At 65.4% G+C, this 55,177-nt stretch carries 57 protein-coding genes (1 of these 57 cut by a window edge); 36 read left to right on the top strand and 21 right to left on the bottom strand.

What is annotated here, in order from left to right; genetic code table 11:
* The 11 genes from V2I30_RS13110 to V2I30_RS13060 form a co-directional block, all read left to right on the top strand.
* A protein-coding gene (locus tag V2I30_RS13110) for a flagellar hook-basal body protein (RefSeq protein WP_330662622.1) crosses the window boundary here: on the top strand, window positions 1-326 show its 3' portion. Its footprint begins 487 nt before the window's first position; 326 of the gene's 813 nt are visible here — the last part of the coding sequence; the start codon falls outside the window, past its left edge; the stop codon is at window positions 324-326.
* Window positions 327-365: 39 nt separating this feature from the next.
* On the top strand, window positions 366-1,100 hold the full coding sequence (locus V2I30_RS13105) for a flagellar basal body rod protein FlgF (protein WP_330662621.1): 735 nt from the start codon (window positions 366-368) through the stop codon (window positions 1,098-1,100).
* Window positions 1,101-1,136: 36 nt separating this feature from the next.
* The gene (flgG, locus tag V2I30_RS13100; RefSeq protein WP_330662620.1) at window positions 1,137-1,928 is read left to right on the top strand and encodes a flagellar basal-body rod protein FlgG; all 792 of its coding nucleotides are present in this window, start codon (window positions 1,137-1,139) and stop codon (window positions 1,926-1,928) included.
* Complete coding sequence (locus V2I30_RS13095) at window positions 1,928-2,668, top strand: flagellar basal body L-ring protein FlgH (protein WP_330662619.1); 741 nt, start codon at window positions 1,928-1,930, stop codon at window positions 2,666-2,668. The genes flgG and V2I30_RS13095 overlap by 1 nt, the downstream gene beginning before the upstream one ends.
* A gap of 11 nt (window positions 2,669-2,679) precedes the next feature.
* Entirely contained in the window at window positions 2,680-3,783 is a 1,104-nt protein-coding gene (locus V2I30_RS13090) for a flagellar basal body P-ring protein FlgI (protein ID WP_330662618.1), read from the top strand.
* A complete protein-coding gene (locus V2I30_RS13085) occupies window positions 3,780-4,088 on the top strand; it encodes a flagellar biosynthesis protein FlgJ (RefSeq protein ID WP_330662617.1) in 309 nt (102 codons plus the stop codon). Before V2I30_RS13090 ends, V2I30_RS13085 begins: the two co-directional genes overlap by 4 nt.
* Entirely contained in the window at window positions 4,088-5,446 is a 1,359-nt protein-coding gene (flgK, locus tag V2I30_RS13080; protein WP_330662616.1) for a flagellar hook-associated protein FlgK, read from the top strand. Before V2I30_RS13085 ends, flgK begins: the two co-directional genes overlap by 1 nt.
* Window positions 5,446-6,360 carry a flagellin N-terminal helical domain-containing protein gene (locus tag V2I30_RS13075; RefSeq protein ID WP_330662615.1) on the top strand — a complete coding sequence of 305 codons (915 nt, stop codon included), beginning with the start codon at window positions 5,446-5,448 and terminating at the stop codon, window positions 6,358-6,360. Before flgK ends, V2I30_RS13075 begins: the two co-directional genes overlap by 1 nt.
* 39 nt (window positions 6,361-6,399) lie before the next feature.
* Window positions 6,400-7,263: a flagellar motor stator protein MotA gene (gene motA, locus V2I30_RS13070; protein WP_330662614.1), complete on the top strand. Its 864-nt coding sequence runs from the start codon at window positions 6,400-6,402 to the stop codon at window positions 7,261-7,263.
* A 1-nt stretch (window position 7,264) separates the two neighbouring features.
* Complete coding sequence (locus V2I30_RS13065; RefSeq protein WP_330662613.1) at window positions 7,265-8,203, top strand: flagellar motor protein MotB; 939 nt, start codon at window positions 7,265-7,267, stop codon at window positions 8,201-8,203.
* A 64-nt stretch (window positions 8,204-8,267) separates the two neighbouring features.
* Window positions 8,268-10,700, top strand: a complete 2,433-nt coding sequence (locus tag V2I30_RS13060) for an HAD family hydrolase (protein ID WP_330662612.1) — start codon at window positions 8,268-8,270, stop codon at window positions 10,698-10,700.
* A gap of 106 nt (window positions 10,701-10,806) precedes the next feature.
* Here V2I30_RS13060 and V2I30_RS13055 read toward each other — a convergent pair whose 3' ends face one another.
* Window positions 10,807-11,622, bottom strand: coding sequence for a flagellin N-terminal helical domain-containing protein (locus V2I30_RS13055; protein WP_330662611.1), 816 nt, complete (start codon window positions 11,620-11,622; stop codon window positions 10,807-10,809).
* Window positions 11,623-11,908: 286 nt separating this feature from the next.
* Between V2I30_RS13055 and V2I30_RS13050 the strand changes: the two genes are divergently transcribed.
* From V2I30_RS13050 to V2I30_RS12965, 18 genes are all read left to right on the top strand, one after another.
* Complete coding sequence (locus tag V2I30_RS13050) at window positions 11,909-13,285, top strand: sigma-54 interaction domain-containing protein (RefSeq protein WP_330662610.1); 1,377 nt, start codon at window positions 11,909-11,911, stop codon at window positions 13,283-13,285.
* A 41-nt stretch (window positions 13,286-13,326) separates the two neighbouring features.
* A complete protein-coding gene (gene fliE / locus V2I30_RS13045; RefSeq protein ID WP_442896940.1) occupies window positions 13,327-13,653 on the top strand; it encodes a flagellar hook-basal body complex protein FliE in 327 nt (108 codons plus the stop codon).
* Between the two features lie 7 nt (window positions 13,654-13,660).
* Complete coding sequence (fliF, locus tag V2I30_RS13040; RefSeq protein ID WP_330662608.1) at window positions 13,661-15,364, top strand: flagellar basal-body MS-ring/collar protein FliF; 1,704 nt, start codon at window positions 13,661-13,663, stop codon at window positions 15,362-15,364.
* Entirely contained in the window at window positions 15,361-16,398 is a 1,038-nt protein-coding gene (locus V2I30_RS13035; protein ID WP_330662607.1) for a flagellar motor switch protein FliG, read from the top strand. The genes fliF and V2I30_RS13035 overlap by 4 nt, the downstream gene beginning before the upstream one ends.
* Entirely contained in the window at window positions 16,382-17,080 is a 699-nt protein-coding gene (locus V2I30_RS13030) for a FliH/SctL family protein (RefSeq protein ID WP_330662606.1), read from the top strand. The genes V2I30_RS13035 and V2I30_RS13030 overlap by 17 nt, the downstream gene beginning before the upstream one ends.
* A gap of 6 nt (window positions 17,081-17,086) precedes the next feature.
* Complete coding sequence (locus V2I30_RS13025) at window positions 17,087-18,454, top strand: FliI/YscN family ATPase (protein WP_442896939.1); 1,368 nt, start codon at window positions 17,087-17,089, stop codon at window positions 18,452-18,454.
* A complete protein-coding gene (locus V2I30_RS13020) occupies window positions 18,447-18,947 on the top strand; it encodes a hypothetical protein (RefSeq protein WP_330662605.1) in 501 nt (166 codons plus the stop codon). The genes V2I30_RS13025 and V2I30_RS13020 overlap by 8 nt, the downstream gene beginning before the upstream one ends.
* Before the next feature lie 1,139 nt (window positions 18,948-20,086).
* Window positions 20,087-20,656 carry a hypothetical protein gene (locus tag V2I30_RS13015; protein WP_330662604.1) on the top strand — a complete coding sequence of 190 codons (570 nt, stop codon included), beginning with the start codon at window positions 20,087-20,089 and terminating at the stop codon, window positions 20,654-20,656.
* Between the two features lie 49 nt (window positions 20,657-20,705).
* Window positions 20,706-21,287 (top strand): flagellar basal body-associated FliL family protein, encoded by a 582-nt coding sequence (locus V2I30_RS13010; RefSeq protein ID WP_330662603.1) that lies wholly within the window; start codon window positions 20,706-20,708, stop codon window positions 21,285-21,287.
* A 2-nt stretch (window positions 21,288-21,289) separates the two neighbouring features.
* Window positions 21,290-22,258: a FliM/FliN family flagellar motor switch protein gene (locus V2I30_RS13005; RefSeq protein ID WP_330662630.1), complete on the top strand. Its 969-nt coding sequence runs from the start codon at window positions 21,290-21,292 to the stop codon at window positions 22,256-22,258.
* Window positions 22,259-22,660, top strand: a complete 402-nt coding sequence (locus tag V2I30_RS13000; RefSeq protein WP_330662602.1) for a FliM/FliN family flagellar motor switch protein — start codon at window positions 22,259-22,261, stop codon at window positions 22,658-22,660. It abuts the gene before it with no gap.
* Complete coding sequence (locus tag V2I30_RS12995; RefSeq protein WP_330662601.1) at window positions 22,657-23,040, top strand: flagellar biogenesis protein; 384 nt, start codon at window positions 22,657-22,659, stop codon at window positions 23,038-23,040. The genes V2I30_RS13000 and V2I30_RS12995 overlap by 4 nt, the downstream gene beginning before the upstream one ends.
* Window positions 23,040-23,843 carry a flagellar type III secretion system pore protein FliP gene (gene fliP, locus V2I30_RS12990; protein ID WP_330662600.1) on the top strand — a complete coding sequence of 268 codons (804 nt, stop codon included), beginning with the start codon at window positions 23,040-23,042 and terminating at the stop codon, window positions 23,841-23,843. Before V2I30_RS12995 ends, fliP begins: the two co-directional genes overlap by 1 nt.
* A 15-nt stretch (window positions 23,844-23,858) precedes the next feature.
* Entirely contained in the window at window positions 23,859-24,140 is a 282-nt protein-coding gene (locus V2I30_RS12985) for a flagellar biosynthetic protein FliQ (protein ID WP_330662599.1), read from the top strand.
* A 19-nt stretch (window positions 24,141-24,159) separates the two neighbouring features.
* Entirely contained in the window at window positions 24,160-24,948 is a 789-nt protein-coding gene (locus tag V2I30_RS12980; RefSeq protein ID WP_330662598.1) for a flagellar biosynthetic protein FliR, read from the top strand.
* Complete coding sequence (locus V2I30_RS12975) at window positions 24,945-26,081, top strand: EscU/YscU/HrcU family type III secretion system export apparatus switch protein (protein ID WP_330662597.1); 1,137 nt, start codon at window positions 24,945-24,947, stop codon at window positions 26,079-26,081. The genes V2I30_RS12980 and V2I30_RS12975 overlap by 4 nt, the downstream gene beginning before the upstream one ends.
* A gap of 30 nt (window positions 26,082-26,111) precedes the next feature.
* A complete protein-coding gene (gene fliD / locus V2I30_RS12970) occupies window positions 26,112-27,548 on the top strand; it encodes a flagellar filament capping protein FliD (protein WP_330662596.1) in 1,437 nt (478 codons plus the stop codon).
* A 19-nt stretch (window positions 27,549-27,567) separates the two neighbouring features.
* Window positions 27,568-27,939, top strand: coding sequence for a hypothetical protein (locus V2I30_RS12965; protein WP_330662595.1), 372 nt, complete (start codon window positions 27,568-27,570; stop codon window positions 27,937-27,939).
* Here V2I30_RS12965 and V2I30_RS12960 read toward each other — a convergent pair.
* Window positions 27,936-28,817, bottom strand: coding sequence for an alpha/beta hydrolase (locus V2I30_RS12960; RefSeq protein WP_330662594.1), 882 nt, complete (start codon window positions 28,815-28,817; stop codon window positions 27,936-27,938). The genes V2I30_RS12965 and V2I30_RS12960 overlap by 4 nt on opposite strands.
* A complete protein-coding gene (gene nhaA / locus V2I30_RS12955) occupies window positions 28,814-30,106 on the bottom strand; it encodes a Na+/H+ antiporter NhaA (protein WP_330662593.1) in 1,293 nt (430 codons plus the stop codon). Before nhaA ends, V2I30_RS12960 begins: the two co-directional genes overlap by 4 nt.
* A gap of 191 nt (window positions 30,107-30,297) precedes the next feature.
* On the opposite strand from nhaA, the gene V2I30_RS12950 reads away from it, so the two are divergent.
* Window positions 30,298-30,804 (top strand): flavin reductase family protein, encoded by a 507-nt coding sequence (locus tag V2I30_RS12950; RefSeq protein WP_330662592.1) that lies wholly within the window; start codon window positions 30,298-30,300, stop codon window positions 30,802-30,804.
* A 7-nt stretch (window positions 30,805-30,811) separates the two neighbouring features.
* On the opposite strand, the gene fghA is transcribed toward V2I30_RS12950, so the two are convergent.
* The gene (fghA, locus tag V2I30_RS12945; RefSeq protein ID WP_330662591.1) at window positions 30,812-31,654 is read right to left on the bottom strand and encodes an S-formylglutathione hydrolase; all 843 of its coding nucleotides are present in this window, start codon (window positions 31,652-31,654) and stop codon (window positions 30,812-30,814) included.
* Window positions 31,654-32,760 (bottom strand): S-(hydroxymethyl)glutathione dehydrogenase/class III alcohol dehydrogenase, encoded by a 1,107-nt coding sequence (locus tag V2I30_RS12940; protein ID WP_330662590.1) that lies wholly within the window; start codon window positions 32,758-32,760, stop codon window positions 31,654-31,656. Before V2I30_RS12940 ends, fghA begins: the two co-directional genes overlap by 1 nt.
* A 106-nt stretch (window positions 32,761-32,866) precedes the next feature.
* Here V2I30_RS12940 and V2I30_RS12935 point away from each other — a divergent pair, with 106 nt between their 5' ends.
* Window positions 32,867-33,862, top strand: a complete 996-nt coding sequence (locus V2I30_RS12935; RefSeq protein WP_330662589.1) for an alpha/beta fold hydrolase — start codon at window positions 32,867-32,869, stop codon at window positions 33,860-33,862.
* A gap of 18 nt (window positions 33,863-33,880) precedes the next feature.
* On the opposite strand, the gene V2I30_RS12930 is transcribed toward V2I30_RS12935, so the two are convergent.
* On the bottom strand, window positions 33,881-34,525 hold the full coding sequence (locus V2I30_RS12930) for a carboxymuconolactone decarboxylase family protein (RefSeq protein ID WP_330662588.1): 645 nt from the start codon (window positions 34,523-34,525) through the stop codon (window positions 33,881-33,883).
* Window positions 34,526-34,676: 151 nt separating this feature from the next.
* Between V2I30_RS12930 and V2I30_RS12925 the strand changes: the two genes are divergently transcribed.
* Window positions 34,677-35,096: a hypothetical protein gene (locus V2I30_RS12925; RefSeq protein WP_330662587.1), complete on the top strand. Its 420-nt coding sequence runs from the start codon at window positions 34,677-34,679 to the stop codon at window positions 35,094-35,096.
* On the opposite strand, the gene V2I30_RS12920 is transcribed toward V2I30_RS12925, so the two are convergent.
* The 11 genes from V2I30_RS12920 to V2I30_RS12870 form a co-directional block, all read right to left on the bottom strand.
* Window positions 35,097-35,996 carry a hypothetical protein gene (locus tag V2I30_RS12920; RefSeq protein ID WP_330662586.1) on the bottom strand — a complete coding sequence of 300 codons (900 nt, stop codon included), beginning with the start codon at window positions 35,994-35,996 and terminating at the stop codon, window positions 35,097-35,099. It abuts the gene before it with no gap.
* Window positions 35,997-36,000: 4 nt separating this feature from the next.
* Window positions 36,001-38,514 (bottom strand): fimbria/pilus outer membrane usher protein, encoded by a 2,514-nt coding sequence (locus tag V2I30_RS12915; protein WP_330662585.1) that lies wholly within the window; start codon window positions 38,512-38,514, stop codon window positions 36,001-36,003.
* A gap of 7 nt (window positions 38,515-38,521) precedes the next feature.
* The gene (locus V2I30_RS12910; protein WP_330662584.1) at window positions 38,522-39,316 is read right to left on the bottom strand and encodes a fimbria/pilus periplasmic chaperone; all 795 of its coding nucleotides are present in this window, start codon (window positions 39,314-39,316) and stop codon (window positions 38,522-38,524) included.
* A gap of 188 nt (window positions 39,317-39,504) precedes the next feature.
* A complete protein-coding gene (locus V2I30_RS12905; RefSeq protein ID WP_330662583.1) occupies window positions 39,505-40,056 on the bottom strand; it encodes a hypothetical protein in 552 nt (183 codons plus the stop codon).
* A 768-nt stretch (window positions 40,057-40,824) separates the two neighbouring features.
* Window positions 40,825-41,319: a hypothetical protein gene (locus V2I30_RS12900; RefSeq protein ID WP_330662582.1), complete on the bottom strand. Its 495-nt coding sequence runs from the start codon at window positions 41,317-41,319 to the stop codon at window positions 40,825-40,827.
* Between the two features lie 424 nt (window positions 41,320-41,743).
* Complete coding sequence (locus V2I30_RS12895) at window positions 41,744-42,859, bottom strand: PLP-dependent cysteine synthase family protein (protein WP_330662581.1); 1,116 nt, start codon at window positions 42,857-42,859, stop codon at window positions 41,744-41,746.
* Entirely contained in the window at window positions 42,859-44,028 is a 1,170-nt protein-coding gene (argE, locus tag V2I30_RS12890) for an acetylornithine deacetylase (protein WP_330662580.1), read from the bottom strand. The genes V2I30_RS12895 and argE overlap by 1 nt, the downstream gene beginning before the upstream one ends.
* A 40-nt stretch (window positions 44,029-44,068) precedes the next feature.
* Window positions 44,069-45,058, bottom strand: coding sequence for a VOC family protein (locus V2I30_RS12885; protein ID WP_330662579.1), 990 nt, complete (start codon window positions 45,056-45,058; stop codon window positions 44,069-44,071).
* A gap of 58 nt (window positions 45,059-45,116) precedes the next feature.
* Entirely contained in the window at window positions 45,117-45,410 is a 294-nt protein-coding gene (locus V2I30_RS12880; protein ID WP_330662578.1) for a DUF1330 domain-containing protein, read from the bottom strand.
* 34 nt (window positions 45,411-45,444) lie between these two features.
* Complete coding sequence (locus V2I30_RS12875; RefSeq protein WP_330662577.1) at window positions 45,445-46,782, bottom strand: MFS transporter; 1,338 nt, start codon at window positions 46,780-46,782, stop codon at window positions 45,445-45,447.
* A gap of 28 nt (window positions 46,783-46,810) precedes the next feature.
* Window positions 46,811-49,102 (bottom strand): TonB-dependent receptor, encoded by a 2,292-nt coding sequence (locus tag V2I30_RS12870; RefSeq protein WP_330662576.1) that lies wholly within the window; start codon window positions 49,100-49,102, stop codon window positions 46,811-46,813.
* A gap of 98 nt (window positions 49,103-49,200) precedes the next feature.
* Between V2I30_RS12870 and V2I30_RS12865 the strand changes: the two genes are divergently transcribed.
* Window positions 49,201-50,109, top strand: a complete 909-nt coding sequence (locus V2I30_RS12865) for a LysR family transcriptional regulator (RefSeq protein WP_330662575.1) — start codon at window positions 49,201-49,203, stop codon at window positions 50,107-50,109.
* A 157-nt stretch (window positions 50,110-50,266) separates the two neighbouring features.
* Here V2I30_RS12865 and V2I30_RS14935 read toward each other — a convergent pair whose 3' ends face one another.
* Window positions 50,267-50,476: a hypothetical protein gene (locus tag V2I30_RS14935; RefSeq protein ID WP_442896938.1), complete on the bottom strand. Its 210-nt coding sequence runs from the start codon at window positions 50,474-50,476 to the stop codon at window positions 50,267-50,269.
* A 63-nt stretch (window positions 50,477-50,539) separates the two neighbouring features.
* Between V2I30_RS14935 and V2I30_RS14930 the strand changes: the two genes are divergently transcribed.
* A complete protein-coding gene (locus V2I30_RS14930) occupies window positions 50,540-50,677 on the top strand; it encodes a hypothetical protein (RefSeq protein WP_442896937.1) in 138 nt (45 codons plus the stop codon).
* A gap of 319 nt (window positions 50,678-50,996) precedes the next feature.
* Here V2I30_RS14930 and V2I30_RS12855 read toward each other — a convergent pair whose 3' ends face one another.
* The gene (locus V2I30_RS12855; RefSeq protein WP_330662574.1) at window positions 50,997-51,821 is read right to left on the bottom strand and encodes an ImmA/IrrE family metallo-endopeptidase; all 825 of its coding nucleotides are present in this window, start codon (window positions 51,819-51,821) and stop codon (window positions 50,997-50,999) included.
* Window positions 51,818-52,147 carry a helix-turn-helix domain-containing protein gene (locus V2I30_RS12850; protein WP_330662573.1) on the bottom strand — a complete coding sequence of 110 codons (330 nt, stop codon included), beginning with the start codon at window positions 52,145-52,147 and terminating at the stop codon, window positions 51,818-51,820. Before V2I30_RS12850 ends, V2I30_RS12855 begins: the two co-directional genes overlap by 4 nt.
* 52 nt (window positions 52,148-52,199) lie before the next feature.
* Here V2I30_RS12850 and V2I30_RS12845 point away from each other — a divergent pair, with 52 nt between their 5' ends.
* Both V2I30_RS12845 and V2I30_RS12840 read left to right on the top strand, forming a co-directional pair.
* The gene (locus V2I30_RS12845; RefSeq protein ID WP_330662572.1) at window positions 52,200-53,594 is read left to right on the top strand and encodes a site-specific DNA-methyltransferase; all 1,395 of its coding nucleotides are present in this window, start codon (window positions 52,200-52,202) and stop codon (window positions 53,592-53,594) included.
* On the top strand, window positions 53,591-54,451 hold the full coding sequence (locus tag V2I30_RS12840) for a DUF5681 domain-containing protein (protein ID WP_330662571.1): 861 nt from the start codon (window positions 53,591-53,593) through the stop codon (window positions 54,449-54,451). Before V2I30_RS12845 ends, V2I30_RS12840 begins: the two co-directional genes overlap by 4 nt.
* 336 nt (window positions 54,452-54,787) lie before the next feature.
* On the opposite strand, the gene V2I30_RS12835 is transcribed toward V2I30_RS12840, so the two are convergent.
* The coding region (locus V2I30_RS12835) for an integrase core domain-containing protein (protein ID WP_330662570.1) at window positions 54,788-55,177 on the bottom strand (390 nt) is incomplete at its 5' end.

The raw sequence follows: 55,177 nt of genomic DNA, 5'->3' as shown, positions 1-55,177 counted from the left end.
GCGGGGTCCTGTCCGCCACCTATTCCGACGGCACCGTCGAACCGGTGTCGATGATCGCGCTCGCCTCCTTCCCCGCGACCGGCGGCTTGCAGGCGATCGGTCAGACCAAGTGGCAGGCGACCGGCGAATCGGGCGCGCCCGAGTACGGCCAGCCCGGCATCGGCAATTTCGGCCAGATCTCCAGCGGGTCGCTCGAACGCGCCAATGTCGACCTTGCCGAGGAGATGGTCTCGCTGCTGACCGCGCAGCGCAATTTCCAGGCCAATGCCCGCGCGATCGACACCGCCACCGCGATTTCGCAGACCGTCCTCAACCTCCAGCGCTGATCCGCTGGCTGACCCGCCCGGAGGCTCACCATGGACCGCATGATTTACACGGCTCTGTCCAGCATGAACGCAGCGATGGATCGCCAGCGCATGGTGGCCAACAATCTCGCCAATGCCTCCACGCCCGGCTTCCGCCGCGAGGTCTTCGCCGTCACGGCTGCGACCCTTCGCGATGGCGGAATCGAAGCGCGCGCGATCGCACGGGGCACAGTACGCGGGGCGGACATGGCGCAGGCGCGCGTCAACCCGACCGGCCAGGCGCTCGACATCGCGGTCGGGGGCGAGGCACTGATCGCGTTTCAGGATCCGGCGGGAGGCGAGCTCTATTCGCGCCGCGGGGATCTGCGCGTGGCGCCTTCGGGCGTGCTCGAAAACGGCGAGGGCCTGGCAGTGCTGGGCGAGGGCGGGGCGGCGATCACCGTTCCCCCCGGTCTGGCGGTGCAGATCGCAAGCGACGGCAACGTGCTCGCCCGCGATCCCGCCGCGCCCGCGGAAGAGCCGCAGGTGCTCGCGCGGATCAAGCTGGTGTCGCCCGAAGGCAGCCGGCTGGCCAAGGGTATCGACAGCTTTCTCAAAGTGCCGGGCGGCGGCGTTCTGCCCGCCGATCCGACCGCGAGCGTCACCAGCGGTGCGCTCGAACAGTCGAATGTCGAGACCGCCGCCACCCTCATCGAGATGATCGACGCGCAGCGCGCCTTCGAACAGCGCGCGAAGATCATCCAGACCGCCGGCCAGCTCGACGAAGCGGGCGCGCGCCTCTTCTCCATGACCTGACCCCCCAAACGGCACGAAACCAAGGAACCATAGCCCATGCCAACTTCCGCCCTTCACGTCGCCCGAACCGGGCTCGAGGCGCAGGATGCGCGCATGCGCACCATCGCCAACAATCTCGCCAATATCGGCACCGCCGGCTTCAAGCGCGACCGGGTCGATTTCGCCACCCTCGCTTATCAGGAACAGCGCGTGGCCGGGCAGCAGTCTACGCAGGCGACCGCCTATGCCGTCGGGCTCAACATGGGCACCGGCGTCGCCGTGCAGGGGACGACCCGGATGGAGAGCCAGGGGACGCTCAACCAGACCGGCAACCTGCTCGACATCGCGCTCGACGGGCCGGGTTTTTTCCAGATCGAAATCCCGCCCAACGGCCAGATCGCCTATACGCGGGCGGGCAATTTCACCCTGTCACCGCAGGGCAATCTCGTGACTTCGCAGGGCTTTGCCCTGACCCCGCCGATCCAGGTGCCGCAGGGCGCGACCAATATCGGGATCGCGCCCGATGGCACCGTCACCGCGGTGCAGCCCGGCCAGGCCGAACCGATCCAGCTCGGCCAATTGCAGGTCGCGAGCTTCGTCAATCCGGCGGGACTGCAGGCGATCGGCGACAATTTCCTTGCGCAGACCTTTGCCAGCGGCCCGCCCGATATCGGGCTCGCCGGACAGTTCGGGCGCGGCCAGATCCGTCAGGGGATGCTCGAAGGGTCGAACGTCAACGTAGTCGAAGAGCTGGTCGAGATGATCGAAGCGCAGCGCGCCTACGAGATCAATTCCAAGATGGTGAGCGCGGTCGACGAGATGCTGCGCAACGCCAACCAGACACTGTGATGCGCGCCCGTATCTTTGCCACGCTGACAGGCGCCCTAATGCTTGCCGGCTGTATCGGCGGCGAGGAACGCCTGGCCGGTTTCACCGCGCCGCCGCCTCCCGGCCCGGTCGCCGTGGCCCCGCCCGCCGCATTGGGCGGCGTCGTTCCGACCGGACCGATCACGGCGGAGGTCAGCGCCAACACCTTCGCGCTGCCGCAGGAAAGCGCGGGCGCGATCTTCCAGGCGAGCCAAGGCTATGCGGGTCTTGTCACCGGCAACCGAGCGCGCGGGCTGGGCGACATGGTCACCATCCTCCTCGTCGAGAACACCAGCACCTCCAAGTCCACGTCGGGCCAGACCGATCGCGAGGGCGGCTTCAGCCTGACCCCGCCGACCACGGGACCGTTCGACTTCCTCAACCCTGACGCGCTGACCGCTGCGGGCGAAGGTTCGTTCAATGGCGGCGGCACGGCGGCGCAGTCGAGCCGATTGTCGGCGACGCTCGCGGTGACGATCGCGGCGATCTATCCCAACGGCACCGCCGAAGTGGTCGGCGAGAAACAGATGGCGCTCAGCCAGGGCGACGAATGGGTGCAGTTTGCGGGCCGCATCCGGCTGGTCGATATCGACAGCGACAACCGCCTGCCTTCCTCGCGCGTCGCCAATGCGCGCATCATCTATGCCGGCAAGGGCGCGGTGCAGCAGGCGAGCCGCCCGGGCTGGCTCTCGCGCTTCTTCGGCGCGATCTCGCCCTTCTGACGGAGCAAAACATGCGCATTGCCAAACTCGTTCTCGCCATACTTGTCGGGGTGTTGGTGACCCTGCCCGCGCAGGCCTCGGCCGAGCGTATCCGCGATCTCGGCCAGTTCGAGGGGCTGCGCGCGAACCAGCTGACCGGCTATGGCGTGGTCGTCGGCCTGCAGGGGACGGGCGACGACAATCTCGAATATGTGCGCGAGGCGATGCGCGGCGTGTCGGGGCGGCTCGGTCTGCAATTGCCGCCCGGGATCAGCCCGAACCTGCGCAACGCCGCCGCGGTCATCGTCACTGCCGAACTGCCCGCTTTCGCCAAGCCCGGCCAGCGGATCGACATCACCGTTTCGACGCTCGGCCAGGCGCGCAGCTTGCGCGGCGGCGCCCTGGTGCTCGCCCCGCTCTACGGCGCGGACGGTCAGATCTACGCGATGGCGCAGGGCAATGTCGCGGTCGGCGGGCTGGGCGTATCGGGGCGCGACGGCTCGCAGGTTTCGGTAAACGTCGCGACCGTGGGCCGCATCGCCGATGGCGCGACCGTAGAGCGCGGAGTCGCCACCGGCTTCGATCGCGAAGGCACCTTGCGCTTCAACCTCCACCAGGCCGATTTCCTCACCGCCGCGCGGGTGCGCGATGCGATCAACACGACCTTCCCCGGCATGGCGCGGGTCGCCGACGGGGTCAGCATCGAGCTCACCCTGCCCTTCGGCAACGACCAGCGCTCCGCCGCTCTCGCCGCGATCGAGATGCTGCCCGTCACCCCCGCCCCGGTGGCGGCCCGCGTGATCGTCAATTCGCGCACCGGCACGGTGGTCATCAATCAGGCGGTCCGGCTCGCGCCCGCCGCGATCAGCCACGGCACGCTCGTCATCCGCATCGACGAAAGCCCGCGCGTAGTGCAGCCCGAGCCGTTCGGAGATGGCTTCACGGCCGTCGAAGAGTCGTCCGACATCACGGTCCGCCAGCTCGACACGCGCGTCGCGCTGATGCCGGGAGCGGCGAACCTTTCCGAGATCGTCGATGCGCTTAACCTTCTGGGCGTGGGCGCGGCGGATCTGGTGGTCATTCTCGAAAGCCTCAAACAGGCCGGCGCGCTCCAGGCCGAAATGGTGGTCCTGTGATCGGTCCCGTCACACCATCCGCCGCGCCCGCCGGCTCCCCCGCCGCCGCGCTGTCGCCCGAACGGCGCGAATTGCGCGAGGCGGCGCAAGGGTTCGAGGCGATCATGCTGCGCCGCATCCTCGAAAGCGCGCGCAGCTCCCCCTTCGCCGCCGATACGCCGCTGACCGGTGGAGGGCTCCAGCAGTTCACCGCAATGCGCGACGAACACTTCGCCGAGATCGCTTCGCAAACCGGCACCCTCGGTTTTGCGCGTAGTATCGAGGAGCAGCTTGCTCAATCCCTCCCTGCGAAAAGGCCTGAGTAATGCCCACCGACCTCATCTCGATCGGCCGCAGCGGAGCGGCGGCGGCGCGCGCCAGCCTCGAAGTCAGCGCGCAGAACATCGCCAATGCGGCGAACCCCGATTACGTGCGCCGCAGCCTGCAAGTCTCCGAATTCGTCGCCACCGCGACGATCGACAACCAGACCACCAGTTCGCTGAGCGGCGTTCGCATCGGCGGCATCCAGCGGCCCGACAGCGAGCTTGCCCAGCGGCGCGTGCGCGACAGCGGATCGGACCTTGCGCGGGCGCAGGCCGAGTTCACGGCCTTGCGGGATGCGGAAACCGCGCTCGAACAGGCGGGGCTCTATCGCGGCCTCGTCGATTTCGAGGCGGCGCTGACCATTCTCGAAAGCGATCCGACCGATCCCGCCTTGCGCACCGGCGCCATCGAAAGCGCGCGCCAGCTTGCCCAGACCTTCCAGTTCGCCGAATTGTCGCTCGCCAGTGCCGACGACCTCGTGCGCGACGACGTCTCGGTCGGAGTCACGCGGATCAACGGCGCTGGGGACGAACTGGCCCGGCTCAACCGCCAGCTGGCAAGCGCACGTGAGGGGACGGCGGACCGCGCGGCCCTGCTCGATGCCCGCGATGCAGCATTGCGCGACCTTGCCGGCGAGGTCGGCATCGTCACCCGGTTCGACGATCTCGGCCTCGTCGAAGTGCGGATCGTCTCCAACCCCGCCCCTGCGGGCGAAGCGGGCGAATTGCTGGTCTCCGGCACCAATTTCAGCACGCTCGCCGCGACCACGCAGGCGGACGGCTCGATCTCCTTCGATGTCGGCGGCGGTTCTTTCGCATTGGTCGGAGGCGCGATGGCCGGACGCGTCGCCGCGATTGCCGACATGTCCGCGCGCAGCGCCAGCCTCGATGCGATCGCCGCCTCGACCATCGCCCGCGCCAACAACGCGCAGGCGACGGGTGCCGCGCTCGACGGATCGCCGGGACAGCCGCTGTTCTCCGGTTCGGATGCGGGCGATATCGCCGTCGCGTTGACCGACGGCGACGACCTCGCGCTGGCTCCGGCAGGGTCGCCTCCGGGCAGCCGCAATACCGGCAATCTCTCCGCCCTGATCGCCGCGTTCGGCGCGGATGATGGTCCGATCCGCCAGACGGATGGCCTGCTGCTTTCGCTCTCCAGCCGGATCGCCGGCATCGCCACCACCCGCGATGGGCTCGCCATCATCAATGCCAGCGCCGAAGCCGAGCTGCTGAGCGAAACCGGCGTCGATCTCGATGCCGAGGCCGCTTCGCTCGTCCGCCTGCAACAGGCGTTCGAGGCGAACAGCCGGATCATCCAGGTCGCGACCGAATTGTTCGACACCATATTGGGGCTGCGCTGATGACTTTCGTAGGCAATTCGACCGGCGCCTTTTTCGAGCGTTCGTTGGGCCAGATGGGCCTATTGCGCGAGCGGGTCGAAGGGTTGCAGACCCAGATTTCGACCGGCGTCAGGATCGAGCGCGGATCGGACGATCCGGTCGCCGCCTCGCGCCTGCGCGCGCTCACCCGGCTGGAGGTGCGCGGCACGACCGAGGCGGAGAATGCCGCGCGGCTGGAACAGGACCTCAATGAGGCCTCCGATCAGATCGAAGGGGTCACCCTCATCCTTCAGCGTGCGCGCGAACTGGCCGTTGCCGCGGCCAGCGACACGTCGGGGGTGAAGGGACGCACCGCGATCGCCGACGAGCTCGAACAGCTGGGCGACGAACTATTCGCCCGCTCCAATTCGCTTTCGATCACCGGCGTGCCCCTGTTCGGCGGCACCTCCGGCGCACCTGCCTTCACCCGCGACGCCGCGGGCAATGTCACCTATGCCGGCAACAACGAGGTCGGCACCGTCCCGGTCGCCCCCGGCACCGCGATCGAGCGCGGGGTCACCGGCGCGCAATTGTTCGAATACGACGTGGCCGGCACGCCGACCAGCGCCTTTGCCGCCGTTACCGACCTCGCCATCGCCCTGCGCTCCGCCGCCGATCCGGCGCAGGCCGCGCGCGACGCTATCGCCGATCTCGATGCCGGGCTCGACAACGTCAATCGCAGCCAGACCATCGTCGGCACCCGCCTCGCCTGGGTCGAGGATATCCAGCGCGACCAGGACATCCGCGCCATCGCGGTCGCTGAAAAGCGTTCCGATATCGGCGACACCGATATCGCCGATACGATCGTGCGTTTGCAGCAGACACTGACCGCGCTCGAAGCGAGCCAGGCGAGCTTTGCGCGGGTCAGCGGCCTCACCCTGTTCGACGCGATCTGACCGACGCGCGCCATGCCGCCCAGCCAAGGAACCTGACCATTGTTCGCCGCGATCGGTATCGTCGTTCTCATCGTCATGGTGTTTGGCGGCTTCGTGCTCGCCGGCGGCGCGCTCGGGCCTATTCTGGCCGCGCTCCCGCTCGAGCTGATGATCATCGGCGGCGCGGCGCTGGGCGCGGTGCTGATCGGCAATTCGCTGCACGAGATCAAGCTGCTGGGACGCGGCTTCATCAAGGTCTTCAAGGGTGCGCGCTATACCCGCGACGATCATATCGATGTGATCGCGGTCACCAGCAAGTTGATGAAATTGCTGCGTTCCGAAGGCGCGGTCGCGCTCGAATCGCATGTCACCGATCCGCAGAGCTCGACGATCTTCAGCGAATATCCGCGGCTTCAGTCCGACCCCGCGCTGCTCGCGACGATCTGCGATCCGCTGATGCTGATGGTGGTGTCTTCCGGTTCGCTCGATACCCATGCGGTCGAGGATGTGATCGACAATGCCATCCGCACCCACTTAAGCGAAATGGACGAACCCGCGCACCAATTGCAGTCGCTCGCCGACGCCTTCCCCGCGCTCGGCATCGTCGCCGCGGTTCTCGGCGTCATCAAGACGATGGGGTCGATCGATCAGCCGCCCGAGATCCTGGGCAAGATGATCGGCGCCGCTTTGGTCGGCACGTTTCTCGGCGTGTTGCTGGCCTATGGCTTCGCCGGCCCGATGGCGACCCGCCTCAAACAGGTGAACGCGCAGGATCAGCAGATTTTTCACTCCGTCAAGCAGGTGATCGTCGCCAGCCTGCACGGCCATCCCCAGCCGCTGGTGCTCGAAGCCGCGCGTTCGGGTCTGCCCGAGACCCTGCGGCCCAAGCTCACCGACCTGCTCGACATGATGCGCGGGCGCTAGAATGGACGGCCCGGGTCTCGACCGTGCCGCGGCCGGCGCCGCCGCGCAGGCGCCGGCGCCGATCATCGTGCGCAAGACGATCGTTCAGGCGGCGGACGGTCATCATGGCGGGGCGTGGAAAGTTGCCTATGCCGATTTCGTCACCGCGATGATGGCGTTCTTCCTGCTGCTCTGGCTGCTCGGCGCGACCGAGGAAAACCAGCGCAAGGGCATCGCCGACTATTTCTCCCCCACGCTCGTCAAGACGCGCCAGCAAAGCGCCGGCTCGTTCGGCGTGCTCGGCGGATCGTCGCTGACCGATGTCGACAATTATCCCCATGCTCAGGGGCAGACCGGCACCCAGTCGATTACCATCCCGCGCGGCGTGACGGGCGGTCCGGTGGAGGGCGGGCGCGGGGATGCGACGCGCGACACGACGAGCAATCTGCGCAAGGTGATCGAGGAGGAGCTGGCGAAGCGCAAGCGCATCTCGCATCTCGTCGATCAGGTGCGAGTGATGCGCGCGCCCGACGGGGTGCGGATCGACCTCGTCGACGATGCCGATTTCTCGATGTTCACCCTCGGCACCACGGTGATGACCGCCGAGGCGCGCGAACTGGTCGGCGTGATAGGCGATGCCATCGCGCGCGAACGCCAGCCGCTGATCCTGCGCGGCCACACCGACTCGCTGCCCTGGCGCGAGGGGGTGGTGGCGAACAACTGGTCGCTTTCGGCCGGCCGGGCGGAGGCGACCCGTCAGCAACTGCTAGCCAGCGGCATTGCCGAGCCGCGCTTCGCCCGCATCGAGGGCGTCGCCGACACCGAACCGGTCGTCGCGGACAATCCCGCCGATCCGCGCAACCGGCGCATTTCGCTGCTGCTGCTGGAGGATGACGGGCGCGCAGGGCGGCGAACGCGCCAGCTAGGCACTTCCCCCGAGGCCGGTACCGACACCGGGTAAACCATACCGCCCTAGGCGCGAAGGCGAGACAAGCGAAAATGCTTTACGGGAAGGACCCCTCGCCATGACACAGACGATCCTGCCGCACGAATTGCCCGGCGCTCTGACAGTAGCAGGGGAAGGCATCGAGGTCCTTTCGCTCGACTGTTTCGACACTCTGCTCTGGCGCGATTGCCATGCGCCGAGCGACGTCTTTGCCGGTTTGCCGGCGGTCGGCATCGCCCAGCGGGTGGCGGCCGAAACCCGCGCGCGCAAGATCGAGCGTACGCTCAAGGGGCGCAGCGAGGTCGGGCTGGAGGCGATCTATGCCGAGGCGATGCCCAAGGCCGATGCGAAAGCCCGTACAGAGGCGATCGCGCAGGAGCTGGCGCTGGAAGTGCAGGTCTGTTTCGCCTTTGCGCCGACGGTCGAACTGATGCGCGCGGCCAAGGCGGCGGGCCATCGGATCGTCATCACCTCCGACACCTATCTCAGCGCGAAGCAATTGTGCGCGTTGATCGAGCGCGCGGCGGGCGAGGAGATCGCCGGACTTATCGACCAGGTGATCGCCTCGAGCGATGCGGGCCTGTCCAAGAGCCAGGGCCTGCTGGCCGAGGCGCTCAACGCAATGAAATGTCCGGCGCACAAGATGCTGCATATCGGCGACAATCGCCGGGCCGATTTCGACGCGGCGCGGGCGCTTGGCATTCGCGCACTGCATCTGGCGCAATTCGGCGAAGCGGCGCGCGAGCGGCTGCGGCTCGAACGCGCCTTTCAGCAACTTGCCGGGACCGGCGCGGGCGAAAGCGGGGTGCGCGGGTCGATGCCGCACCGCGCCTTGCTGGCGCGCGACGAACCGCAGCTTGCCGAGATGGGCGAACGGCTCGGCTTCACGGTGCTGGGACCGATCCTTTCGGGCTTCGATCGCTGGCTGCACAGCGAGGCGGAGATGCTCGAGGCGGCGCGCGGGGGGCGGGTCCACTGGCTCTTCATGCTGCGCGACGGGCACTTGCCCTATCTCGTTCACCGCGAAGGGGGCACTGCGGCGAGCACCGCTGCGGTCGAGATCAGCCGGGTCACCGCGATCGCCGCCTCGCTGGCATCGCCCGCGGCGTATCGGCGGCACGTTGCGCTCGAACACGGGCTCAACCCTCCGACGATGGCGCGCCAGATGCTGTTCGACACGGACGAAATCGCAGAGATCGTCGGCAATCCGCTGAGCGATGCCGAGCGGATCGAGGCGAGCGGCAGGCTGCTCGACGAATTGCGCAGCGGCAAGCGCGAGAAGATCACCCGCCGCCGTGCAAGGGCGCGGGCCGAGCGGCTGATCGCGCATGTCCGCCGCGCGGTCGATCCGCAGCCGGGCGACACGCTGATGCTGGTCGATCTTGGCTATAACGGATCGGCGCAGGACCGGATCGACGGGCTTCTGTCGGAAGCGTTCGACGTCCATGTCGCCGGACGCTATCTGCTGATGCGCGAAATGGCGGCGAGCGGGCTCGATAAGAAGGGACTGCTCGATGCGCGCCATTATGCCCACGAATTGCTCGACGCGCTGTGCGCCAACGTCGCGGTGATCGAGCAGCTGGCGACCTGCCCGCTCGGCTCGGTGGTCGACTATACCGATCAGGGCGAACCGATCCGGCGCGAGGCGCAGGTCAAGGGCGTGCAAAGCGCCGTGCGCGACACGGTTCAGGCGGGCGCGCTGCAATTCGCCGCGGCGTCGGCGCGCGATATGCCGATCCTTCGCGAAACCGACGGCGCTTCGGACAGCGCCTGGCGCGAGGCGGCGATGGGCACGCTCGGCCGCTTCCTGTTCCTGCCGCATGCCGACGAGCTTGCTGTGCTCGAACGCTTCGAACACGACGTCAATCTGGGCAGCGAGCGGATGGTCGCCTTGTTCGACCGCGAGACCGCGGCCCGGGACATCAGGCGGCGCGGCCTGTTCTACATGCTGGGGTCGGAGCGCATGTTCCTGCCCGCCGAGATCGCCAACGAAAGCATCGAGACGCGGCTCGCGCTGCTCGTCCAGAAATGCGCCGGGCTCGGACTTGCCTATAGCGACGGCGCGCCCGCCGAAATCGCGATACCGGCGGTATTCCTAGGCGAAAGCGACGAAGCGCGCAGCACCGTGCCCGCCCAGCCGACCCACGCAGGCTATTACTGCACGCGCATCCCGGTGCCGCGCGGCGCGAAAAGCATCGCGCTGATCCTGGGCGCGGTGTTCGAGAGCTTTCAGCTGGACAGCGTCACCGCCAGCGCCGTCCGATCCCTCAAGGGCAAGGGCGGCGAAGCGGCGAAGGCCCGCGATATCGCCTGGCATGGCGACGGCTTTGCCGAAACGGGCGCAGGCGTCTTCGCCTGCGAAAGCGAACAAGCCCTCATTCTCGTGACGCCGCCTGAACAGGGCGACGAACCGCAGATGATCGAACTGGTCTTGCGTCCGATCGGCGAGGTCAAGGGGGCCGCCGTGCAGGGGTCGCAGCAAGCGAAAACGGCGCGCAATATCGCCGCCTAACCTGTCCGCGCTTCATTTTCTGACACACGAAAAGGCCCGGAACGCTTCGCGCGTCCCGGGCCTCGTATGGCCGCCTCCAGCGAAAGCGGCCCTTGTCGCTATCGGTTTATCGCAGGAGCGAAAGCACGTTCTGCTGCGACTGGTTGGCCTGCGCCAGCATCGCGGTCGACGCCTGGCCCAGGATCTGCGCCTTGGCGAGCGCGGTCGTCTCCGAGGAATAGTCGGTGTCCATGATCCGCGAACGCGCATCGGTAAGGTTGGTCGCCGTCGTTGTCGCGTTGTTGATGGCCGAAGACAGTCGGTTCTGACCCGCACCCAGCGAGGCGCGCGTCGTGTTAACCTCGTCGAGCGCAGCGTCGACATTGGTGATGGTGGTCGTGGCGCTCGCCGCCGAGCTGACATCGAGAGCGGTCGTGCTCACATCCTGGCCGATGGCGGTGCTGGTCAGCGTCACCGTCCGGCTCGCGTCGATCGCGATATCGACCGTTACGTCGGTGCCGCTGGTCGTGCTGAACAAGGAAACGCCGTTGAACTCGGTGTTGGAGAGGATGTCTTCGATCTGGGCGGACAGTTCCTCGACCTCGGTATTCATGAAGCCGCGGGCCGTCGCATCGTAGGTGCCGGTTTCCGACTGCACGGCCAACTCGCGCACACGCTGCAGCATGTTGGCGACCTCGTCGAGCGCGCCTTCGGCCGTTTGGGCCAGCGCGATGCCGTCGCTCGCATTGCGGACGCCCTGGTTTAGGGCACGGATGTCGCTGGTGAAGCCGGTCGCGATCGACAGACCCGCGGCATCGTCGGCGGCGCCGTTGATGCGGCTGCCGGAAGACAGGCGCTCCATCGCCTGGCCGAGCATTTCATTGGCTTTCATGCTGGCGTTCTGGGCGCGAAGGGCCGAGATGTTGGTGTTGATAACGGACATGAAGTAAACTCCGTAATTGCGGTGCAAGTGGTTCGAACAGGGCGCGGGCCGGACCCGAGCCTTGTCAGGGTTAAGAGCGACCGGGCGCTGCGAAGTTTAAGGGCGGGGGCGCAAACCGAGGTGCGGGTCGGTCCGTTGTCTGGGGCCTACGGGTGGGCCGAGCGAACGCGGGGCGCGCGCGGCTTCGCGGTTGTTTCCTAAGGGCTGCTACGGGTGCTTAAATTTGCACTATATTGGCCGCGCGCTCGGCAAATGCTTTCCACCGAAGTAACCAATAGGTGGAACCATGCAGGCCCTCTCCCCGCAAAGCCCCGAGCCCGACCTGGTTCACCGGCGCACCCTGATCGGCGGCGACGGCGCGCGGCCGGTCTCGCCGGTCCCGCTACCTCCGTCCCCTTCCCATGCATCCGGTCTGCACACACATTCTCGCCTGCTCGATCCCGTCCTTCCGCTGCTTGCGCACGGCTGGCAGCGGGGACGCATCGCGCTGGGCGATCATGGGCGGTTCGACGATCAGACGCGTGGATCAGACCGGGTCGCGATCGACCTCGTCCATTCCAAGCGCGCGGGCGACGCGCCCTTCGCCCTCCTTGCCGGCGGGGCGGGGCGCATCACCTTGCGCTACGACCCGAACGCGCCGAACGACGCCGCGCCCGCGCTGCTGGCGAGCGCAGGCTATGGCGGCTGGCCGGTCGCGCGCGATCCGGAAACGCTCGCGCTCCTGACATTGAGCGAACGAATTGCGGCGAGCGACATTCCCGTCCTCCTCGAAGGGCCGACCGGATCGGGCAAGGAAATTGTCGCGCGCTTCGTCCACAATCGCAGCGCGCGGGCGCGCGGTCCGTTCGTCGCGGTCAATTGCGCCGCCATGCCCGAAGCGATGCTCGAGGCGCTGCTGTTCGGCCATCACAAGGGCGCCTTTACCGGAGCGGGCGATGCGCGCGAAGGGCTGTTCCGCGCCGCCGACGGGGGCACGCTATTGCTCGACGAAATCGGCGAACTGCCGCTCGCGCTCCAGGCGAAATTGCTGCGCACCCTGCAGGAAGGCGAGGTCCTGCCGCTGGGCGCAACCAAGCCGGTGGCGGTCGATGTGCGGATCGTCGCCGCGACCAACCGCACGCTCAGCGAAGAGGCGGCCGAAGGGCGCTTTCGCGAAGACCTCTATTACCGGCTGAACGTCTTTCCCCTGATCCTGCCGGCCCTGCGCCAGCGTCCGGGCGATATTGCCCCGCTCGCCTTCGCCATGCTGCTGCGCCACGGCGCCGCTGGGGGTGAGGCAGCGGACGGGCTGGCCTGGATTTCGCCCGCAGCGCTCGCTCAACTGGAAAATCACGCCTGGCCGGGCAACGTCCGCGAGCTCGAAAACGTCATCCGCCGCGCGATCCTGCTTGCCGGCGATGCGAGTGAAATAGGCGCGGAGCATATCCATTTCGATGGACCGGCCCGCCCGGTCGCAGCATTACCTGGCGCAGCGGCGGTGAGCGGTGCTCTGTCCGATGTCGCCTTCCGTTCCGAAGCGCAGGCGATCCTCACCGCGCTCAATCGGCATGACGGGCATCGCGGCAAGACCGCGAAAAGCCTCGGCATTTCCGAGCGCACCTTGCGCTATCGCCTCGCCTCGATGCGCGAGTGCGGCATCGATGCGACGGGAACCGGCGCGTGAGCGGCGCGATCGAAGGGGCGAGCGGCGGCCTCGCGCAGGTCATGGCGCTGCGCCAGGAAGTCCTCTCGCGCAGCCAGGCGCTGCAGGATGTGCGCGCGCTCTCGGGCGCCGGCGCGGCGGCGCCCATTCCCAATGGTAGCGTGCAGGCCGGCGGTTTTGCCGAGGCGCTGAACGGCGCGCTCCACGATGTCAGCGCGGTGCAGAAACGCTCGGGCGACATGCAGGCCGCCTACGAACGCGGCGAAGTCACCGACATCGCCACGGTCATGCTCGCCCGCCAGGAAGCCGGGGTCGCATTCGAGGCGACGCTGCAAGTCCGCAACAAGCTGCTGTCCGCCTATCAGGACATCATGCGGATGGGGAGCTGAGGGGTAGATGTCCGATAACGAGTTTTCTTCGGCGCCCGCCGGCGCGGTTCCGGCTACGTCGCCAACACTGCAACGGGCGGCCTCCGCCCCGCTGCCGGGCATGGCCGGATGGCGCGCGCGGGCCGGCGAAATCGCCGCGCAGCCCGCCTTTCGCCGCGCGCTGCCCGCACTCGTCGCGGTGGGCGTCGTCGCGATCCTCGCGCTGCTCTATCTCGCCATTGCGCAAGGCCCACAACGCATGCTCTATTCCGGTCTCTCCGATGCCGAGCGGGCGCGAGTGGTCGAAACGCTCGATGCGGGCGGCATCGCCTACACGATCGACAACGGCACCGGCGCGCTGAGCGTTGCCGAGGACGATGTCTATAGCGCGCGCATGCTCGTCGCGAGCGATGCCGGCCTTGCCGCGCCGCAGGGGGCGAGCGAAATGCTCGATGCGATCCCGCTGGGGTCGAGCCGGACGCTCGAGGGCGAGCGGCTGCGCCTGGCGCGCGAACGCGAGCTCATGCTCACCATCCGCGAGATCGAGGGGATCGAGGCGGTGCGCGTGCATCTTGCGACGCCGGAACGTTCGGTCTTCGTGCGCGAGAACGCGCCGCCCAGCGCCAGCGTCATGCTGCGCCTCGCCAGCGGTCGCTCGCTCGCGCAATCGCAGGTCGAGGCGATCGTGAATCTCGTCGCCGGCTCGGTGCCGGGGATGACCAGCGACACGGTGCGCGTCGTCGACCAGAACGGGCGCCTGCTCTCTTCGGCGCGCGAGGAGCAGCTCGAAAATCTCGTCCTGCAGCGCGAATTCGAGGCCAAGCTGCAATCGCAGGTGACGAACCTCCTCCTGCCGCTGCTCGGCGATGGCAATTTTTCGAGCCAGGTGCAGGTCGAGCTGACCAAGGCGGAACAGACCTCGGCGCGCGAGATCTACGATGCCGACGGGGTGGTCCGCTCCGAGAGCGAGCGCAGTTCCTCCCGCGCGTCCGCCATGCCCGTGGGCGGCATTCCGGGCGCGGCATCGAATATACCGGCGCCCGACGTTGAACTGGTCGAGGGCGCGCCGCAAGAGGGCGAAGCGCCCGCGGGGGCGATCCCCGAAGACCGCGAGATCGCCACCCAGCGCAATTACGAACTCGGCCGCGAAGTGGCGGTCACCTCCTCGCGGCCCGGTGGCCTCGTCAAACTGTCGGTCGCCGTCGCCCTGAGCGAAGCCGCGCTCCAAGCCGCCGCGCCGCTGACCGCGCAGCAGGTCGAAACGCTGGTGAGCGCCGCCGTCGGCGCCGATCCCTCACGCGGCGACCAGGTCGAGGTCGTGATCAGCGCCTTCGGCAGTGCGGAGATCGAACCCTTGCCGTTCTATGAAAGTGCCTGGTTCGCGCAAGGCTTGCGCGCGCTGACGGCCCTGCTCGCGGTGCTGCTCGTGCTGCTCCTTGCCGTGCGACCGTTGATCAAGCGGATGCGGGCGGGCGACAAGACGGACGCCGGCAGTGCAGCGCTTGCGGCGCTTGGCGGACCGTCGGCGCGTGAGGGCGACGAGGAGGCTCAAGCCCCCGCGCCTGCCGTTGGCGGAGCCGCCACGGTCGCGCTCGGCGAAGATGGGGCGTTCACCCAGAAGGTCGAGCTTGCGCGCAGGCTCGCCAGCGATCAGCCCGATCGCGCGGTCGAAGCCCTCCAGCGCATGCTGGCGATCCCCGCGCCCGAAGCCAACACGAAGGCCGCGTCGTGAACGCGCTCGCAACCGAGGAGACAGGCGACACCGAAGGCGTCGAGCCCGCTGATCGCACCGCCCACGCGGCGATTTTCCTGATGATGCTGAGCGACGACGCCGCAGCGCAATTGCTGGCGCGGCTCGAACCCGACGAGCTCGAAGCGCTGGGCGGAGCGATGCTCGGCCTTGGCGAAGTCGATCATGCCGGCATGGCAAGCGCGCTCGACGATTTCGTGGTCGAAAGCACGCGCGCGGTCCTGCCCCGGCGCGATCGCTCGGCGCAGATGCGCGGCCTGCTCGAACGCTCGCTCGGCACGACCAAGGCCGAAAGCATGATGCTGCGGATCGCGCCCGGATCGCGCCCGCTCAGCATCGAAATGGCGCGCTGGCTCGCCCCGCAGGTGTTGCTCAAGCTGATCGAGGATGAGCATCCGCAGGTGATCGCGGCGCTGCTCCTGATGCTGGAGCCCGAACCCGCCGCCGAAGTCCTGTCGCAATTGCCCGCCGCCGCGCAGCCGCTGGTGGTCGAGAAGATTGCCGCCATCGGTCCGGTGTCGGCGCAGGCCGTCGCGCTGATCGACCGCCTCCTGTCGCAGCGCATCGGATCGAGTTTCGGCGCGAATGCATTGAGCGTCGGCGGTCCGCGCGAGGCGGCCAATCTCATCAATCTGGGCGCCGGCGTGCTGCGCACCGAAGCGCTGCCCTCGGTCGCCCGGCGCAATGCGCCGCTCGCCGAGCGGATCGAGGAGGAGCTCTTCACCTTCGAAATGCTGCTCGAATGCGACGCCTCGACGATCGAGCGGGTGCTGCGCGATGTCGATGGAAATGCGCTTATCGACGCGCTCAAGGGCCTTCAAGAGGAACAGCGCGAGATCTTCTATGCGGCGATGTCGAGCCGCGCGGCGGACGGCGTGCGCGAGGAGATCGAACTGCGCGGACGGATCGCGCGCACCGATGTCGAACGCGCGCAGCGATCGCTCGTCACCATCGCGCGCCAGCTGGCGGATTCGGGCGAGATCATAATCGGGAACGGCGATGGTGAATTCGTCTGACTGGATCGCCGCCTGGCAGGCACAGGGAAAACGTGCGACGAGTGCGGGTGAGGCGGGGTTCGTGCCGGCCGCCTGGCTCGATGCGCCCGACGTGGAGGCAGCCTTCGTCGAAGGTTGGCCTTTCGCTGGCGCGCCGCCGATTGCGCAGGACGAATGCGCGCCGGAGGAAGACCCCGCCGATAGGACCGATCCCGACCCTCCCGAGCCCCCTCCCGCGTCCCCTCCCGATCTCGAAGCCGAGGCATTCGCCCGCGGCCTTGCGCAGGGACGGACGGAGGCAATGGCGGAGCGGGACACGAGCGAGGAGCGGCGCGCGGCCCTGCGCGGCGCCTATCGCGCGCTGGACCAGGCGGCGATGGACGCGCTGGCGGGCGAGCTTGCCGAGACGGTCATCGCCCTGTGCGACGGCGCAATCGCGGATTTTACGCCCGACCGCGAGGCGCTCCTCGCCCGCTGTCATGTGGCGGCAGAGCGGCTCGGCAAGGGGGCCGACGGCTGCACCTTGCACCTTCATCCGGGCGACCTCGCCCTGATCGAGGAGGAGGGCGCGGACCTGCCCTGGCCGCTCCAGCCCGACGATGATGTCGAGCGCGGCGGGTTGCGGTTCGTGAGCGCCGAGGGCGAGATGAGCGACACGCCCGCGGACTGGCGCCGCGCGATCGCCGCCGCGGTCCGCAGCTGAGCGCCTATGCTGGCCGAAATGCAGATCGAACTGGCACGGCTGCGCTACGCGGCGCCCCAGGCGGGACCGGTTGCGACCGGGCGGGTGCTCTCCTGCGATGGCGGCTTGCTCGAAGTCACCGGCCTTCCGCTGCCGATCGGTTCGCTCGGGCGCATCGCGGGCGGGGGTAGCGCAAGTGGCGAAGGCGAAGGCGCGCTTGCCGAAGTCGTGGGATTTCGCGGCGGGCATTCGCTGATGATGCTGCTGGGCGATACGCAATTGCTGGCGCCGGGTGCGCAAGTACGCGGTCTGGCAGCGCCCGGCATGGCCTTGGTGGGCAATGCGCTTCTGGGCCGCGCGCTCGATGCGCTGGGCACGCCCATCGATGGCGGACCACCACCCGGCTGCACTGAAACCTGGCCGCTCGCCGGCAAGCGCGAGGGCGCGCTCGACCGCGCAAGCGTCGACACACCCTTCGATTGCGGGGTGCGCGCGATCAATGCGCTGCTCGGCATGGGCCGGGGCCAGCGGATCGGCATTATGGCGGGATCGGGCGTCGGCAAATCGGTCTTGTTCGAACAGATCGCCGGCCATGCGAGTGCCGACATCACCGTCGTCGCGATGATCGGCGAACGCGCGCGCGAAGTCTCCGATTTCGTCGCGCGACATATGCAGGGGCCGGGGCGCGGGCGGATCGTCGTGGTCGCCGTCCCCGCGGATCACGCCCCCAATCTGCGCCTGCGCGCCGCCCTTTATGCCAGCGCCATCGCCGAACATTTCCGCGCGCAGGGTAAAAGCGTGCTGCTGATGCTCGACAGCCTGACCCGCGTCGCCCATGCGGCGCGCGAGCTCGGCCTGCTGCTGGGCGAACCGGGGGCGGCGCGCGGATATCCGCCCAGCGCGCTGGCCGCGCTCACCCGGCTGATCGAGCGCGCCGGCAATTCGGCGCGATCGGGCGGCGCGATCACCGGGGTCTACACGGTTCTTGCCGATGGCGACGATATGGACGATCCGGTGATCGACACCGCGCGCGCGATACTTGATGGGCATGTCGTGCTTTCGCGCGATCTCGCCCAGCGCGGGCACTATCCCGCGATCGACGTGCCCGCTTCGCTCAGCCGGGTGATGGACGACGTCGCTCCCGCCGACATCGTCGCCGCGGCGCGAGGCGTCCGGGCGCTGATCGCAGCGCGCGAATCCAGCCGCGACCTGGTGATGATGGGCGCCTACCGCGCGGGCACCGATGTGCAGCTCGACAGTGCGCTGCGTTTCTCGGCGGCGATCGACGCTTTCCTGACTCAGGAGCGCGGGGAAAGCGTTACGCTCACCGACAGCCTCGACCAGCTGCGCGGGCTGAGTGCGGACATCGCTGCCGCGGGCGCGGCTCATGCGTGAGAATGCGAAGGTGCGCCTGGCGCGGCGTCAGCTCCTCTTGGCGCAGAGCGGGCGGCGCGAGGCGATGGCGGCACTGGCGGATGCGCTGGGCGAAGAGCGGCGCAGCGACGATCTCGCCCAGCGCGCGCGCGAACTTTGTCAGGCATATGGCGTGCGAAGTGGAAGCGGGGCGGACATGCCCTTCGCCTACACTCAGCGTTTCGTTCAGGCGCTGGGCCAGGTCGCGTGCGACGCCGACCGGTCGCATCGCGAGGCGCGCACGCGCTCGCAGCATCGAACCACGCAGCTGGCGGCCGCGAATGAACGCACCCGCATCATCGAGGATCGCCACGCGGCCGCGTGCAGGGAGGCCCGGGCCGAGGCCGATGCAGCGCGCGAGCGGGAGTGCTTGCCGCCGGTTCTGGCACGCAGATTGCAGAGCAAGACAAGCAAAAGCGTTGCCGATCGGTTGCCGGACGGGGCGCATAAGACAGAGGACGACCCGACATCGTGACGACATTGCCACCCGCTGTTCTGCCATCGCCTGGCCCCGCCAAGCTATCCGCGACGTCCTCCCTCGCCACGATGGCCAGACCGGGGGCGTCCGATGATGGCTTTGCGAGCGCATTGGAAATGGCGGAGTTCCCGGGACTTCTCGCCCCGATGCCGTCGCTCCGCGACCTGCCGATCGCCACACCGGGCGAGGAGGCTGCGACGGTGGGGAGGGATGCCGAGCCTGCGCCCGCCGATCCGCCGATCCCCGGCCCATATGCGCCACCAACGCATGAGAGCGACCTGTGGGCGATCCCCGCTTCGTCCGGCAGAGACCTGCCGCGGTCCGGCATGAAATTGCCGACCGAAGTCGACATACCCCACACATCGGCTTTGATGTCGGGCAAACCCGTCGCTCCTTCGGCAGAGCCTTCGCATGATTTGGTCGCACGCAAGATCGAGGCGGATACCTCGTCAGCACAGGCTGAGCGACCCATTTCGATCGATGCTGTCCCTCTGCCTTCCGAAACCAACCCTAGGGCCCGCAATTCCGCACCGCCGGCAGCGTCGCACGTCACGCTTGCCCTCGACGCCGTTCGACCGCCGATTACAGACCCCGAGTTACGTCCGGACCTCACGCAAGGGGCTTCAGATGAACGTCCCGTCGCTGAGATTGCGAAGGTCAAGTTGCAACCCCGCCCGGTCGCTGCGGCGACGGGCCAGGCAACGCCCGATGAGCCCTCTGTCGCCAACCCAGTCGCGGCGCTGCATTCGGCACGCGGCTCGAACACGGCGGCGCGCATGGTCGCTGTTCCGCTGCGCGACGCGATGCAGCCACGTCCAGACATGGTCGAAGTCGGGCGCGCCGCACACCCGTCCGTTTTCGCAGACACCGCCACTTCGCAGTCCGCGATCCAGCGCCAGCCGCCGATAGTTGCGCCCGTAGTAACCTCCGTCGCTGTAATCAGGCCCGACGCTCCGGCCCGCGTCCCGGGTATGCTCGATACGCCTCCCGTTACCCTCGGCGTATCGCCTTCGCAAGAAACCGAAGCGCGAAGCCAGTCCGCTTCGCTCCAACTGGCGCCTTCTCCGCTCGTTCAGACACCTAGCACAGCCTCGCTAGCACCCACCGCTCCGGCGCCGAGCGACGCCACCCCCCAGATGACGCTCGCCCCCTCCACGCCCGCCACTCCGCAGTCGCCCATCGGTGAAGCTCGGATCGACGCGCGACCGACGCCGCAAGTCGAGGCGCAGATCGAGCGTGCCGCCGGATGGCGCGAGGCGAATACTTCGCAGCAACCGCGCGTCACCGTGCAGCACAGTGATTTCGGCAGCGTTTCCGTCCGCCTCGATGCAAATGGCGGCGATTGGCGCGCCACACTCGCCGCGCGCGATCCCGCCTTCGTCCCCGCCGTTCAGGCGGCGCTCGCCGAACGCGCCGTCGCCGCGGCAAGCGAGGCGAGTGCGGGGCAGGGCCACAGCCAGGGCCAGCGCGGTTCGGACCAGAACGCCTCCTCGCAATCCGGTGCGCAATCGGGATCGCCGCAACACGGCGCAGGACAGTCGGGCTCTTCCGAGCCGCGATACGGGTCTTCCCCGGGGTCCGAGCAAGGCGCGCATCAACCATATCCGGGCCAGAACGCTTCCGACGACGAGGCAGCGCGCCGGGTCGACGGCGCCGCCCGGACGGACCGAGCCGGCACGGCGCGCGGCGGAGACCTGTTCGCCTGAATATCGGGCGTGACCGGGACCTTCGCGAAAACAGGGAAAGACGAACACGATGGCGGCGGCGGAAAAGAGCGATAAGAGCGAGACCAAGGGCAAGGGCGGGATCGTTAAGATCGCGCTCGCGATGGCAGCGGTGCTCGCACTGGGCGCAGGCGGGGCCTACGGCGCCTTTGCCAGCGGGCTGCTCGGTTCGACAGGCAATGAGGGGCCGAACGAACCCCAATTGGTGCGCAAGGGCGAAAGCGATCCCTACGAAGTCGAACTTGCCGGAAGCGGCGATGCCGGGCCGATCGTCTATGGCGATGGCGGCAGCGAATATCGGACGGCCTATTACAGCTTTTCCGACAGCTTCACCTCCAACCTCGAGGGCGGCCCGGCGCTGATCCAGGTCGACCTCGCGGCCTCGACACGGCGCGACGGCCGGGTGCTGCAATGGCTGCACAATCACGAACTCGCGATCCGGTCCGCCATCCTGATCCAGCTCGCCGCGACCTCGGAAGAGGATATCTACAGCCCCGACGGCAAGGAGCAGCTTTCGCAGCGACTGGCCGAGGCGATCAATGGCGTCCTCGAGCAGGAGGAGGGATTCGGCGGGATCGATGCGGTCCATTTCAAGGGGTTGCTGGTCCAGTGAATATGGCAACCGCCTTGCCCACGGAATTCGCCGAGGCGCGCCCGGTGGCGCAGCATTGCGCCGAGCTGACCTGGCGCGGACCGCGCCCGGAGGAACGCGCCGATCTCATCGCCTCCTGGCGCCGCGATCTGGCGCAGGAACTTGCGCTGGAACTGGGACAATTGCTCGCACGCGGCAAGCTCAAGGTCGCGATCGGCGAACCCGAAATGCTGGCCGGCGAGGAGGTGTTCGAGCGGATCGGCCCCGTCGCTGCCAACACCCTGCTGCGCTGCGGCGACAGCGATCAGACCGTGCTGCTGTCGCTCGATTACGCGACGGCCATCGCGCTCACCGATTGCTCGTTCGGCGGCGAGGGCGAGATGCCCGGCGAAGCGCCGACGACGCTGCCGCGTTCGGCCGCGATGCTGGTCGAACAGCTGGCCGCGACGGTCGCGCAGGTCATCGCCCTCGCGCGTTCGCCGCTGCAACAGGCGCGCGGCGACGTGCTCGTGCGCAGCGAAAGCGTCGCTCGCCTCAAACCCTTCAGCGCTCGGACACAGGTTGCCCTGTTCCCAATCGATCTCGCCATGAGCGCAGGCGCGCGCTGGCAATGCTGGCTGGCCGCGGCAAGCGAACGGCTCGACAGCCTGCTGCCCGGCCTCGCGACAGGAGAAGCACAGGCGGGCAGACGCGGACGGAGCGGGGGTCTAGGCGCGCAAGCGGTGGCGCAGATGCCGCTCGGCCTCACCGCCATCCTTGCCGAATTCGACCTACCGCTCGCCCGGCTCGGCAGCCTTCGACCGGGCGACGAGATCCCGCTTTCGATCCCGCAGGAAATCGCCCTGCGAACCGATGACAGCGACGTCGCGCACGGCGCGGTCGGCAGCTGCGACGGTCGCATGGCGCTGCGACTGACGCGCATGGCCTGGCCGCCGAATGCGCGCGGCGCCGCCGCCGCTTCCCGATCATCCGATATCGCCAGGGGAACCTGAATGAACACCTCCAGCCCCGCCCTCGAACGCTTCGGCGATGTCTCGGTGCGCCTCTCGGTCGAGCTCGGCCGCGCGAGCGTGCCCCTGAAGGACGTGCTCGCGCTCGGCGAAGGCAGCGTGGTGATGCTGGACCGGCTGACCGACGAGCTGCTCGACGTGACCGCCAATGGCCGCATCGTCGCGCGCGGCGAAGTCATCGCGCAGGACGGACGCTTCGCTCTTCGCATCGTCAGCCTGGCTGGCGGTGAGAGCGATGGGGAAGGGGGCCAACGGGGCGCGGCCATGCCGGTGATGGACGAACCGGTGCGGGGCGCCGCGCCCGCGCCGACCTCACCGCTCCAGACATCGACTGACGCAGGCGCGCCGCACGCCGAAGATCGCGGCACGGATATGTCGGCATGATGGCGGAATATTTCCTCAAATTGGCGCTGCTCCTGCCGATCCTCGCCGCGCTCATCTGGGGCAGCCTGAGGCTCACCCGCATAGTCCAGTCGCGGCTCACCGGGTTGCAAGGCTCGGGCCGCTCGCTCGAATTGGTCGAGACCAGTCTCGTCGCGCCCGGCCTTAAGCTCGCCATCGTGCGCTTCCACGACCGCGAAATCCTGATCGGCTGTTCGCGAGCGGGTATCGTCAGGCTTGGCGAGGCGGAGGGGCGCGAGACTGACGCGCAACAGATGGCGTGGCCGATCGACGTCGCAACATCGCCCAACGGCGCCGCTACCGCCTCTCCGAAACGAACGACCACCCGCGCTCCGGCTGCCAGCATAACCGAGCCCGCCTGATGCGGGCCCCCTCCCGCCTTCCCGCGCTGCTTATGTCCGGCGGCCTGCTGCTCGCATGCGCTGCCCTCCCTGCCGAGGCCGCCGCGCTGGCCCCGCCGGCGGTCGACACGCCCGGTATCGGCGATGCGCTCGAACGCGCGCTCGGGTCGGGCGGCGGAGCCGCTGGCGAGGATGCGCCGCTAAGCCTTTCGATCCAGCTGCTGCTGGTTATGAGTCTGCTGACGATCCTGCCCGGCATCGTCCTGATGATGACGAGCTTCCTGCGCATCCTCGTCGTGCTCTCGATCCTGCGCCAGGCGCTCGGCCTGCAGGGCTCTCCGCCGACGCAGGTGCTGGTGGGACTGTCGCTGTTCCTCTCGCTGTTCGTGATGGCGCCGACGCTCGACGTGGTGAACGTCTCGGCGATCCAGCCCTATGCCAGCGGCGCGCTCGATGCGGACGGGGCGATCGCGGCTGCGGGCGAGGCGTTCCACGCCTTCATGTTGACCCAGACGCGCGAGGCGAACCTCATCATGTTCGCCGATATCGCGGGCGTGGCAGGTTTCGGCGAGGGCGCGGACATTCCCTTCTCGATCCTCCTCCCCGCCTTCGTCACCAGCGAGCTCGAAACCGCGTTCCAGATCGGCTTCATGCTGTTCCTGCCCTTTCTCGTGATCGATCTGGTGGTGGCGAGCGTGCTGATGAGCCTGGGGATGATGATGCTCTCGCCGACCATCATTTCGCTGCCCTTCAAGCTGCTGCTGTTCGTGCTGGTCGACGGCTGGGCGCTGCTGATGGGCAGCCTCGCGATGAGCTTCGGCTAGGGTGGGCCGCGCGCGATGAATCAGGATGCACGGCTCCTGGCCCTGGCCGACCAGACCCTGTGGACGACGGCGCTGATCGTCGGACCGGTGCTGCTCGCGGCGCTTGCGGTCGGGCTGCTCGTCGGCATCATCCAGGCCGCGACCTCGGTCAACGAACAGACGCTGACCTTCGTGCCAAAGCTGGCGGTCATCGCGCTCGTCTTCGTGGTCATGGGCGGCACGATGATGGCCTTGCTCGGCGATTTCATGCGCGAGATCTTCGCCCAGGTCGCGCAGATGCCCCAGATGGCGGCGTGAGCGGCGGGGGGCGGGCGCGATGAACGTCCTCGATTTCGGCTATGCCGATCTCATCGAGCAATTGTGGCAGATCCTGTTCCTGTCGATCCGGGTGGGCGCCGCGCTGCTGGCAGCGCCGATGGTCGGCGGGCTGGTCATTCCGCCGCAGGTGCGCGCACTGCTGGCGATCGTCCTTGGGGTATTCATCGCGATCTGGATGCCGCTTCCCGCCATGCCGGAGATGCTGAGTTTCGCCGCCCTCCTCGCGATCCTTCACGAAGTGGTGATCGGCGCCGCCCTGGGCTTCGTGCTCCAGGTCGCCTTTGCCGTGCCGCTCATCGCGGCGGAACAGATCGCGGGCACGATGGGTCTCGCCATCGCCACGTCGATCGACCCGGCAAGCGGCGCGCAGGCGGGCGCGCTCGGCAGCTATTTCGGGCTTGTCCTCACCTTGCTGTTCTACATTATCGGCGGGCACCTCTTGTGGTTCGACCTGGTGCTCGAAAGCTACCGCCTGCTGCCCGTCGGCCTAAGCGCCTTCGACGGCGCGCGCGCCTATGCCATCGTGCGCTTCGCCGGGATGGGCTTCGCGACCGCGGCGGCGATCGCCTTTCCGGTGGTGCTGGTGCTGCTGACGGTGCAGGTCATCACCGGCACGATCTCGCGCTCGGCCCCCGCGCTGAACCTGTTCGCGCTGGGCCTGCCCGCGGGTGTTCTCGCCGGGATCGCCGCGTTGATCGTCGTCATGCCGATCGTGGTCGAACAGTTTACCGCGCTGCTTATGCTCGCGCTCGAACAGGTCGCGGCGCTCGGGCGGGCCGCGCCGTGAGCGAAGAGAGCCAGGGCGAGAAGAGGTTCGATCCCACGCCCAAGCGCCAGCGCGATGCGGCGCAGCGCGGCGATGTGCTGCGCTCGCGCGAGGCCGGGACGGCAGCGGCGATGGCGATGGGCGCGCTGATGCTGGCGCTGATCGGCGACTGGCTGATGGACGCGCTGCACCGCGTGGCGATCGCCGGCTTCCGCTTCGAATTGCCGCAAACCGCTTCGCTCGATGTCGGGGCAATCGCGCTCGAGGCGGCAACTCAAGTCCTGCCGCCGATCTTCGCGATCGGCCTCGCCGTCATCGCGCTTACTGTTGTCTCGCAGCTGCTGCTCGGCGAGGGGCGGTTCGTGCCCGCCAACCTCAAACCCAAGGGCTCGCGAATCAATCCGCTCGCGGGCATGAAGCGCATTTTCGGCATCCAGGGGCTGATCGAGCTCGGCAAGTCGATCCTCAAGCTGATCCTGCTCGGCACGATCGCATGGTTCTGGCTGACCAGCCACCTCGATGATCTGCTCGGCCTCGGGCGCGGGGGGCTGCATGCGCAGCTCGACTATGCGCTGGGCGCGGCAAGCGGGCTTGTCTTCATGCTGATCGCGGGGCTCGTGCTGATTGCGATGGTCGACTATCCGCTGCAACGCTTTCAACGCAACAAGCGCCTCAAGATGAGCCACGAGGATCTGAAGCGCGAGACCAAGCAGACCGAAGGTTCGCCCGAGGTCAAGATGGCGCAGCGCCAGCGCCAGCGCGATTTCGCGCGCGGCAGCGTGGCCGGTGCGATGAAGGAAGCGCAATTTCTGGTCGTCAATCCGATGCACTTCGCGGTCGCGCTGACTTATGATCCGGAGCGCGCGCCCGCGCCCATCCTGCTGGCCAAGGGGCGCGGCGAGACCGCGATGGCGATGCGCGAGCTGGCGAGCGAGAACGAACTGCCGGTGCTCGAATATCCCGAGCTTGCGCGCGCGGTCTACTTCACAACGCGGGCGAACCAGATGGTGCGCGAGGAGCTTTACATCGCGCTCGCCGCGCTGGTCGCCTTCGTCCTGTCGCTGAAGCGCGGGGAGCGGCCGCGCCGTCCGCATATCGAGGTGCCCGGCGCCATGTTGTTCGATGCCGATGGAAAGCAGGCGGTGCGGGCTTAAGCTCCGGGTCGCGGCGCCGTTCTCCCCATCATGGATAATCCCGGCTCGACCATCATTTCCCAGCTTGGCGCAGGCAGCGGCGTCGACTTCGGCAAGCTTGCAAGCGATCTCTCCGACGCGACCTACGCCTTTCAGCGCGGCACGCTCGAGGCGCGCAACGAGACGCTGAGCGCGCAGATCTCCTCCGCCTCGCTGCTGCGCAGCACGCTGACCGGGCTGGCAAGCGCACTGGGCGATCGGGTGCGCGGCGGCGATCTGGCGCCGCGCGCGGTGCTGGGCAATTCGAGCATCGCCAATGTCTCGACCACACCTGGTGTCACTCCGCGCCAGAGCTACACGCTCGAAGTCACCCAGCTGGCACAGAGCCAGACGCTCGCTCTGCCCGCCTATAATTCGGGCGACGCGCCGGTGGGCGAGGGCACGCTGACCTTCCGCTTCGGCAGCGTCGACGGCGTGAGCTTTGCCGAAGATACCGCGCGCACACCGCTCGCGGTCAGCGTCAGCGATACCGACACGCTGACCAGCCTCGCGGCGAAGATCAACGCCGAAGCGGGCGGCGCGCTCAACGCCTATGTCGCGCAGGGCGATGCGGGTGCGCAGCTCCTCATCAAGGGAAAGGACGGCGAGGCGAGCGGGTTCGTAATTGAAACCGCGTCCGCCGCTGGTTCACCCACCGATGCGCCGGGCGATCTCACCTATCTCGCCTGGAGCCCTGGGAGCGATACCGGTGAATTGCGCGCCGATGCGCGCGACGCTTTGTTCGCCTTCGACAGCGTCGCGCGTTCGAGCCCGACCAACCGCGTCACCGGCCTTCCCGAAGGCATCAGCCTCGATCTCACCGGCACCAATGCAGGCGCACCGACCAGCCTCGCCTTCGCCAACGATCTCGGCGCAGTCAGCGCAGTGATGAGTGATTTCGTCAGCGCGTTGAACGATCTCGCGGGCCTATTGAACGAAGAGGCCGCCGCGCTCGGCGGGACGCTTGGCAGCGATGCCGGCGCGCGCGAATTGAAGCGCGATCTGGCGCGGCTGACCAGCGAAACCGTGATGCCCACCGCGACGCCGGGCGAACCCGCGACACTGGCCGATCTCGGCCTCAGGATCACGCGCGAAGGCACCTTCGAGCTGGACACCGAGCGGTTGTCGCAAACGCTGGCCGACAGCCCCGATGCCGCCGCCGCGATGTTCACCACCGGCCCCTTCGGCATCTTCGCGACGATCGATAGCCTGGCGCGCGAGAACACAAGGCGCGGCGATCCCGGCTCGCTCGGCGGGTCGGTGGTGCGCTACGAAGACCGGATCGAGCGCAATGAGGAACGCCTCGCCCGGATCGCCGAGGATCAGGAAAATCTGCGTGCGCGGCTGACCAGCACCTTCGTCGATGCCGAACGCCGGATCGCCGCCTCGCAAACGACGCTGAGCTTCCTGCAGCAGCAGATCGAAGCCTGGAACGGCTCGAACAATTGACGCGAAAGCCCCGTTAGCCATGCTCCCCGCCACCCTCGCCAACGAAGCCTATCGCCGGGTCGAGCTCGACGCGCGGATCGAAGCGGCGCGGGCCGAGGATCTGTCGCGCATCTGTATCGAGGAGGCGGTCGGCGCGCTCGACCAGGCATTGATCGCGCTGAAACGCACACCCGCGAGCGTTCCCAGCCAGGCCTTGTCGCGCGCGCATACCATCGCGCTCTATCTCGGGCGCAGCGTCGGGGCGGATCATCCGTTGCGCGCGGCGCTGCTGCAATTCTATGGTGGGCTCGCCGCGACCCTTGCGCACAATCTGGCCCGTCCGTCCTATGGCGAGATCGCGCAGGTGCGCCGCGATTTCAGCGACCTGCTCGAGGCGGCGGCGGCGGCTTAGCCGCTCGCGAACTCGGCGATGATCCGGGCGGCATCGGCGGGGTCTTCGAAAGGGTGGAAATGCGTGCGGTCGGGGCGGTGCAGGTCGCGGCCCCGCGGCATCGTGTCGGCCAGGCCGGGCCAGGTCGGCGAGCCCTTGAAATCCTTGAGCGACGTCGTCTTCGCGCGCACGACAAGCGCGGGAATGTCGAGCTTCTCGGCGGCATCGAGGATCGCGCGGTTGCTGCGGCTCGAGGCGTAGACGCTCGCTTCCATCTCCGGCGAACAGGCAAGCGTCCAGCCGCCGTCGGCGGCGGGCTCCAGCCCGTGGCGGCAATAATCCTCGAACACGCGCCGCTCGAACAGGCTATAGGGCTCGCGGTCCGCGAACCGCTCGATCATTTCTTCGGGCGAGGCGAAATCGCGTTTGCGGCGGATGGCGGGGTGCGGTTGATCGGGCGAGAAACCGGGGAGCTCCGCTTCGTAGAATACCGGCGCGAGAATGACGGGGTCGAACAGGACGAGCCGCGCAAAGGCGCCGGGCCGGTCCACCGCGGCCTGCAAGAGCAGGTGTGCGCCCATCGAATGGCCGACCCCGATCAGCCCACCGCGCTGTTCCTGATCGAGAAAAGCGACCACATCGTCGGCCATAATCCGCCAGTGATCGATCGGCCCGCCGCTGCTGCGGCCATGTCCGCGCAAGTCGAGCGCATCGACATGGGCGTTCGGGAATCGCTCGGCAATCGCGGAATAGCAGCGCGCGTGAAAACCGGTCGCATGGGCGATCAGCAGTGGGGCATGGCCTCCACCCACCTCCTCGGCCCAGCTATGGCAGGCGAGTTCGATCCCGTTCACCCGCGCCATGCGGGTGGTGGGCTCGGACTGCGGCGGGGCGGTCATTCCGCCGGGTTTCGCCCCGGCTGCGCTGTGCCGGTCCGCGCCGTCGCCGCGCTGCCGGGCGCGGCATCGACCCGGTCCTGCTCGAAATTGTCGCCGATAGCGTCCCCCATCGGCACTTCGGGCCCGTCAGGCAGCGCGGACTTGATCAGGAAATAACCCGCCAGCGCCGCGACCAGCGATCCCGACAAGACACCCAGCTTGACCGCATCGATCAAAGCGGGGTCCTCGAATGCCAGATTGCCGATGAACAAGCTCATGGTGAAGCCGATCGCGGCGAGCAGCGAAAGGCCATGGATCTTGCGCCAGCCGACCCCTTCGGGAAGCTGCGCCAACCCCGCCTTGACCGCGACCCAGGCGAACCCGACGATCCCGATCTGCTTGCCGATCAGCAGGCCGAGCGCAATGCCGAGCGGCAGCGGCGCGAGCAGGTCGGCAGGCGACAGGCCGATCAGCGTGACGCCGGCATTGGCGAAACCGAAGATCGGAATGATCAGGAAGGCGACCCAGTAATGGAGGCCATGTTCCATCTCCTCGAGCAGTCGGCGGCCATTGCGCGCGAGCATCGGCACGGTTGCCGCCGCGGCCACCCCGGCAAGCGTCGCGTGGACGCCGGACTTGAGCACGAACACCCACATGATGACGGTCATCACGATATAGGGCAGGCTCGATCCGATCCGCAGCCGCCCGGTCATGATCAGGGCTCCCAGAGTGATCGCCGCGCCAAGCAGCATCTGCGTGTCGAGTGTGCCCGAATAGAACAGCGCGATGATGGTGATGGCGCCGATATCGTCGATGACGGCGACCGCCAGCAAGAGCGCCTTCATCGCCACCGGCACGCGCGGGCCGAGCAGCGAGAGAATGCCCAGCGCGAACGCGATGTCGGTCGCCGCGGGGATCGCCCAGCCATTGATGCTTTCAGGCGAATCGAGATTGATCGCGACGAAGATCAGCGCCGGGATCGCCATCCCGCCGATCGCGGCGGCCAGCGGCAGCGAGGCCTTGTTCCAGGTCGACAGCTGGCCTTCGATGATCTCGCGTTTCACTTCCAGCCCGATGAGGAAGAAGAAGATCGCCATCAGCCCGTCATTGATCCACAGCAGCAGCGACTTGTCGATCGCGAAGCTGCCGTAGGAGACGGCGAGCTTGGTCGACAAGGTGCCGAAATAGGCATCGGCAAGCGGACTGTTGGCGATGATGAGCGCGAGCACCGCGGAACCGATAAGGAAGATGCCGCCGGCGCTTTCCTGCTTGAGGAAATCCTTCAGCGCTGTCCCGACGCGGTCGATCATGGGTGTGTGCTCCCTTCCAGCCGTGATCCCGCCGATCAACGGCAGAAACAGGCCAACGTTCCGGCTTGTGAGGGTAAGTGGCACAGCCGCCCCGCATTGACAAACGATGCGGGGGCGGCGAACGCGCGGGGGCATGCGGACACCGCGTCGGCTTGCCCTTCTCCCCCAATTCCGCGTGACCGGAGTATAATGTGCGCGACGCCAGCCAGGCCACGACGCCCGATCCGTCCGACTTTCGCCGGCTCATGAGCCGTTTCGCCACCGGCGTCTGCGTTGTCGCGCTCGAGATGGGCGACGACAGGATCGCGGCGATGACGATCAATTCCTTCGTGTCGGTCTCGCTCGAGCCGCTGCTGGTCAGCTGGAGCCTGCACAATTCGTCGAGCCAGTTCGATCTGTTTGCCGGAGCTGCGGCCTATTCGATCAGCATCCTGTCGAGCGAACAGGGCGATCAGGCCCAGCGCTATGCCGCGCGCGGCGACAGCCTTATGCGGGCGGAAGATTTCGTGGTCAGCGCGGGCGGGTTGCCGGTGATCGCAGGCGCGCTCGGCCATTTCGAATGCCGCGCCTGGTCGACTTACGAAGCAGGCGATCACACGATGATCTTCGGCGAAGTTACCGGGCTTGCGCAGCGCGAAGAGGGCGGGGCGCGCGGCCTGGGCTTTTACGACGGGACGTTCCACGCCGTACCGGGGTGAGGCGAGGCTAATCGCCAGCTTTCAGGTGCTGCGCGTGCCAGGCGACATGCTCGGCCATGAAGGTCGCGATGAAGAAATAGGAATGGTCGTAGCCCTCGTGCATACGGATGGTGGCGGCAATATCGTGGCGCTCGCACGCATCGGTGAGCCGATGCGTCTGCAATTGCTCTTCCAGGAAATCATCGGCGGTTCCCTGATCGACCAGCATCGGCGGCGGCTGCGCTCCGTCCTCGATCAGCGCGACCGCGTCATATTCGCGCCACGCCGCCCGGTCCTCGCCGAGGTAGCGACCCAGCGCCTTTTCGCCCCAAGGGACCTGCGAAGGCGCGACGATCGGCGCAAAGGCGCTGACCGAACGGTAGCGCGCTGGTTCCCGTAAGCCGAAGGTGAGCGCGCCGTGACCGCCCATCGAATGGCCTGTAATTGACGAGCGTTCCGCGTCGACCGGAAAGCGCTCGGCGATCAGACGCGGTAGTTCATCCTCGATATAGGAACGCATCCGGTAATGCCGAGACCACGGTTCGCGCGTCGCATCGACGTAGAACCCGGCGCCCTTACCGAAATCGTATTCGTCCGGCGCATCGGGCACGTCCTCCCCCCGCGGCGAGGTATCGGGCGCGACGAAGACGATCCCGTGCTCTGCGCAGGCCGCGCGGTATTCGCCCTTCTCCGTGACATTGGCGTGGCTGCAGGTGAGGCCGGAGAGGTAGGTCAGCACCGGCAGCCGCGCGCCGGGCTCGTGATCCGGCACGAACACCGCAAAGGTCATCTCGCAGCCGGTCGCCTCGCTCGCATGGGTATAGACGCCCTGAATGCCGCCATGACTGCGGGTTTCGCTGACGGCCTCCATCAATAGACCACCACGGAGCGAATGCTCTCGCCTGCATGCATCAGGTCGAACCCTTTGTTGATATCCTCCAGGGTCAGAGTGTGCGTGATCATCGGGTCGATCGCGATCTTGCCGCTCATGTACCAGTCGACGATCCGTGGCACATCGGTGCGACCTTTCGCTCCGCCGAACGCGGTGCCGCGCCAGTTGCGCCCCGTGACCAGCTGGAAGGGGCGCGTCGCGATCTCCTTACCCGCTTCCGCGACGCCGATGATGATGCTCGTGCCCCAGCCCTTGTGGCAGCATTCGAGCGCGTCGCGCATCACGTCGGTGTTGCCGGTGCAATCGAAGGAATAGTCTGCGCCGCCATCGAGCAGTTCGACGAGGTGGGCGACGACGTCGGACGTCTCTCTGGCATTGACGAAATCGGTCATGCCGAATTTCTCTCCCCATGCGCGCTTGGCGGGATTGATGTCGACCCCCACGATCCGGTCCGCCCCCGCCATCTTCGCCCCTTGAATGACGTTGAGGCCGATGCCACCCAGGCCGAAGACCACCACATTGTCGCCGGGCGCGACCTTCGCGGTGTTGACCACCGCGCCCACCCCGGTCGTCACCCCGCAACCGACATAGCAGGCGCTTTCGAAGGGCGCGTCCGTGCGGATTTTTGCGACCGCGATTTCGGGCAGGACGATGAAGTTCGAGAAGGTCGAGCAGCCCATATAATGGTAGATCGTCTTGCCCTTGTAGCTCATCCGGCTGGTGCCGTCGGGCATCAGACCGCGCCCCTGCGTCTCGCGAATGGCGCTGCACAGATTGGTTTTGCCGGAAAGGCACATTTTGCACTGGCGGCATTCGGGCGTGTAGAGCGGGATGACGTGGTCGTCCGGTGCGACCGAGGTGACGCCCGCGCCCACGTCGCGCACGATCCCGGCGCCCTCATGGCCGAGCACGCTAGGGAACAGTCCCTCGCTGTCGAGCCCGTCCAGGGTGTAGGCGTCTGTGTGGCAGATCCCGGTCGCCATGATCTCGACCAGTACCTCACCTTCCCTCGGCCCTTCGAGATCGAGTTCGACCACTTCGAGCGGCTTCTTGGCCTCGAACGCGATGGCGGCTTTGGTCTTCATGCGGTGGGTTCTCCTGTCCTCGTTCGGCGCGCGCATAGCATGGCGCCGCAGCGTTGCGAGCGCCAAAGATTGCCCGCGCGAAGCCTCGCCTGCTACGCCGTTGAGCATGACCATCCTGGACGAAGTGACATTCGGTCATGTCGAAACCGCATCCGGCGTGAGGCTTCGCTTTGCCGAAATGGCGGGAAGCGAGGCGGGGGCGCCGCTCGTGCTGTTGGTGCATGGCTTTCCTGAAAGCTGGTACAATTGGCGATATCAACTGCCCGCGCTGACGGCGGCGGGATACCGCGCCGCGGCGATGGATGTGCGCGGCTATGGTGGTTCCTCGGCACCCGAGGCGATCGAAGCCTATGCGCTCGAAACGCTGGCCGGCGACTGTGCGGCCGTGGCCCGGGCTTTGTCACCGCAAGCGCCCGTGGTGATCGTCGGACACGATTGGGGCGCGCCGATCGCCTGGACGTCGGCGCTGCTCCATCCGGACCGGTTTCGCGCGGTGGCTGGCCTGTCGGTGCCCCATGCGGCGCCCGGCGAAAGGTCGCCCGATATCGTCCACCGCGAGGTGTTCACCGACCGGGGGCGCTATTTCTATATCGAGGATTTCCAGCTCGTCGGCATCGCCGAAGTCGAACTCGAAGCCGATCCGGCCGCCACGATACGCCGCTTCTATTACGCGATCTCGGGAGACGCTCCCGAAGGCACCTGGCCCAGCGACAAGGTGCCCGGCGATGGCCTCCTCAAAGGTTTGCCCGAACCGCCGATGCCGCTCCCCTGGCTGGACGCGGAGGATGTCGCCTATCTCGCCGGCCAGTTCGAGGCGTCGGGCTTTCGCGGTCCTCTCAATCGCTATCGCAACCGCGCGCGCGACCATGCGATGCTGAGCGCGCTGGGTGGCCATGTCATCGCGCAACCCAGCCTGTTCATCGGCGGTACGCGCGATCCGGCGACGCGGCTGGCGGGGTGCGATCCGCTGGAGACCATGCGCGCTCTGCTGCCCGATCTGCACGGGCTGCACGTGCTTGAAGGGTGCGGCCACTGGACGCAGCAGGAACGCGCGGAAGACTGCAACCGGCTGCTGCTCGACTTTCTCGGCTCGCTCGGCTGATCGCGCGGCGGGCAAACCTTATGTCTTGCGCTTGTCGACCATGCCCATGACGTCGGCGCTCGCGCCTTCGGGAGCGGGCACTTCGACCACGCGTTCCTCGACATCGTCATATTCGAGGCGCAGCGCGCGGCTCATCACGCCGTGCATCATGTAGGTGCAGGTGATGTAGGTCAGTTCGATGATCTCGGCTTCGCTGAGATGGCCTTTAAGCGCCTCGAACAGCGCATCGGGGACGCGGCCATATTGCAGGACCAGCGCATCGGTATAGGCGAGCACCGCGCGCTCTTTCGCATCGAAGCATTCCGCCGTGCTCCAATGCGCGATGGCCTGAACCTGTTCTTCGGTGAGGCCGGAAAACCGCGCGGCCTTCATATGCTGCGAATAGACGAATTGCGATCCGACGAGATAGCCCGCGCGGGTCTGGCCCAGCTCGCGCAATTGCTCGTCCAGCTTGCGTTCCGGCGAGCGGTAGAAGGCGAACCCCTCGGTCGTATGCTTGAAGGCGTCGGGCACCTGCGCGAACACGGTCCACCAATTGCCCGGCGTACCGGTGGCGGTGCCCGGCTCGGCGACGGGATCGCGCTCCCCGAACAGCGTGTTGTAGAGCGCGAGGACGTAATCGTCCTCGATCTCACTGCGCGGCACTTGTCTGAGGCGGGGCATGATGGGTCTCCTATGGTTCGAGGCTGCCGGGATCAAGCGGGCCGAAATGGCTGGAGGAATAGGGCGTTCTGCGCGGTTTTGCCGTAGCCAGGGTGCGAAACGATAAGTTAGCACATCGCCGTTAGGTCCTGAAACAACTCAGGAGCATACGATGCGAGCACGACATTTGGCGATCATCGCGGCCACAACTGCCGCAGCAGCGGCGACGCAGCCGGCCATGGCGAACGAGAAGGCGCAAAGTTCGATGCGCATTTCGGTGCGGATCCCGCCGCTCTGCTCGCTCACCTCCTCGCCGATCGAAGTCGATGCGGCGCGCGCGGCGGCATCCGCGACCTTTTTCGAAAGCTGCAACACCAATCGCGGATTTCAGGTCATCGCGACGCATCGGCAGCTGGGCGATAGCGAGGGTGCAAGCGTGAACTATGACGGGCGAAACATCGCGCTGCAGCCGGGCGGCCTGTCGCCCGTGCAGTTTCGGCAGGGCGCGCGCCATGGCGCGGTATCAGTGAGTGTGTCGGGCGAAGAGCTGGTGGCGCCGCTGGCGGTCAGCTTCGCGATGACGCCGGTGTGATCACCCTGCGGAAACGGTGACGGTGACCCGGTCGCTGTAATCGCCCGCCTGGGAAACGAAGGGCGGAACCGAGATCTCGAGCGGGTGAAAATCGCCGAGCCCGTCGGTCCTGCGCCCGAATGCACTCGGGCTTCCTCCGGACAGATCGACCCTGCGCCCCGCAGCGCGCATCTCGTAATCGATGCGATCGGCCGCGACCGTATGCGCGAGCGCGCCGGCATTGCTCGACGCGAAGGTCACCGTATAGGGCGAGGTGCTCCACACGCGCAGCCCGAACGGATCGGAGCGATTGACGATCCGCGGATTAAGCGCGCCGAGATCGATGCGCGCGATCCGATCGCTGCCCGTCGCGCCGACGATCCGCATCTCGACGGTCGGCAAGACGTTGAGATTGACGGTCAGGACCAGCTCGTCGAAGACGCCGCCGGTTTCGTCGATTAGCTGGACGAGCAGCGTCTCCGAACTCGCGCCGCTGGCGATGCCCCATTGCGCCGGAAAGCTGAATCGCAGCGGGATTGCGCGGCTGCTGGAGCCGCCGCCCGGAATGCCGGGCACGAACAGATCGCTCGACGAAGAAGCGGCCGAGACGTCCGATGGCAGGATGTCGAGCAATTGTCCGCCACTGGCGACGACAAATGCCCGCGCCGGATCGGGGTTCGAGGTCGAAAGCCGGGCCAGGCGCAGGAAGGCGTTGCATTCGCCCCCGGCCGTGTTGCGCACCCGAAGCTGTTCGTTCGCCTCGACGCGGATATTGTCGCCAACTTCGCTGGCGGTGAGCGAAATGGTCTGCGCCGACCGTACGAATTCCGGCTCGCAGGTCGCCGCCCAGGCCGACGTCGCTGCGCCGGCGATTAAAGCCGCGCCAAGGATCGTGTGCGAGCCGAGCCGAAATGCGTTCATTGTCCTACTCCGTCGAAGCATCGTCTATCACTATATCGCCCAAACGATAAAGGTTCGTGGTCTCTTCCGGGACGACGAATGCGAAGCGCTCGCCGCTGCTCAGCGTCACCTCGTAGCGGCCGCCCGGGGCCAGCCCGATGATCGCGAAACGCCCTGCCGAATTGGTGAAGAAGGGCTGCGGCTCGAACGCCTCGTCGCCCGGTGAGCGAACGAGCCCGCTGGAAAGGCCGAACGGCTCGGCGCCGCGTTTGAGGAAGCCGGTCGCGCTGATGAAATAGGCGGAGCCGACCGTGACCGCGTAGCCAGAGCGATAGGGCGGATCGACCTGGAAGATGCCGTCGCCGATATCGATGCCCGCCTCGGTGCCGGCGACATCGTATTGGATGCTCTGCCCGGCATAGGAAATGATGTCGCCCTGCACGGCCGCGCCCAGCGTGCCGCTGCGCGCATCGTAGCGATTGTCGAAGAGATTGTGTCCGGAAATAACCTCGACATCGCCGATCGCCGGATCGGGTTTCAGCACCGCGAAGCTGTCGTTGATCGGTCTGCCGACGCCGAAATACCCGCCCGTATAGGCCAGCGAGGTGCCCAGCTGCATGCGCACGGTCTGGCGATCGAAGATCGAATCGATCCCCTGTCCGATCGTCTGCGCGAGCACCCGTCCCTCGAAGCGATTGCCAATATAGGTGACGTTCGCATCCGAACTGACCTGGCCGCGCGCATCGGTGAAGCCGAGGTCGTATCCGAAGCTGCCAACCTGGTCCTGCGCGCCCTTCGAGACCGTCGCGCGGAGCAATTCAGCGCGGCTGCGATAGTCGAGATTGGCGCGGGTGTTCCCGCCAAGGGCATAGGCGATGCCGATGCGGACCCCGAAATCATCATCGAAGAACGGGCTGGTCCCGTATTCGACCCCGCCCGTCAGCCGCAGCCGGTCATTCAACCGGTGGACGACATCGGTAAAGACGGTGAAGTTGTCCTGCGATCGGCCGCCCACGGTAGTGTAGATCGCGCCCGCATTGAGGAAGGTCCTATCGTCGATCCCTTGCGTGTAATTTGCGCTGACCGACAGCAGATCGAAGGCGACCGGCACGAGGTCGGAGAGCGTCTGGTAGCCTTCGCTTTCATAGTCGACATTGATCGAGAGCTGGCGACTGTCGGTGAAGGTGCTGCCGCTGCGAAACCGGTAATTGCCGCGAAACGCATAGCCCGTGCCGGCGGGGCCGGTGCTGAAGGCGCCCTCCAGGTCGAAGGCGCCGGGAATGAATTGCGGTACGATCGAAGCCGTCAACGCGCCCACCTGCAGGTTTTCAGAAAGCTGCGTTCCGCCTCCGAACACGAGATTTTCCGAGAATGCCCGGCGGTAGAAGGCCGAGACGCCGATCTCGTCGGAATAGTCGGGCTCGAAGGTAAGATTTTGCGCGATGGCTCCGATGGCGAGCGAATATTCCTCTTCGCCCGGGACGAGGTCGAGCGGTTCGAAGAAGAAATTGAAGTCCACGACCTGCCGACGGCCGGCGGAATCGTTCACGATCAACTGGATGTCGTTCGCGCCGACCTGCACCGGCAGATCGGAAAGATCGTAGCGCCCCGGTTCGAGCTGAAACGTCTGGTAGATTTCGCCGTTCAGCAGGACTTCGACGTTGGACTGGTTGTCGAGGAAAATCTCCCGGGCACCTAGCCGCGCGACGGGCAGGAAGGGATCGAAGATGCGCCGCCCCTTCTCGACCGCGACGCCGCCGAGAAACGGGGTGCGCAGGATCGGGAGCGTAGCGGCGCGCAGATCGCCCGCGGAAAAGCGGCGCTGTTCCTCGGGCTGGTCGTACACCGCGCGAACGCCGCGGCGGAAAAAGCGGTAATCCTCTTCGAACTGCCCGCTGAACGCGCCGTCATATTCGACCACGACGTCGCCGACGCGCGTCGCCCCGGTCAGGAACAGCTCGGGATTTTCGAAATCCGTCTCGTTCTCGTAATCGAGGTTGAGATTGAGGTTGAGGTAGGAGCTGAATGGCTCGGGCTCGAGAATGGGGAGGTTGGGAATATTGCTTTCGCGAACCGGACGGCCTAGCGACTGGACCGGGCGGAATTCTCCCGGGATCGTGCCGACCACCAAAGCAAGACGGCGCCGGTCGAACCTAACATCGAATCCGGCCAGGGCGAGCCGATCGAGCGGCACGAAAGCTTCCCCGGCGATCGCCTGCGTCAGGGAAGCGGCGCCAGCATCGTTCAGCAATAGCGACAATTCCTGGTAGAGCGTCTGCGTCTCCACCCGCACTGCCTGCATGCCCTGCGTTTCGATGATGACGTCGCCCAGCGCCCGCTGACCGTAGATCAGCGGCACCGTAAAGGTCAGCAGCCGCGCATCGGCGTCGGCGCCGCTGTCCTGCGCCGCCGCGCTGGCTACGAGCGCGCCCGGAACGGGACCATCGCGCGCGGCGCCCTCGGCGGTCGGCAGCAGGGCCGCACAGAGCGCCGCTTGTGCCAGCGTCCTCCTCGGCAGTGATCTGTGAGCCCCCTCCATCGCAATTCTAGGGATCGATATCGATCTTGAGGCTGTCATCGACGAGCTCGTCGTCGGTGGGCAGGAAGAATATGCGATTGGCTCCGGGCGCGACGACGCCCACGCCGATCAGGCGCGATGCCTCGTCGCCGCGGAAATTGCGCTCGAACGGCTGGCCCGAAACGGTGGTGCCGGAAATCGACCAGTCGGCGAGACCGGCGAGATAGAAGCGATTGCCGTTATTGCCGATATCGACCGTGATCCCGCGCTGCTCGACCGGCTCGGGTTCGGCGGTCGGATTTTCGGCGTCCGGGGCGCCGGGGATCATCCGGCTGCCCATCTGCGCGGACAGAACGACCGGCTCGGGCTGCGCGCCCTCGGGAACGACGTTTACCAGCACATTGTAGTTCACGACCATCTGGATCTGGTTCACGCCCGGATCGAATTCGACCGGGATCTGCCGGATGGCCATGTAGAAGACTTCGGATTTGTCCCGCGCGCCTTCGCCGACATATTGGATGCGAAAGACCTGCTGCGAATTAGACTCAACGATGGTTTGCGCTGGGAAGACGACGAATTCCTCGTCGGCGGGTGTCAGTTCCAGCTGCCCTTCGGGAGAGATGACCCCGCGCATCATCTGCACTTCGTAGGGTATGTCGCGCAGGCCATCGTTGACGAGGTCAACGCGCGCGATCGAGGCCCGGCCCTGCGGCTCGAGTTCGAGAATCATCGGCGACACGCGTGATGCGCTCGCGCCTGTGGGCACGCCCAATGCCATGCCGAAAGCGAGCAGGGCAGCGAATAGTCTATGCAAACAGTTCATCGAAAGCCCCTCCCCGGCCCGGCGCACGAAGCGATGGCCATTACAGCCACCGGGTTAACACAGGCCTGCCGCCCCATCGGCAAGTCGTGTGGTGGCCGCGCACAAGGTATGACGGGAGGAGGGGGAAGGCATCCCTTCCCCCTCCGCCTTTGTCTGATCAAGCCTTTGAGGCTTGAAACCCTGTCGGCTTAGATGGCGCCGAGCGTAAGCGTCGCGGTCGCGGTGTAGGTGCCGGACAGCGGACGCAGCGGGTTGTCTTCGGTAACCAGCGCGGTGTTGATGATCGCGTTGTTATGGAACGCGCCGTTCTGAGCGCGAGTCACCGTGGTGGCTTCGACTGTCCGCAGGTTCGCCTGCAGGAAGTCGTTGCCGTTGTCCGAACGCCACGTGATGCGGTAGTTCAGCTCATCGGTGAAGTCGTTCGCATCGGGACCGGTGTTTTCCTGGTCCTGGTTTTCCATCGGCTGGCCTTCGATGGTGATGTTGGCCGCATAGTTGCAGCTGGTCCATGCCTGCTGGCCGCTGTCCTGACGCGTGCCGGTGAGCAGCAGGGCATCGGGGCCCGCGGCGGTGTTGATGGCGAGCGTGCCGAAATCGACCGGCGTCAGGTCGGCGAGGCTGCACTCGGGCAGAACGGTCGCGCTGATGTCGAGATCTTCCGACGTGGTTTCAGCGGCATTGGCGCCGGTAGCGAGCAGAGCGACAGGTGCCGCGGCTGCGACGAGACAAAACTTTTTCATGATCTTAATTCCCCAATTCGTTCAGGTTGCAAAGACCTACGAGTTGACGCCCCATACCGCGTATCCGAAGATTCGCGGCCATTGCCCCCGTAAGCTGCGCCGCATGTAGCGACGTCTGAGGATTTAGCTAACGCTTTTTTAACCGTTGCTGACAGCTTTGACGCGCCTGTCTCAATTCTGCACGTCTCGCGAGGGGAATTTTAACCTGCGAAGCAATTCCGGGCCCATCGCGGCAGGGGTAGTGCGGTTGCCTTCACAGCCTAACATGAGGGGTGCCCTCGCCATCATTGGCGTGGCCTGATCGACAGGCGCAACGACGGCTTGCCACCAGCAGTGAAAAAGCCTCTAATCCGATCCGAGGGATACGCGCCTCATCAGGTGGCAAAAGTCTCCGAACCCTTTTCCGCGCAGATGCGGTTTTCGCCAGTAGAGTGCGTCGCCGCGGCGAGCGAAGTGGCCACGCACGTGATGCAGTCTGGATCGCTTGCGGCTGTTCGCAGCGCGGTCGACAGGATGTAATTGCGCACTACCACTGTCGAAGAGCTGCAATCGCACCTCTTTGTAATCGAGCCGGACCGGTCTTCTCCTCTTCGTGCGCCGCTGGACTGAATTGCGGCTTTCGATCTCGCGGGTTTCGATCTAGGCCTGTGTGGTGAGAATGAGCAGGAACGAAAACAGCATCGGCAGCGCCAACCACAGCGATTGCGCCAGCTTACGCTTTTCGCGGGCCAGCCGTTCCTCGCCGCCGACAGCGATCCAACGGGCCGCTCACTGGGGATCGATGACAGCCGTTACATGCGCGAAGAAATTATCCAGCGGCAACCTGTCGTGGGACATGCCGAACCGCGCACCGGTCTGGGCGCCTTTTAATATCGTGTCGAAGTCGAAGGCGAACGGGGCCGGCGATATTTCCGGCTCATGGTCGTGGACCTCGTAAACGACGATCTTCTCGCCCAATTGTCCATTCTGTGCGACTTTCACGAAAAGACCGAACCGGACGGGTGGATCCGGTTCACAGGGTTCCTCGGTCCATTCGATGCACAGCTGCGGTGCGGGCACGCGCTGGATATCGACGCTGGCAGCGAGAAGATCGGGCTTGGACAGAACGAGGTCGCGTGTGAACTGCACGACATCGGGATCGAGCGCGTAGCGCGCCGGGCAGGAGATCAGCGCTGCTCGCAGGTCGGGGGCGCTGGGAATTCGCTGGTCTCCGGGAAGTTGCCATGCTGCGCGGTTTCGGACGACCTGATCGAGGAGCAGCATTGCGGGCCGTCAAAGCGGGCCGAACGGTTTGGCGCAGCATCGCGTGAGGGGCTCGCTGGACACCTGTCGCGCCTCGCCGTCCCAGCGCTGCGATCGCGGATCGTATCTCTGCGTAATGCTTTGGGCGCTCGCACTGTCGGCACGTCTACACCTATCCATAAGCCCCTCCTTCCATCCAGCATCGAAAATGGCGCGTGGAGGGGGCGGATGACGCTGCTCAATCGCCGAGCAGCTCGGTGTCGCCCCAATTCAAGGCTCTTTCACTCGCAGTATAGCTTGTCGCAAATCGCAAAGGATGTCTTTTAAGCCGCTTGAGACCGGGCCATGAGGCCGTGCCTTCCCGCCAGGGCGGCGCAGCGCCTGATCTCGCAAGGCCGCTACCCCGGTTTGACGATATCCGGCGGCGGACGTGGAAACCCGCCAGTCAAAGGCTCTCCAGAAATTGCGCCGTCTCGGAAAGGTCCAGCTTCTCCTTTCGCAGCCAGCTTTCGTCGAAGATCGTCTGCTGATAACGATCGCCGCTATCGCATATCAGCGTCGCGAGGCTGCCGCGCTCGCCTCGCCCGCGCATTTCGTGAGCCAGTTTCAGGGTCGCGAAGACATTGAGACCGGTCGAACCTCCCACCTTCTTGCCGAGCCGGTCCGAGACCCAATGCGCCGTCGCGATGCTGGCCGCGTCGGCCACGCGCATCATGCGGTCGACGACGCTGGGCACGAAGGACGGCTCGTGCCGGGGACGCCCGACGCCTTCGAGCCTCGAGGGGAGACAGCATCGAGGAACGCCCCGAGGATCGCGGAAGCTTTCAAGAAAGACCGAACCTTCGGGATCGGCGACACACAAGCTGGTTTGGGACGCCAAATGGGGTCGATACCTGATGAAGCGTCCGATGGTCGCGGACGTCCCGCCCGTGCCGGCACCGACGACGACCCATCGGGGGATCGGATGCGGTTCGCAGCGCATCTGTTCGAACAGGCTTTCGGCTATGTTGTTGTTCCCGCGCCAGTCTGTCGCCCGTTCGGCAAGCGTGAATTGATCCATGTAATAGCCGTCACATTCGCGCGCGATCTGCTCCGCCCGGTCGTAGATCTGTGCGCTCGGCACGTATTCGCAGGTGCCGCCAAAATGCTCGATCTCGCCAATTTTCTCCTTGCTGGTCGCGTCCGGTACGACGGCCGTGAAAGGAAGCGCAAGCAACCGGGCGAAATAGGCTTCGGATATGGCGGTGGAGCCCGACGACGCCTCGACGATGCGGGTGTCGCGGGCGATCTTTCCGTTGCAGAGCCCGTAGAGGAAGAGCGAGCGCGCCAGTCGGTGCTTGAGGCTTCCGGTGGGATGGGTGGACTCGTCCTTGAGATAGATGTCGATGCCCTCGAGGCTGGCAATGGGCAGTCTCAGCAAATGGGTGTCGGCGGAGCGATGAAAATCGGCTTCGATCAGTCGCACCGCCTCGCAGATCCAGTCGCGATCGACCACGCCGACATGCGGCTTGCATTTCTCCTCGGCGAGAATAGCGGATGCGAAGTGGGCGTTGGCAGCCATCATCGCAGCTCATCCGCCAATGCCTGCATGAACAGCGCGCCCGCCTCCAGCTGAGAACGTGCGATGAATTCGTCGGGCTGGTGCGCCTGCTCGATCGAGCCCGGTCCGCAGATGACGGTCGAGAAACCCGCCTCGCTGAACTGCCCCGCTTCGGCCGCGTATGACACTTTCGACGGCGGCGCATTGGTACGCACGAGACGGCGCACGAGCGCGGCGGCGTCTTCGTTGCCGGCGGGCGACAAAGCCGGCGCGTCGGCGATGCGCGTCATCGTTACGCCTGCCTGAGGATGGCGCGCCTTGAGATCGGCGTCCAACCTGTCGCACAGAGCGACGAAGGGCCGGAGTATTTCGGCCGCAGGGCTACCGGGCGGAACCCGCAGGTCGAAGGTGAACGTCGCCCGTTCGGCCAGGATATTGGCCGCCGTGCCGCCCTCGATGATGCCCACGGTGAGCGTCGGATAGGGCGGCGAAAATCCATTGTCGCTAACGTCTTCGGCCTCACCGGTGCGCGCGAGCGCCTCGGCCAGTTCGTCCAGGGCCGAAAGGAGTTTGATCGCAGCCATGTTGGCCGACACGCCAAGTTCGGGGAGCGAGCTGTGCGCCGCCACGCCGCGCACTTCGACCTCGTATACGGCGATGCCCTTATGGCCGTCGATGACCTCCATCATGGAGGGCTCGCCGATGATCGCAGCGGCCGGGTTGGCCAAATCCTTGCGCAGGAGCTCGATCATCGCGGGCGCCCCCTGACATCCCACTTCCTCGTCATAGCTGATCGCCAGGTGAACGGGCCGCGAGCCCCGCTGAAAGAGGGCGGCATGACCGAGAACAAGGGAAAGGAAGCCTTTCATATCGCTCGTCCCGCGACCGTAGAGCCGTCCCTCTCGCTCGGTCAGCATCCACGGATCGCTCAACCATCGCTGCCCGTCGACAGGGACGACATCGCTATGGCCCGACAGGATAATCCCTCCCGGCGCGTCCGGTCCGATCGTGGCGACGAGGTTGGCCTTTGTCCCGTCGGTGTTTTCGATTCTACGCGCCTCGATCCCGAGGCTCTCCAGATAGGTCTCGATCCAGGCGATCGCTTCGAGGTTGCTGTTGCGGGACGTCGTGTCGAACGCGACGAACCGCTCGAGCAATTCGAGGCTGCGCGCAAAATACTCAGATGTCATATCGGGGATGTCTCAGACTGAAATCGTCATCGTACAGATATCAGCGCGCTTCGAAAATCTCGATGGGAAAGCCTTCGGGATCCTCGACGATAAGGCAGCGCACCTCGGGCCGGCCCGGAAGGCCGCGCTCGGCTTCCTCCTGCAAGACGGTCGCGCCGCTATCGCCGATGCGGGCCGCGACCTCGTCGAACCGCTCCGTTGCGAAGGACCACATGACGATGCCGCGACTGGGCGGCCCATAGCCGGCCGGCGGCTCGGCGCGGGTTGCCTCGTGATGATCCATCAGCACGAGATAGCCCGTTTGCGAACCCGGCGCGAAACACTGGATGAAGCGTTCTTTCGTGCCTTGTGGCATCAGCAGGGCCGACTTTTCGCCGACTTCGAAAATGACATCGCGCCGAACTTCGAAGCCGAGAATGTCGCGGAAGAACGCCAGCGTCGCATCGGCATGGACAAGGCACCGCGCGGAATAGGATGGTCCGCCCGTGCCGGTGGCCGGATCGATCGGGCCGGTCGGCACGAAGATATCGGGCCGTTTCACCCCCATGAGGAAGGCGTTGTCGGGCGCCTTGTAGACGATCTCTGCCGAGGTGTAGACCTCGCCACCCGGGCTGGTGAAATCCATTTCCTTGACGCCGATCGTCGAGTGCACGCCAACCGCGTTCATCCGTTCTTCGTGCGCCAGTAGGTCTTGCATCGGAAAGCTGAGCGTCGCGCCGCCCGGGTACAGACCGGAATATTCAGGCCTGACCGGATCGCTGTCGGCAGGCTGGTGAATGACGCGAACCGCCACATTTGCAGCTTCGCCCCGGCGTTCGAATACGTTCATCCGCGGCTCGTGCCCTGCCGGGAAGCCGAGATAGCGCGCCGTGGCCTCGTCCAGATCGGACCAACCCGAGCCGGTCAGATCGTAGGCTTCGCCCAGTATCCGCTCCATCAAGCCGGGATCGGCGGTCGCGTAGGTGACGGTATGGAGCGGACCGACGAGTGCTTCGTCCGGGGAGCTTTCGGGCAGGAAGATATCTTGCATGGATGCGGATCCTCTCAGGGGTCTTAGATATGCGCGCCGCACCGTGGGGCGCTTCATGTCAGGGCGCTTCGACCAGCAGGACTTCGGCGTCCGCCAAGCCTTCCCGGAGTTTCTTGGCCTCGGCGTAGTCGGCGGAGTCCCAGAACCTGCGCGCGGCGGCCTTGTTCGGCCATTTCGAGACCGCGACCGATCCGTATCCCTCCAGATTGCCCTCGAGCAGCTCGGCTCCCGGCGCGACGACGACATATTCGCCGCCATATTTTGCGACCAAAGGCGGGACTGCTTTCCCGTAGCCGGAGATGAATTTCTCGCGCTCATGCAGTTTGCACAGGATGATCATGTAGGCGGGCACGCTTGGTTCCTTCCGAAGATAGAGGCGGCACAGGTCAGGCGACGCGGGCGAGTTGCCGGCGATAAGCGCGCAGCGTCGGGCCAATGAAAAGCGTGGGGACGAGCGCGTAGATCGCGCAGGTCGCGGCGTAGGCGTAGCGAAGGTCCGCCTCGCCGAAGACATGCGTCGAGAGATAACCGACGGTAGGCGGACCCAGGAACAGGCCGGTCATGCTGATCGACATGTAGTAAAAGGCGGTCAGCTGCCCGCGGATTGCCGATGGGGTAATGGCGAGCAGCGCGGTGACCGCCATGGCGGAAACGACGCCGACCGCGGCCGTGTTGAAGAAGAGAAACACGAAGGCGAGTTCGGGCGAGGCAACGAACATCGGAATGATGGCGGTGGGAAGCATGGCGATATAGCCGGCGACCAGCATATGGATCGGCGCATCCTTGCGCCCCGCCTGCGCCATGCGATCCGATATGACGCCGCTTAGGAACACCGACCCCGGCCCCGCGGACAACAGCACAATCGCGTTGACGAAGGCATATTTCTCCGGTGGCCAGCCATGGGTGCGCTCGAATACGGGCGCGAGAAAGCTCTGTCCGTAAGCGACAATGGCCATCACGCAGGCGAGCGAGATGAAACCGCCATAGACGCCGGCATTGCGGCGCACATAGGACAACGCATCGCCGATCCCGTTGCCCGTCACCCCCGCACGCGCTTCGTCCTCGCTCGCCCGGCGCCGGACGGGCTCGCGGACGAAGAGGAAGATGGCGGCAAGCGCTATCCCGGGCAGTCCGACGATGAAAAAGGTCAGCTGCCAGGGCAGTACGGGTCCCACCAGCGGCACTTCGATCGTGCCTGCGGTCTTCGCCCAGGTCAGAACCGCGCTGCCGATTAGCGAGGCGATCCCCGCGCCGAGCGAAAGCGCCGCGACATAGACTGCAATGGGCTTGCTGCGGCGCTCGGGAGGGAAGCTGTCGGAGATCATCGACATCGCCGCCGGGCTGAGCGTCGCCTCTCCGACGCCGACGGCCATGCGCGCCAGAAAGAGGTGCAAAAAGCTGCGTGCCAGGCCGGAAATCGCGGTGGCGAAGGACCACACGAAGATACCCGCGGCCACGATCAGGGTCCGGCGCTTGCGATCGACGAGCCAGCCGAGCGGCAAGCCCATTGTCGCATAGAAGATCGCAAAGGCGGGTCCCAATACCCAGCCGATCTGTGCGTCGGTCATGCCGAGATCGGCTTTGATGGGCTCGATCAACAAGCCCAGAATGTAGCGATCGATGAAACTGAAAACGTATGCGAGGGTGAGCAGCGCGACCAGCGACCACCCCGCACGGGCGGGGGGGTAGCGTGGAGCCTCCCGTTCGATCGCGGCGCTTGCCATACTTGTCTCGCCCGCCTCGGCCGGCGCTTCAGAACTCGTACTGGACGGTCGCGTACCAGGTTCGCGGCGCGCCATAGAAGCGGCCGCCGCCGCCACCGATTGAGGCGCGCGACTCGTAGATCTCATCGGTCAGGTTGCGAACGCCGACCGCCGCCGTCCACGCTTCGTCGAAGGTTTCGTATTCGATCTGCGCGCCAAGCAGCGCATATCCGTCTTCGAAGGAGAAGGGATTGTTCACCGTGGTCGTGAAAAATTCGTCCTGCACCGTCAGGTTCGCGATCGCGTTGACGCTGCCTGCGGTCCCGGGGAGCCTATGCTCGTATTGTGCGCTGAAGAAACCATTGAAGGGCGACACGTATTTCAGCTCGTTCTCGATCACCCCGGGAATCATCGAAGGTGCAATCGTTTCGGGATCGTCGATCGGCGTCTCGTCCTGTGTCAGCGCGAAGGCTGCGGTGAGCGTGAATCCGTCGAGCGGTTCGGCGAAGATATCGAATTCGAGACCGCGTATCGTAGCGTCGAACGTACGCGCTTCGAGAAAGCCCGAGGCGGATTCGAACTGCGTGGTTGGCAATTCGTTGTAGTCCGCCTGGAATGCGGTGACGTTGAAGACGAGCCGGTCGTTCAGCCAGGAACTGCGCAGCCCGACTTCGTAGGAATGGACCACGGTTTCCTCGATCGGGACGACCGCGTTGGCCGCGGTTAGCTGAAAACCCTGGAAGGCCCCGGCCTGGAAGCCCTGCGAATAGCTTGCATAGACCGAGATGTCGTCGGTGACCTCGAAGTCGGCGATGAAGCGCGGTGTGAAGCGGTCGAAGCTCTCGTCGGCCTCCAGCGGACCGAAGGGCGGAAAGAAGGTGCCGAAGAACAGCGGCAGGTCGAACGCCCCGTATTGCTCGACGGTCAGTTCCTTCTCGTCATGCGTGTAGCGAAGCCCGGCGGTCAGTTCGAGCCGGTCGATCGGGCGGTACGAAACCTCGCCGAACACCGCGATACTGTCCGTTGTCTGGTCCTGATCCTGCGCGGTGGCGCTGGGATTGTCGAGATTGGCGGGATCGGTGAAGCGGCCGAGAACAGAGGTCGCGACGTTCTCCTCGCGCAGCAGAAACAGCCCGCCGACCCAGTTCAATTTTCCACTGCCCGCCGATGCAGCCCGCAATTCCAAAGTGTAGGCGTCGTGCTCCCAATCCCGGACGAAATCGAAGCCGTTCCCGGTTCGCGTGAAAGGTTCGCCTTCGAACGTGCCGATGCTCGGCCCGCCATCGGTGTCAAAACTGTCGTCCTGCTGAAAGCCGCGATAGCCGAAGATCGCCCGCACATCGAACGTGTCGAAATCGTAGCGCGCCTGCAGTGTGCCGCCATATCCGGTGAAGGCGCTTTCGCCGAAGAGGGTCGGCGCGGCGAGGAAGGGGTCGCCGAACAGGTCCGGGCTGTCGACAAATTCGCCATCGACGAAGTTGTCTTCAAGCGTGGTCGTTGCCGCAGGGGTCGCGGTGAACGGGCCGGGATTGTTCTCGGTATAGTCAGCAGCCGCGTAAATCTCGAGCCTGTCGGTCGGTTGCCACAGGGCCGCGATACGCGCGGTGTTCGTGTCGATCGCGTTGTAGCGGTCGGGCCGCGTCGGATCTTCGTCGGCGAAGGCATCGCGGATGAACCCGTCGCTCGACCGCGAGACGCCGTCGACCCGCACGGCGAACGTGTCGGACAGCGGAGCAGAGAACGATCCTGCGAAGTCCACCTGCCCGAACGATCCGACCGTTATTCGGGCGATCCCGGTCGCTTCGTCCAGGTCGGGCCGGCGGGTCAGCAGCTTGATCGCGCCGCCCGTCGCGTTGCGGCCGTAGAGCGTGCCCTGCGGCCCCCGGAGCACCTCGACGCTTTCAAGCGCGATGAGGTCGAACACCGCGCCCGGCGCCTTCAGATAGGGCACATCGTCGAGATAGATCGTGATCGGCTGTTCGGATGGCGGATTGGTATCATCCTGCCCTGCACCGCGCAGATAGATGATCGCGGTCGTGGTCGAAGTGATGAAGGAGATGTTGAGGTTGGGCACCTTGCCGCTCAAATCGACGAGGTTTTCGATCTGAGCGTCGAACAGCGCCTCTGAAGAGAAGGCGGTCACGGCGAGAGGCACATCCTGAAGCGTTTCCTCGCGGCGGCGCGCGGTTACGACGATGTCGTTGGCGGTTTGCTCGGCCTCGTCGGTTTTCTCGGCGTCGACATTCCCCGAGACCTGCGCATGAGCCTCGCCCGGGGTGCCAACGAGGAAGCCGGCCAGGGCCGTTCCTGCGGCGAGTTGTAGCCTGCTATATCCGCGCATCGTCCACCTCCATCCTGTCATCACACAGTAATATGCTTGTGGAGCGTCGGAATAGTGCGATATGCAGAACCAACCGTTCGGGATTGCAGGACAATGCGATGGATAGGTTCAAATGTCTTGAGGCATTTGTAAGAATTGTAGAGACAGGCAGCCTGTCGCACGCCGCGCGCTCGCTGAACATATCCAAATCGACCGTCTCGGAGCGGCTTGCGCAGTTGGAGCGCCTGGTCGGCGAACCTCTTCTCATTCGTTCGACGCGCAAAGTCTCAGCGACCTCGGCCGGACGCCGTATCTACGGCGAGTTCCGTGCGACCACCGCACATCTTGCAACCCTGGAAAAAGCCACTGATCAGCAGGCATCGGCAATTCAGCCGCTGCGCATCGCCAGCAGCACCGATGTCGGCGCGACTGAAGTCGCCAGGGCCTTGTCGGCCTATTGCAAGGCAAATCCGAACGCCGACATCAGCCTTTCGATCGGCAACGATCTTGTCGACCCGCTTGAGCGCGGCTTCGATATCGCCATTCATTTTCGCCGGATCATTCATGCAAAGCTGAAGGTCGAAGAGATCGCGGTTGTCGAGTGCGGTCTTTATGGCTCACCCGAATATCTGCATCGCGCAGGACGGCCGGAGCGTCCGGAAGACCTGCGGCATCACAAATGTCTGGGCTATATGTTCCAGCCATCGGTCCACGACTGGGTGCCGACCAAATGGGAATTTCAGTGGGGCGAAACCAAGCTGACTACCGATGTCGAATTGAGCGCGCGCTTCAACAGCGGCACCGCGATGCGGCAATTCGTGGTGGCTGGACTTGGTCTGGCGGTACTTCCGAAGGTCCGGGTGGCAAATGAACTGGCAACCGGTGCGCTCGAACTGGTGATGGCGGATCATCGTCCACCCTCGATAACGCTCGTCGCGGTCTATCCCCGGGCTTATCTGGGCAACCCGAGGATTTCCGATCTACTCCGGTTTCTTCGTTCAGAGCTAAGAGAGATGCTGAGCGGATAGTCTTATTTAGAGAAGGCCGCAGGATGTCGCGCGCAGCCACCTTCGCGCGCTCGCCATTCTCGTACAACAGCGGCGTTCCGGCTGCGCGCGGTCGAAGCAACGCCATTTTTCGAGCGCTCTTCGAATAGCTCGATCCAGGGGTCGGCATCTTATATTCTCATGTGGCTGACGATATTGCGGGCAAGGACAGTGCGGCGAGCCGCGCTCGATCGTCGGGATGCTTGGCCAGCCGATTGGCGACGATCAGATGTCCGAGGATCGGCACCCCGAAGGTCAGCAATGCGATTGCGAAGGCGATGCCGGGATCGGCCGCCCCCGCCACCGGATCGAAACTGAGCGCATTATAATCGGTGAAGGCAACGAGCACGGCAAGCGCCGGACCGAGCTTGGTCGTCAGCGTAAGCAGCGCGAAGACCGAAGCGGTTTGCCGATGACCGCTCTCCCGCCACTCGATCTCGCCGAGGTCGGCGACGATCGACCGGGTCAGGAAAATACATACCCGTATCGTCGAACCCAGACCGACGATCGCGGCCAGAATGATCGCGAAGCTGCCGTCCCGATGGGCTAGCAGAAGGGCGATAAACGGAATGGTGGCCCCCTCCTTTGATCCGGAGAAGGGCAGGGAGACAAGGACTGTTTGGTGCGCGACGCAGTCCGAAGCGAACCGTGCTCTGACCGTTTTCCCTGTTTTGCAGGGAATCTACAGGGAAATTGAAGTTCCTGGCACTTTTTCAGCTTAGGCGAGCCCTCTGAAACCCCTAAGAAACAGTCATTTCCCAAAACAAATTCCCTAAGCGCCGAGCAGGGAATTCGATTGCCTTTAGCAGGGAAGTAGGAGCCGCGAGCAGGGACGCCCAAATTGCGAAACAGGGAACGGGCTCTCGAGTTCAACCTTCGTCGTCGAGATCCGCCTGCAGGAGTGTCATGGCGTAGCCATTGCGCTGGCCGATGACCTGCTCGGTCAGAAGAAGCGTTCGCTCTACGTCGCGCTCGCTGACCCAAGTTTCGGGATCGACTTCTTCGGTGTCTGAAGTTTCGCCTGGTCGCGGCGGCTCAACTGCGATTGCTTCCAGCGGGAGGGGCTTGCCGCTGGCTATTGGCAGATACGGAAAGTCGTCGTGGCGATAGAATCGTTCGACTCGATGGTTTCTGGAAAGGATGACCGCGACCGGTTCGCGGTGCGCTGCGACAAAAGCGCGAGCCAAGGCTTCTTTGCTGACGTCGAATTCGTGAGCAATCGCGATCAAGCTTTCGAGCGATACACCGGATTGCCCAATGATCATTCTGATCTTTTTCGGCGGCATCAAAAGATCTGCAGCGAACAAATTCGCCTCGCTCTCCATGCGCCGCCTTCGGTCCCTGGCGCGCGGATCCAGCATGTGCAGATCACCCAGCGTGCATTCTATCCGCCCATCTGCAGGCGGCTGATGCGCTTCAATGAGAAAATGTCCGAGCTCATGGGCGGTCGAGAAGCGTTTGCGGCGCCGGGGACTTCGCTCGCTGATGAGGATGTGACCTTCTGACCTGAGCTGATCGGTGATAAGCGCGGCTTCGAACGCGGTCGTTTCGACCTCGCGTATCGACTGGATGTCGAGCGCTTCGCACAAGGCATCAATTGGAACAGCGGATGACAGGTCCTCGGTCTCGTGGATGCGTTCGGCCAGTCTTCGCGGCGAACCGACACCGTCGAGATCAAGCCGACTGATCTTCACTGTTTCTTGCCGCGCCTGTTCCTAAGCTGCTCCATGAGTCCCTTGATGATTTCGCGGTCATCCTCCCCGAGACCTTTAAGGTCGCGGAACATCGCAACCATCTCTGGATCTTCGTCAGCAGCGTCAGGGTTCTCGCCGACGAGATCGGCGACGCGGACGCGAAAAAGGTCTGCGAGCTTGACGACCAGTTCCATCGATGGATTGTCCGCCTGACCCTTTTCGAGGTTCCAGACATGCGCCTTCGAAATGCCGACCTCGTCGGCAACCTGCTGCAGCGAGAGCCGCTTGGCGACGCGCAGTTCATGCAGTCTGGTTGCGAATGACATGGTTCTCTCCCGTTCATCCGATTGAACGCTCTGATACTGCTACGATTGACAAATGCAAGCGTTCAGTTCAGTAGTACGTTATCGGCCACCACGATTCGGGGCGCTTAACATGGACCAGCCAATGTCGACGAGCCAGATTGTTGAAAGAAAGATTACAGAGCTGCGCCCCTACGCGCGTAACGCTCGCACTCACTCCAAGAAACAAATCGCGCAAATCGCGCGCTCGATCGAGCGGTTCGGGTTTACAAATCCAGTACTCGTCTCAGACGAAGGCGAGATTATCGCCGGTCACGGACGCGTCGAGGCCGCGAAGACGCTTGGTTTAAGGTTCGTTCCGACACTGGCCCTCTCGCATCTCTCTGAGACCGAGCGGCGCGCCTATGTGCTTGCAGACAACAAGCTTGCGCTCAGTGCAGGGTGGGACAAGGAATTGCTGGCGATCGAGCTGCAGGCTCTCGTTGATCTTGAGTTCGATACCGAGCTGACCGGGTTCAGCTTGGCCGAGGTCGATCTGGTTCTGGACGAGGCCGGAGAATCCAACCCGGATGGCACTGATACTGCTGAGGACCTGGTTCCCGTGATGGAAGGCGATGCCGTATCCCGGCGAGGCGATCTCTGGATTTTGGGCAACCACCGCGTGCTGTGCGGTGACACCCAGCAGCAGCCAGACCTCGACCGGCTGATGGCGGGCGAGCGCGCCGACATCGTGTTCACGGATCCGCCCTATAATGTCGCTATCGATGGGAATGTCTGCGGACTTGGTGCAGTCAGACATCGCGAGTTCGCCTTTGCCAGCGGTGAGATGGACCGGGCACGTTTCGTGGCGTTCCTCAAATCAACGCTTGGCAATATGGCGGACGTCATGCGCGATGGGGCTATCGCCTATGTGTGCATGGACTGGCGCCACATCGGCGAGCTGGTCGAGGTGGGTGAGACCAGTTTCACCGAGCTCAAGAACCTCGTGGTGTGGAACAAGACCAATGGCGGGATGGGCGCGTTCTACCGTTCGAAGCACGAACTCATCTTCGTGTTCAAGCAGGGCACTGCGCCGCACACCAACAGTTTCGGACTGGGCGAGACCGGGCGCTATCGCACCAATGTCTGGGACTATGCCGGGATATCCTCAATCAGCTCTGCGCGCTCCGATGAGCTGGCGATGCATCCCACGGTCAAGCCGGTCGCGCTGATCGCTGACGCGCTACGAGACTGCTCGCGCCGCGGCGAGGTCGTGATCGACGGGTTCGGAGGATCGGGCAGCACGCTCATCGCTGCGCAGAAGACCGGCCGCAAGGCGCGGTTGATCGAATACGATCCGATCTACTGCGATACGATCATCAGAAGGTGGGAGAACTATACCGGCAAGAAGGCGCGGCTCGATGCTAAGGGAGCATCGTATGAAGAAGTGGCCGACGAGCGCCTTGGTCTTGACCTGGAGGCTGCGGAATGAGCCAGCCCGAACGCGAGGACGAGCAGGGTAACCCAGAAATTGCGAACAACGTCGTCCCCTATAGAGTCGGCTACGGCAAGCCTCCGGTCGAACACCAATTCAAGAAGGGGCAGTCCGGCAATCCGAAGGGGCGAACCCAAGGCTCTACCAACAAACCCAAGGTCAACACCGGCCACGGGATGCGCGCAGCCGAGGAGTTCTTGCGCCGTGAGGCCTATCGTCCAGTAACCCTTCGCGAGGACGGGCAACTAATCGAGCTTCCCGCAATCCAGGCAGTGTTCCGCGCGATGGGTGTGGCTGCCATGAAGGGCAACCGGTTCGCACAGAAAACGATGGCAGAACTCGTCACTGGTCTTGAGCAGCGGGATGCCGAGGCGCGGTTCGAGCTCATGGGCAATGCGCTCGACTACAAGAAGAGTTGGTCCGACGAAATTGAGCGGTGCGATCGGCTCGGTCTTCCTACTCCCGAGCCTATCCCGCATCCCGATGACATTATCATCGACCCTCATACCGGCGGTGTTCGTATCGTCGGGCCTCAAACAAAAGAGCAGAAGGTACACTACGAGAAGGCCATCGCTCGCCGGGTCGAGGCGCAGGAGGAGGTGAGCTACTTCGCTGGCAAATACCGCAACGCTCGCAGCGAGAAAATGAAGGAGTGCCATCTCGAAGAATGGCACTGGGAGCAGCGCATGTTCGACATCATCAACGATGCAATGCCCGAACGTTACAAGATGAAACTTGAAGACCGCTCATATCGGCCGGGCGCCTCGCGCGCGGGTGAGGCGATGAAGGAGTTTGTCGAAGATCGGAAACGGCTGCCTGAGCAAAGGCAGTGGGGTGACTACGTCGGCGATTGAACCGACAATTGGCTAGTGACCGCTTTGCGCCCCAAATTCGGACATTCCGAATATCGATCAACAATCCCTAAAGCTGCCGTTTGGGGCGCCTTTACGATGTACGGTGTACGAAAGATATGTGGTCCAGGAAAGTCTTGGTCATTTAGGGTTCGCTGGCGGTTGGCCCTGACGAAGAGACTAACCCAACGTTGCATATACATAGCTTGTCGTACGTACTGACTGGATGGCGGTCGCGATTGATAGATCCAGAATATGCTAAGTACTCACTTCATCCGATCCGCTTCGCTGCTGCAATCCGCGCAGGAGCCCCTGACGTGCTCCCCTGATTGTTACCAGTCAGAGGTTGAGTCTGGCTCCTTCATGATGGTTGTTTGATGGGATGGCAACGTGTCTGGGGGCATGCCCCCAGACACGTTGGCCGGCGATCTCGGCGGGGGTCTTCCCGCCCAGTTTCGAGTGCGGCCTGACCGTATTGTAATCGTGCTGCCACGCGGCGAGCACGAACCGGGCATGGGCCAGTGAGGTGAACAGGGTCTCGTTGAGGCATTCGTCCCGCAGGCGACCATTGAAGCTCTCGACGAAGCCGTTCTGCATCGGCTTGCCCGGCGCGATGTAGTGCCACTCGCCCCGCCGCTCCTGCGACCAGCGCAGGATGGCTGACGAGGTCAGTTCGGTGCCATTGTCGCTGACCACCGTATGCGGCTTTCCCCGGATGGCGATAAGGCT

The organism is Erythrobacter sp. (assembly GCF_036351135.1).
GTDB lineage: Bacteria > Pseudomonadota > Alphaproteobacteria > Sphingomonadales > Sphingomonadaceae > Erythrobacter.
The sequence above is the reverse complement of the archived record's forward strand: the minus strand, read 5'-3'. Positions and strand labels throughout refer to the sequence as shown.

Coding starts and splice junctions, on each gene's coding strand:
- V2I30_RS13065 (WP_330662613.1), top strand. CDS start 7,265: ATGGACGGCCCGGGTCTCGACCGTGCCGCGGCCGGCGCCGCCGCGCAG.
- V2I30_RS13095 (WP_330662619.1), top strand. CDS start 1,928: ATGCGCGCCCGTATCTTTGCCACGCTGACAGGCGCCCTAATGCTTGCC.
- V2I30_RS13015 (WP_330662604.1), top strand. CDS start 20,087: ATGACGCTCGCCCCCTCCACGCCCGCCACTCCGCAGTCGCCCATCGGT.
- V2I30_RS12875 (WP_330662577.1), bottom strand. CDS start 46,782: ATGGCAAGCGCCGCGATCGAACGGGAGGCTCCACGCTACCCCCCCGCC.
- flgK (WP_330662616.1), top strand. CDS start 4,088: ATGCCCACCGACCTCATCTCGATCGGCCGCAGCGGAGCGGCGGCGGCG.
- V2I30_RS13010 (WP_330662603.1), top strand. CDS start 20,706: ATGGCGGCGGCGGAAAAGAGCGATAAGAGCGAGACCAAGGGCAAGGGC.
- argE (WP_330662580.1), bottom strand. CDS start 44,028: ATGACATCTGAGTATTTTGCGCGCAGCCTCGAATTGCTCGAGCGGTTC.
- V2I30_RS12905 (WP_330662583.1), bottom strand. CDS start 40,056: ATGAAAAAGTTTTGTCTCGTCGCAGCCGCGGCACCTGTCGCTCTGCTC.
- V2I30_RS12885 (WP_330662579.1), bottom strand. CDS start 45,058: ATGCAAGATATCTTCCTGCCCGAAAGCTCCCCGGACGAAGCACTCGTC.
- V2I30_RS13090 (WP_330662618.1), top strand. CDS start 2,680: ATGCGCATTGCCAAACTCGTTCTCGCCATACTTGTCGGGGTGTTGGTG.
- V2I30_RS13075 (WP_330662615.1), top strand. CDS start 5,446: ATGACTTTCGTAGGCAATTCGACCGGCGCCTTTTTCGAGCGTTCGTTG.
- V2I30_RS12925 (WP_330662587.1), top strand. CDS start 34,677: ATGCGAGCACGACATTTGGCGATCATCGCGGCCACAACTGCCGCAGCA.
- fliE (WP_442896940.1), top strand. CDS start 13,327: ATGGCGCTGCGCCAGGAAGTCCTCTCGCGCAGCCAGGCGCTGCAGGAT.
- V2I30_RS12935 (WP_330662589.1), top strand. CDS start 32,867: ATGACCATCCTGGACGAAGTGACATTCGGTCATGTCGAAACCGCATCC.
- V2I30_RS13005 (WP_330662630.1), top strand. CDS start 21,290: ATGGCAACCGCCTTGCCCACGGAATTCGCCGAGGCGCGCCCGGTGGCG.
- V2I30_RS12930 (WP_330662588.1), bottom strand. CDS start 34,525: ATGCCCCGCCTCAGACAAGTGCCGCGCAGTGAGATCGAGGACGATTAC.
- V2I30_RS12995 (WP_330662601.1), top strand. CDS start 22,657: ATGATGGCGGAATATTTCCTCAAATTGGCGCTGCTCCTGCCGATCCTC.
- V2I30_RS12900 (WP_330662582.1), bottom strand. CDS start 41,319: ATGCTGCTCCTCGATCAGGTCGTCCGAAACCGCGCAGCATGGCAACTT.
- V2I30_RS12985 (WP_330662599.1), top strand. CDS start 23,859: ATGAATCAGGATGCACGGCTCCTGGCCCTGGCCGACCAGACCCTGTGG.
- V2I30_RS12870 (WP_330662576.1), bottom strand. CDS start 49,102: ATGCGCGGATATAGCAGGCTACAACTCGCCGCAGGAACGGCCCTGGCC.
- V2I30_RS12845 (WP_330662572.1), top strand. CDS start 52,200: ATGCAAGCGTTCAGTTCAGTAGTACGTTATCGGCCACCACGATTCGGG.
- V2I30_RS12960 (WP_330662594.1), bottom strand. CDS start 28,817: ATGACCGCCCCGCCGCAGTCCGAGCCCACCACCCGCATGGCGCGGGTG.
- V2I30_RS12965 (WP_330662595.1), top strand. CDS start 27,568: ATGCTCCCCGCCACCCTCGCCAACGAAGCCTATCGCCGGGTCGAGCTC.
- V2I30_RS12850 (WP_330662573.1), bottom strand. CDS start 52,147: ATGTCATTCGCAACCAGACTGCATGAACTGCGCGTCGCCAAGCGGCTC.
- V2I30_RS13060 (WP_330662612.1), top strand. CDS start 8,268: ATGACACAGACGATCCTGCCGCACGAATTGCCCGGCGCTCTGACAGTA.
- V2I30_RS12865 (WP_330662575.1), top strand. CDS start 49,201: ATGGATAGGTTCAAATGTCTTGAGGCATTTGTAAGAATTGTAGAGACA.
- V2I30_RS13105 (WP_330662621.1), top strand. CDS start 366: ATGATTTACACGGCTCTGTCCAGCATGAACGCAGCGATGGATCGCCAG.
- nhaA (WP_330662593.1), bottom strand. CDS start 30,106: ATGATCGACCGCGTCGGGACAGCGCTGAAGGATTTCCTCAAGCAGGAA.
- V2I30_RS13025 (WP_442896939.1), top strand. CDS start 17,087: ATGCTGGCCGAAATGCAGATCGAACTGGCACGGCTGCGCTACGCGGCG.
- V2I30_RS12940 (WP_330662590.1), bottom strand. CDS start 32,760: ATGAAGACCAAAGCCGCCATCGCGTTCGAGGCCAAGAAGCCGCTCGAA.
- V2I30_RS12980 (WP_330662598.1), top strand. CDS start 24,160: ATGAACGTCCTCGATTTCGGCTATGCCGATCTCATCGAGCAATTGTGG.
- V2I30_RS13030 (WP_330662606.1), top strand. CDS start 16,382: ATGGTGAATTCGTCTGACTGGATCGCCGCCTGGCAGGCACAGGGAAAA.
- fliP (WP_330662600.1), top strand. CDS start 23,040: ATGCGGGCCCCCTCCCGCCTTCCCGCGCTGCTTATGTCCGGCGGCCTG.
- V2I30_RS13000 (WP_330662602.1), top strand. CDS start 22,259: ATGAACACCTCCAGCCCCGCCCTCGAACGCTTCGGCGATGTCTCGGTG.
- V2I30_RS12840 (WP_330662571.1), top strand. CDS start 53,591: ATGAGCCAGCCCGAACGCGAGGACGAGCAGGGTAACCCAGAAATTGCG.
- flgG (WP_330662620.1), top strand. CDS start 1,137: ATGCCAACTTCCGCCCTTCACGTCGCCCGAACCGGGCTCGAGGCGCAG.
- fliD (WP_330662596.1), top strand. CDS start 26,112: ATGGATAATCCCGGCTCGACCATCATTTCCCAGCTTGGCGCAGGCAGC.
- fghA (WP_330662591.1), bottom strand. CDS start 31,654: ATGGAGGCCGTCAGCGAAACCCGCAGTCATGGCGGCATTCAGGGCGTC.
- V2I30_RS12915 (WP_330662585.1), bottom strand. CDS start 38,514: ATGGAGGGGGCTCACAGATCACTGCCGAGGAGGACGCTGGCACAAGCG.
- V2I30_RS13055 (WP_330662611.1), bottom strand. CDS start 11,622: ATGTCCGTTATCAACACCAACATCTCGGCCCTTCGCGCCCAGAACGCC.
- fliF (WP_330662608.1), top strand. CDS start 13,661: ATGTCCGATAACGAGTTTTCTTCGGCGCCCGCCGGCGCGGTTCCGGCT.
- V2I30_RS12895 (WP_330662581.1), bottom strand. CDS start 42,859: ATGGCTGCCAACGCCCACTTCGCATCCGCTATTCTCGCCGAGGAGAAA.
- V2I30_RS12920 (WP_330662586.1), bottom strand. CDS start 35,996: ATGAACGCATTTCGGCTCGGCTCGCACACGATCCTTGGCGCGGCTTTA.
- V2I30_RS14930 (WP_442896937.1), top strand. CDS start 50,540: ATGACCGCTCTCCCGCCACTCGATCTCGCCGAGGTCGGCGACGATCGA.
- V2I30_RS13020 (WP_330662605.1), top strand. CDS start 18,447: ATGCGTGAGAATGCGAAGGTGCGCCTGGCGCGGCGTCAGCTCCTCTTG.
- V2I30_RS13050 (WP_330662610.1), top strand. CDS start 11,909: ATGCAGGCCCTCTCCCCGCAAAGCCCCGAGCCCGACCTGGTTCACCGG.
- V2I30_RS12910 (WP_330662584.1), bottom strand. CDS start 39,316: ATGAACTGTTTGCATAGACTATTCGCTGCCCTGCTCGCTTTCGGCATG.